54 protein-coding genes and 4 pseudogenes (2 of these 58 running past the window's edge) are annotated in these 54693 nt (G+C 73.3%); 28 read left to right on the forward strand and 30 right to left on the reverse strand.

All coding sequences use genetic code 11. The features are described 5' to 3' along the window. A protein-coding gene (locus ACH4K1_RS12525; RefSeq protein ID WP_398088940.1) for a hypothetical protein crosses the window boundary here: on the reverse strand, window positions 1-54 show its beginning. The gene continues 336 nt to the left of window position 1, outside the view; the window shows 54 of its 390 coding nt (coding positions 1-54); the start codon lies at window positions 52-54; its stop codon lies beyond the left edge, outside the window. Between the two features lie 16 nt (window positions 55-70). Next, a pseudogene (locus tag ACH4K1_RS12530) lies at window positions 71-825 on the reverse strand (transposase family protein). A gap of 313 nt (window positions 826-1138) precedes the next feature. Between ACH4K1_RS12530 and ACH4K1_RS12535 the strand changes: the two are divergent. The 4 genes and pseudogenes from ACH4K1_RS12535 to ACH4K1_RS12550 form a co-directional block, all read left to right on the forward strand. After that, complete coding sequence (locus ACH4K1_RS12535) at window positions 1139-1387, forward strand: hypothetical protein (RefSeq protein ID WP_398088941.1); 249 nt, start codon at window positions 1139-1141, stop codon at window positions 1385-1387. Next, window positions 1384-1785, forward strand: a complete 402-nt coding sequence (locus ACH4K1_RS12540) for a DNA-binding protein (RefSeq protein WP_398088942.1) — start codon at window positions 1384-1386, stop codon at window positions 1783-1785. The genes ACH4K1_RS12535 and ACH4K1_RS12540 overlap by 4 nt, the downstream gene beginning before the upstream one ends. 310 nt (window positions 1786-2095) lie before the next feature. Beyond that, a complete protein-coding gene (locus ACH4K1_RS12545) occupies window positions 2096-2443 on the forward strand; it encodes a transcriptional regulator (RefSeq protein WP_398088944.1) in 348 nt (115 codons plus the stop codon). Then, a pseudogene (locus ACH4K1_RS12550) lies at window positions 2440-2916 on the forward strand (nucleotidyl transferase AbiEii/AbiGii toxin family protein); the annotation flags it as partial. The gene ACH4K1_RS12545 and the pseudogene ACH4K1_RS12550, both read left to right, overlap by 4 nt. Before the next feature lie 175 nt (window positions 2917-3091). Here ACH4K1_RS12550 and ACH4K1_RS12555 read toward each other — a convergent pair. The 7 genes from ACH4K1_RS12555 to ACH4K1_RS12585 form a co-directional block, all read right to left on the reverse strand. Continuing rightward, the gene (locus ACH4K1_RS12555; RefSeq protein WP_398088946.1) at window positions 3092-5515 is read right to left on the reverse strand and encodes a PA14 domain-containing protein; all 2424 of its coding nucleotides are present in this window, start codon (window positions 5513-5515) and stop codon (window positions 3092-3094) included. A gap of 278 nt (window positions 5516-5793) precedes the next feature. Continuing rightward, window positions 5794-6468 (reverse strand): response regulator, encoded by a 675-nt coding sequence (locus ACH4K1_RS12560; RefSeq protein ID WP_398088947.1) that lies wholly within the window; start codon window positions 6466-6468, stop codon window positions 5794-5796. Continuing rightward, window positions 6465-7568, reverse strand: a complete 1104-nt coding sequence (locus ACH4K1_RS12565; protein WP_398088949.1) for a sensor histidine kinase — start codon at window positions 7566-7568, stop codon at window positions 6465-6467. Before ACH4K1_RS12565 ends, ACH4K1_RS12560 begins: the two co-directional genes overlap by 4 nt. After that, on the reverse strand, window positions 7565-8200 hold the full coding sequence (locus tag ACH4K1_RS12570) for a DUF998 domain-containing protein (protein ID WP_398088951.1): 636 nt from the start codon (window positions 8198-8200) through the stop codon (window positions 7565-7567). The genes ACH4K1_RS12565 and ACH4K1_RS12570 overlap by 4 nt, the downstream gene beginning before the upstream one ends. A gap of 354 nt (window positions 8201-8554) precedes the next feature. Next, entirely contained in the window at window positions 8555-9001 is a 447-nt protein-coding gene (locus tag ACH4K1_RS12575) for a hypothetical protein (protein ID WP_398089262.1), read from the reverse strand. Between the two features lie 286 nt (window positions 9002-9287). Continuing rightward, on the reverse strand, window positions 9288-10061 hold the full coding sequence (locus tag ACH4K1_RS12580) for a polysaccharide deacetylase family protein (protein WP_398088952.1): 774 nt from the start codon (window positions 10059-10061) through the stop codon (window positions 9288-9290). 263 nt (window positions 10062-10324) lie between these two features. Then, the gene (locus ACH4K1_RS12585) at window positions 10325-10537 is read right to left on the reverse strand and encodes a DUF4287 domain-containing protein (protein WP_398088954.1); all 213 of its coding nucleotides are present in this window, start codon (window positions 10535-10537) and stop codon (window positions 10325-10327) included. 306 nt (window positions 10538-10843) lie between these two features. On the opposite strand from ACH4K1_RS12585, the gene ACH4K1_RS12590 reads away from it, so the two are divergent. Beyond that, complete coding sequence (locus ACH4K1_RS12590; RefSeq protein WP_398089264.1) at window positions 10844-11452, forward strand: hypothetical protein; 609 nt, start codon at window positions 10844-10846, stop codon at window positions 11450-11452. After that, the gene (locus ACH4K1_RS12595; protein ID WP_398088956.1) at window positions 11449-12513 is read left to right on the forward strand and encodes a nucleotidyl transferase AbiEii/AbiGii toxin family protein; all 1065 of its coding nucleotides are present in this window, start codon (window positions 11449-11451) and stop codon (window positions 12511-12513) included. Before ACH4K1_RS12590 ends, ACH4K1_RS12595 begins: the two co-directional genes overlap by 4 nt. 221 nt (window positions 12514-12734) lie before the next feature. Here the strand turns inward: ACH4K1_RS12595 and ACH4K1_RS12600 are convergent, their stop codons facing one another. From ACH4K1_RS12600 to ACH4K1_RS12620, 5 genes are all read right to left on the reverse strand, one after another. Continuing rightward, the gene (locus ACH4K1_RS12600) at window positions 12735-13790 is read right to left on the reverse strand and encodes a D-alanyl-D-alanine carboxypeptidase family protein (RefSeq protein ID WP_398088957.1); all 1056 of its coding nucleotides are present in this window, start codon (window positions 13788-13790) and stop codon (window positions 12735-12737) included. A 143-nt stretch (window positions 13791-13933) separates the two neighbouring features. Further along, window positions 13934-15424 (reverse strand): sensor histidine kinase, encoded by a 1491-nt coding sequence (locus ACH4K1_RS12605; protein WP_398088959.1) that lies wholly within the window; start codon window positions 15422-15424, stop codon window positions 13934-13936. A 16-nt stretch (window positions 15425-15440) separates the two neighbouring features. Beyond that, window positions 15441-16226 carry a two-component system response regulator CseB gene (gene cseB / locus ACH4K1_RS12610; protein WP_398089266.1) on the reverse strand — a complete coding sequence of 262 codons (786 nt, stop codon included), beginning with the start codon at window positions 16224-16226 and terminating at the stop codon, window positions 15441-15443. Between the two features lie 74 nt (window positions 16227-16300). Further along, window positions 16301-17194 (reverse strand): endonuclease/exonuclease/phosphatase family protein, encoded by an 894-nt coding sequence (locus ACH4K1_RS12615; RefSeq protein ID WP_398089268.1) that lies wholly within the window; start codon window positions 17192-17194, stop codon window positions 16301-16303. A 482-nt stretch (window positions 17195-17676) separates the two neighbouring features. Then, a complete protein-coding gene (locus tag ACH4K1_RS12620) occupies window positions 17677-18621 on the reverse strand; it encodes a carbon-nitrogen hydrolase (RefSeq protein WP_398088961.1) in 945 nt (314 codons plus the stop codon). 150 nt (window positions 18622-18771) lie between these two features. Here ACH4K1_RS12620 and ACH4K1_RS12625 point away from each other — a divergent pair, with 150 nt between their 5' ends. From ACH4K1_RS12625 to ACH4K1_RS12635, 3 genes are all read left to right on the forward strand, one after another. After that, window positions 18772-19908, forward strand: a complete 1137-nt coding sequence (locus ACH4K1_RS12625) for a LacI family DNA-binding transcriptional regulator (protein WP_398088962.1) — start codon at window positions 18772-18774, stop codon at window positions 19906-19908. Window positions 19909-20107: 199 nt separating this feature from the next. Beyond that, window positions 20108-21079, forward strand: coding sequence for a TerC family protein (locus tag ACH4K1_RS12630; protein ID WP_398088964.1), 972 nt, complete (start codon window positions 20108-20110; stop codon window positions 21077-21079). 60 nt (window positions 21080-21139) lie between these two features. Then, complete coding sequence (locus ACH4K1_RS12635; RefSeq protein WP_398088965.1) at window positions 21140-21346, forward strand: hypothetical protein; 207 nt, start codon at window positions 21140-21142, stop codon at window positions 21344-21346. Between the two features lie 57 nt (window positions 21347-21403). Here the strand turns inward: ACH4K1_RS12635 and ACH4K1_RS12640 are convergent, their stop codons facing one another. Beyond that, window positions 21404-21997 (reverse strand): GNAT family N-acetyltransferase, encoded by a 594-nt coding sequence (locus ACH4K1_RS12640; RefSeq protein ID WP_398088967.1) that lies wholly within the window; start codon window positions 21995-21997, stop codon window positions 21404-21406. Between the two features lie 310 nt (window positions 21998-22307). Between ACH4K1_RS12640 and ACH4K1_RS12645 the strand changes: the two genes are divergently transcribed. From ACH4K1_RS12645 to ACH4K1_RS12660, 4 genes are all read left to right on the forward strand, one after another. Further along, entirely contained in the window at window positions 22308-22703 is a 396-nt protein-coding gene (locus tag ACH4K1_RS12645) for a molybdopterin-binding protein (RefSeq protein WP_398088969.1), read from the forward strand. Window positions 22704-22900: 197 nt separating this feature from the next. Continuing rightward, window positions 22901-23704 carry a molybdate ABC transporter substrate-binding protein gene (gene modA, locus ACH4K1_RS12650; protein WP_398088970.1) on the forward strand — a complete coding sequence of 268 codons (804 nt, stop codon included), beginning with the start codon at window positions 22901-22903 and terminating at the stop codon, window positions 23702-23704. Between the two features lie 114 nt (window positions 23705-23818). After that, entirely contained in the window at window positions 23819-25801 is a 1983-nt protein-coding gene (locus ACH4K1_RS12655; protein ID WP_398088972.1) for an ABC transporter permease, read from the forward strand. 103 nt (window positions 25802-25904) lie between these two features. Then, the gene (locus tag ACH4K1_RS12660) at window positions 25905-26270 is read left to right on the forward strand and encodes a PH domain-containing protein (protein ID WP_398088974.1); all 366 of its coding nucleotides are present in this window, start codon (window positions 25905-25907) and stop codon (window positions 26268-26270) included. A gap of 49 nt (window positions 26271-26319) precedes the next feature. On the opposite strand, the gene ACH4K1_RS12665 is transcribed toward ACH4K1_RS12660, so the two are convergent. Together ACH4K1_RS12665 and ACH4K1_RS12670 are read right to left on the reverse strand one after the other, a co-directional pair. Then, window positions 26320-27090, reverse strand: a complete 771-nt coding sequence (locus ACH4K1_RS12665) for a peptidoglycan recognition protein (protein WP_398088975.1) — start codon at window positions 27088-27090, stop codon at window positions 26320-26322. A gap of 176 nt (window positions 27091-27266) precedes the next feature. Beyond that, window positions 27267-28787 carry an alpha/beta hydrolase gene (locus ACH4K1_RS12670; RefSeq protein ID WP_398088976.1) on the reverse strand — a complete coding sequence of 507 codons (1521 nt, stop codon included), beginning with the start codon at window positions 28785-28787 and terminating at the stop codon, window positions 27267-27269. A 269-nt stretch (window positions 28788-29056) separates the two neighbouring features. Here ACH4K1_RS12670 and ACH4K1_RS12675 point away from each other — a divergent pair, with 269 nt between their 5' ends. Beyond that, the gene (locus tag ACH4K1_RS12675) at window positions 29057-30202 is read left to right on the forward strand and encodes an acyltransferase family protein (RefSeq protein WP_398088977.1); all 1146 of its coding nucleotides are present in this window, start codon (window positions 29057-29059) and stop codon (window positions 30200-30202) included. A gap of 58 nt (window positions 30203-30260) precedes the next feature. On the opposite strand, the gene ACH4K1_RS12680 is transcribed toward ACH4K1_RS12675, so the two are convergent. The 4 genes from ACH4K1_RS12680 to ACH4K1_RS12695 all read right to left on the reverse strand — a co-directional run bounded on the left by ACH4K1_RS12680 (window position 30261) and on the right by ACH4K1_RS12695 (window position 33509). Beyond that, on the reverse strand, window positions 30261-30464 hold the full coding sequence (locus ACH4K1_RS12680) for a hypothetical protein (protein WP_398088979.1): 204 nt from the start codon (window positions 30462-30464) through the stop codon (window positions 30261-30263). 356 nt (window positions 30465-30820) lie between these two features. Continuing rightward, entirely contained in the window at window positions 30821-32389 is a 1569-nt protein-coding gene (locus ACH4K1_RS12685) for a DEAD/DEAH box helicase (protein WP_398088981.1), read from the reverse strand. 244 nt (window positions 32390-32633) lie between these two features. Then, on the reverse strand, window positions 32634-32837 hold the full coding sequence (locus ACH4K1_RS12690; protein ID WP_018522223.1) for a cold-shock protein: 204 nt from the start codon (window positions 32835-32837) through the stop codon (window positions 32634-32636). Between the two features lie 324 nt (window positions 32838-33161). Then, on the reverse strand, window positions 33162-33509 hold the full coding sequence (locus tag ACH4K1_RS12695) for a MerR family transcriptional regulator (RefSeq protein ID WP_398089270.1): 348 nt from the start codon (window positions 33507-33509) through the stop codon (window positions 33162-33164). 417 nt (window positions 33510-33926) lie between these two features. Here ACH4K1_RS12695 and ACH4K1_RS12700 point away from each other — a divergent pair. The 4 genes and pseudogenes from ACH4K1_RS12700 to ACH4K1_RS12715 form a co-directional block, all read left to right on the forward strand. Beyond that, window positions 33927-34445 (forward strand): annotated as a pseudogene (locus tag ACH4K1_RS12700) (hypothetical protein); the annotation flags it as partial. Window positions 34446-34638: 193 nt separating this feature from the next. After that, entirely contained in the window at window positions 34639-35226 is a 588-nt protein-coding gene (locus ACH4K1_RS12705; RefSeq protein WP_398088984.1) for a toxin, read from the forward strand. 94 nt (window positions 35227-35320) lie between these two features. After that, complete coding sequence (locus tag ACH4K1_RS12710; RefSeq protein ID WP_398088986.1) at window positions 35321-36646, forward strand: MAB_1171c family putative transporter; 1326 nt, start codon at window positions 35321-35323, stop codon at window positions 36644-36646. Further along, window positions 36643-37320, forward strand: a complete 678-nt coding sequence (locus ACH4K1_RS12715; RefSeq protein ID WP_398088988.1) for a hypothetical protein — start codon at window positions 36643-36645, stop codon at window positions 37318-37320. The genes ACH4K1_RS12710 and ACH4K1_RS12715 overlap by 4 nt, the downstream gene beginning before the upstream one ends. Window positions 37321-37523: 203 nt before the next feature. Here ACH4K1_RS12715 and ACH4K1_RS12720 read toward each other — a convergent pair whose 3' ends face one another. Next, window positions 37524-39023 (reverse strand): ParB/Srx family N-terminal domain-containing protein, encoded by a 1500-nt coding sequence (locus ACH4K1_RS12720; RefSeq protein WP_398088989.1) that lies wholly within the window; start codon window positions 39021-39023, stop codon window positions 37524-37526. A 298-nt stretch (window positions 39024-39321) separates the two neighbouring features. Here ACH4K1_RS12720 and ACH4K1_RS12725 point away from each other — a divergent pair, with 298 nt between their 5' ends. Both ACH4K1_RS12725 and ACH4K1_RS12730 read left to right on the forward strand, forming a co-directional pair. After that, entirely contained in the window at window positions 39322-39567 is a 246-nt protein-coding gene (locus tag ACH4K1_RS12725) for a hypothetical protein (protein ID WP_398088991.1), read from the forward strand. A gap of 287 nt (window positions 39568-39854) precedes the next feature. Further along, window positions 39855-40706 (forward strand): GNAT family N-acetyltransferase, encoded by an 852-nt coding sequence (locus tag ACH4K1_RS12730; protein ID WP_398088992.1) that lies wholly within the window; start codon window positions 39855-39857, stop codon window positions 40704-40706. Between the two features lie 106 nt (window positions 40707-40812). Here ACH4K1_RS12730 and ACH4K1_RS12735 read toward each other — a convergent pair whose 3' ends face one another. Continuing rightward, window positions 40813-42579: a SpoIIE family protein phosphatase gene (locus tag ACH4K1_RS12735; RefSeq protein ID WP_398088993.1), complete on the reverse strand. Its 1767-nt coding sequence runs from the start codon at window positions 42577-42579 to the stop codon at window positions 40813-40815. Between the two features lie 222 nt (window positions 42580-42801). Continuing rightward, a complete protein-coding gene (locus tag ACH4K1_RS12740; protein WP_398088994.1) occupies window positions 42802-43557 on the reverse strand; it encodes an alpha/beta fold hydrolase in 756 nt (251 codons plus the stop codon). Window positions 43558-43819: 262 nt separating this feature from the next. Between ACH4K1_RS12740 and ACH4K1_RS12745 the strand changes: the two genes are divergently transcribed. The 3 genes from ACH4K1_RS12745 (at window position 43820) to ACH4K1_RS12755 (ending at window position 46528) form a co-directional block, all read left to right on the forward strand. Continuing rightward, complete coding sequence (locus tag ACH4K1_RS12745) at window positions 43820-44305, forward strand: peroxiredoxin (RefSeq protein WP_398088996.1); 486 nt, start codon at window positions 43820-43822, stop codon at window positions 44303-44305. A gap of 104 nt (window positions 44306-44409) precedes the next feature. Continuing rightward, window positions 44410-44919 (forward strand): hypothetical protein, encoded by a 510-nt coding sequence (locus ACH4K1_RS12750; RefSeq protein WP_398088998.1) that lies wholly within the window; start codon window positions 44410-44412, stop codon window positions 44917-44919. A gap of 133 nt (window positions 44920-45052) precedes the next feature. Further along, complete coding sequence (locus ACH4K1_RS12755) at window positions 45053-46528, forward strand: flotillin family protein (protein ID WP_398088999.1); 1476 nt, start codon at window positions 45053-45055, stop codon at window positions 46526-46528. An 80-nt stretch (window positions 46529-46608) separates the two neighbouring features. Here the strand turns inward: ACH4K1_RS12755 and ACH4K1_RS12760 are convergent, their stop codons facing one another. Together ACH4K1_RS12760 and ACH4K1_RS12765 are read right to left on the reverse strand one after the other, a co-directional pair. After that, window positions 46609-47943, reverse strand: a complete 1335-nt coding sequence (locus ACH4K1_RS12760) for a hypothetical protein (RefSeq protein ID WP_398089001.1) — start codon at window positions 47941-47943, stop codon at window positions 46609-46611. Window positions 47944-48242: 299 nt separating this feature from the next. Then, window positions 48243-48830 (reverse strand): hypothetical protein, encoded by a 588-nt coding sequence (locus ACH4K1_RS12765; RefSeq protein ID WP_398089272.1) that lies wholly within the window; start codon window positions 48828-48830, stop codon window positions 48243-48245. A 209-nt stretch (window positions 48831-49039) separates the two neighbouring features. Here ACH4K1_RS12765 and ACH4K1_RS12770 point away from each other — a divergent pair, with 209 nt between their 5' ends. Beyond that, window positions 49040-49414, forward strand: coding sequence for a hypothetical protein (locus ACH4K1_RS12770; RefSeq protein ID WP_398089274.1), 375 nt, complete (start codon window positions 49040-49042; stop codon window positions 49412-49414). Further along, window positions 49390-49680: pseudogene (locus tag ACH4K1_RS12775) on the forward strand (IS982 family transposase); the annotation flags it as partial. The gene ACH4K1_RS12770 and the pseudogene ACH4K1_RS12775, both read left to right, overlap by 25 nt. A 1-nt stretch (window position 49681) precedes the next feature. Here the strand turns inward: ACH4K1_RS12775 and ACH4K1_RS12780 are convergent. From ACH4K1_RS12780 to ACH4K1_RS12790, 3 genes are all read right to left on the reverse strand, one after another. Continuing rightward, window positions 49682-50170, reverse strand: coding sequence for an isochorismatase family protein (locus ACH4K1_RS12780; RefSeq protein WP_398089003.1), 489 nt, complete (start codon window positions 50168-50170; stop codon window positions 49682-49684). Window positions 50171-50363: 193 nt separating this feature from the next. Beyond that, window positions 50364-50864, reverse strand: coding sequence for a hypothetical protein (locus ACH4K1_RS12785; RefSeq protein WP_398089275.1), 501 nt, complete (start codon window positions 50862-50864; stop codon window positions 50364-50366). 207 nt (window positions 50865-51071) lie between these two features. Further along, window positions 51072-51716, reverse strand: a complete 645-nt coding sequence (locus ACH4K1_RS12790) for a dihydrofolate reductase family protein (RefSeq protein WP_398089005.1) — start codon at window positions 51714-51716, stop codon at window positions 51072-51074. A gap of 257 nt (window positions 51717-51973) precedes the next feature. Here ACH4K1_RS12790 and ACH4K1_RS12795 point away from each other — a divergent pair, with 257 nt between their 5' ends. The 3 genes from ACH4K1_RS12795 (at window position 51974) to ACH4K1_RS12805 (ending at window position 54517) form a co-directional block, all read left to right on the forward strand. Further along, on the forward strand, window positions 51974-52522 hold the full coding sequence (locus ACH4K1_RS12795) for a flavoprotein (RefSeq protein ID WP_398089007.1): 549 nt from the start codon (window positions 51974-51976) through the stop codon (window positions 52520-52522). 229 nt (window positions 52523-52751) lie between these two features. Continuing rightward, window positions 52752-53222 carry a cation:proton antiporter regulatory subunit gene (locus ACH4K1_RS12800; RefSeq protein ID WP_073768394.1) on the forward strand — a complete coding sequence of 157 codons (471 nt, stop codon included), beginning with the start codon at window positions 52752-52754 and terminating at the stop codon, window positions 53220-53222. Between the two features lie 2 nt (window positions 53223-53224). After that, window positions 53225-54517, forward strand: coding sequence for a cation:proton antiporter (locus ACH4K1_RS12805; protein ID WP_398089009.1), 1293 nt, complete (start codon window positions 53225-53227; stop codon window positions 54515-54517). 136 nt (window positions 54518-54653) lie between these two features. On the opposite strand, the gene hemC is transcribed toward ACH4K1_RS12805, so the two are convergent. After that, a protein-coding gene (gene hemC, locus ACH4K1_RS12810) for a hydroxymethylbilane synthase (RefSeq protein WP_398089010.1) crosses the window boundary here: on the reverse strand, window positions 54654-54693 show its 3' portion. Its footprint extends 893 nt past the window's final position; the window shows 40 of its 933 coding nt (coding positions 894-933); its start codon lies beyond the right edge, outside the window — the gene reads right to left on this strand; the stop codon is at window positions 54654-54656.

Raw genomic sequence — 54693 nt, forward strand, 5'->3', positions numbered from 1 at the left:
CAGCGTCGCTGGCTCACTGTTCTCGAACCGGCACACGAAGATGTCGAAACTCATGGAGTCCTTCCTAACCTCAGGTTGAGGCGTGGTGAAGGACTACGACGGCCTTCACGATGTCAGTGATCCGGTTGGTGCTGCAGCGGAGCTTCCGCAGGAGGCGCCAGCCCTTCAGGGTGGCCATGGCCTGTTCGCCGAGACAGCGGATCTTGGCGTGGGCGCGGTTGTGTCGCCGCTTCCAGCGTTTGCGCCGAAGGTCCCTGAACGGCACCCGGACGGGCCGCCCGGCACCCTGGTAAGCCTTGTCCGCCCAGCACTTGACGTCGGCCTCGGCGAGCGCACCGATGATGCCGTGGCGCCGCGCGGCGGTCAGGTCGTGGGGGAGCCGGGCAGCGCGGGTGAGGCCCAGAGCAGTCGTCCGAACGGGTCGGTGAGGACCTGGACGTTCATGCCGTGGCGTTTGTGTTTCCCGGAGTAGTACGGGGTGTCGGCGGCGATCCGGTCGATCGGCAGGAGGGTGCCGTCCAGGATCACGAACGCCTTGGTCCGTATGGTCTTCATCGCCTCGGTCAGGGTCGGAGCGAGGGCGGCCAGGACGTCGATGACCTCGCGTATGTATCGGTACACGGTCGCGACGCCGATGTCGAACCCGGTGGCGAGCCGCGCGTAGGTGTCCCCGCACCGCAGATGGGCGAGGGCGAGGAGGGCCTGACGGCCGGCAGGCAGACGTCGCCACCGGGTCCCGATCTCTCGCTGCCGGGCATGGAGCCGCGTGGTCAGGTAGCGCAGGGTGCGACCGGACAGATCGATCGACGAGGGGTAGGCAAGCACGCGAAGCTCCTGGTGGGGCACGGCGGATCTTGGTCGTGACACCTCCTACCAGGAGCTTCATCGCGCTGCAGAGCCGCCCAAGCGACGGACACCGCCGTCAGGTTGGAAACAGCTCACTGACAACGACCGGGTTCAGTAGATCGCGGCCGGACCGGCTCGATCAGACGAGTCTCCGCAGAGTGGGACGCTCCCGGGGCACTCCCCGCTCTGAACCCCAACCGTGTCGCCCTGGGACCGGTGAGCCCATAGGCCGGCTTGCATCGGCGAAGGCAGAAGCAGAGGCGTTACGTGCATACTCCAGTATGCTGGATGCATGTCTTCGACGACTCGCATCACCGTCACGCTGCCCAGCGACCAGGTAGCGGAGCTTCGCAAGATCACGGACAACGTCTCCGGCTACGTAGCCGAAGCCGTAGCCCGCCAGATCCGGCACCAGCTCTTGGGCGACGACCTCCGCCGTCACGAGGAGGAGCACGGCCCCTTCAGCGACGAGGAGCTCGCCGAGGCCCACGCGAAGATCTTCGGCTCCGCCGAAACCTCCACGGGCGCGGATGCCGCGTGAGCGAACGCATCGAAACCGTCGTCCTGGATTCCGAAGGGCTCTCAGCCTGGATCGCCCAGGACCGCAAGCTCCTCGCGATGCTTCAGATCTTCCACGACATGGGCGCCGATCTGGTGATCGGGGCCAACGCCATCGTGGAAGTCACCCACTCCCGTACCAATATGCCGCGACTGAATTGGACCCTGTCCCGCGTCAAGGTGGAGCCGGTCACCGAACAGGCAGCGAAAGCGGCAGCGGAGCTACTCAAAGGCGCCGGGCTGCACGGGCACAAGTACGCCATTGACGCCACGGTCGCCGAGGTCGCACTCCGCCAGACGAAACCTGTCGCCCTGTTGACGTCCGACGGCGATGACATAACCAAGCTCTGCGGCAACCAGGTCCGCATCATCCCCCTCTGACGAGCCGGACCGCCCGGAGCACGCGTCGCACTGCCAGTTCTCGTGCCCCATCCGTGCCCAGCAGAGCGGACAACAACGGTCAGATACGGCTCCAGGAGACAGGGAGCCATCCACCCGCCCATAGCGAAAGCGCAGGCCAGAGCCACTCCACCGACCTAAGGGCCGCTGATTCCCAAGCTCAGAGCGCGTGTTCGATTCTCGTCATCCGCTCCACGAAAGAGCCCCAGGCCAGCGGCCCGGGGCGTCTTTGTATGCGGCAGCTTGTCACCGTGCAGTCGGCTTCGGCGGCCTCTCCCTGGGTAATCGACGTATGGCATCACAGCCCAGCCTTTCCGATCCCCGCCGCGCCAAGTTCGCCCGGCGTCTGCCCGCAGCGCTCTCCGAGCTCGCCGGCCCAGAGCACGGCACGGTGAGCCTGCCACTTCACCTGGCGTGGTCGGGACTGACCAGATTCGATCTCGATCAGCCCCGGCTGCGGATGGGCTACTACCGCATCGTGCCGGCCGAGGGCCAGCACGACGATCTGGTCCGGTATCTCGATCGCGGCCTCCTCGTCAGCTTGTGGCCCACACTGCGCACACTGATCAGCCGTGATGTCCGTGAAGTCTGGGAACACTCCTTCGACGAACTCGCCCACAGCGCCCGGGCCGCTGCGTGAACCTCACCGACCTTCACCGCCGCCTGCTTGCAGACGTGCTCGCCGTAGGCGGCTCTTACCCTCTGGCGCTAACCGGCGGCTACGCGGTCCAGGCACACGGCCTGGTCGATCGGCTCAGCCAGGACCTCGATGTCGCGACCGAGAACCCCGATCATATGGAAGACATTGTCGCTTCCGTGTGAACGGGCCTGGAACAGCGCGGATGGCAGGTCAGTGCTCTGGAAACAGACCCTCTCTCCGCCCGCCTGATCGTCACCGACCCCGCGAGCCGTGATGAGTGCGAGGTCGACATCCTCAAGGAAGCACTCTGGCGGCCGCCCGTACATACCGAGCACGGCTTGGTCCTGTCCCTGGAGGATGTCGTTGGGACCAAGGTCCGCGCACTGGCCGACCGCGGACTCGCCAGGGGCCTGATCGACGTACAGGCCGCCGCGAACCGCTGGAGCCATGCCGAGCTCGAGGAACAACGACGGTCAGGTACAGCTCCCAGAGACCATGCCCATCCACCCCGCCCAACGGGAAGGCACGGCCGGGGGGACGTGGCCCGCGCGGGGCCCTGGGGCGGCGCGAGGCCCTGAGGCGGGGCGGGGACCTGAGGCGGGGCGGGGCCGAAGGCTTCTCCGGTCTCGCCCCGCCTCCCGCGTCCGGTCAGAGCCAGGAGTCCCAGATGCCGTACGCCGTCGACCGCGTCACGGCCTCGGCGCCCGAGGCGTCGAGCCGTACGACGCGGTAGTAGTACAGGCCGAGCCGGTCCTCGTGCACCGTGGTGTTCAGGAAGAACGCGGCGTCACCCGTCGCGTCCTCCGTCGCGCCCTCCGCCAGGGTGACGTAGGCGGCCGTGACGGGATCCCAGCGCTCCACGCGGTAGCGCGCGAACCGGGAGCAGTCCCCGAGCCCGGAGCTCTCGGAGCAGCCGACGTACAGCTGCGGGTACTGGCCCTGGTGGACGTCGGTCCCCGTCCAGCCCGGCGGCCGGGTGTCGGGCAGGGTCACGGAGACCTCGGCGGGGTGGAGGACGTCGAGGGGGTCGTCGTCGTGCAGGAGGCGGTCGTCCGTCGCCGCCACCCTGTAGACGTGGGTGGCGCCGTCGGCGACCGTCGGGCAGAGGATCTCGGTGCCGGCCAGGGAGCTGCCGGTCCAGCAGTTCTCCTTCCAGACCGTCTCGCCGCTGTCCGGGTCGGCGACGCCCTGCCATACGTGGTAGCCGCGGACGTCCGCGTCGGCGGGCGGCGTCCAGGTCAGCCGGACGCCGAGCGGGACGCGTTCCGCGGCCAGGTTCTCCACCGGGGCGGGGCGCTGGGTGTCCGGCGTGGTCGCCGTGGCGGGCGGGCCGGGCTGCGATGCCTTCCCGTACCGGTCGATCGTCACGACGCGGTACTCGTACGTCGTCTCCGACGCGCCCTGGACGTCCCAGCAACCGCCGTTGACCTGCTTGCGGGCGGACAGCGGAGCGTCGTCGTCCGCCCAGGTCCAGTACGTGTCCGGGGCGGTCAACGGCTGGTCCACCGAGGTGAACGGCTTGCACCGGTCGACGACGGCGGTCTCGCCGGTCGCGGTGTCGGTTCGGATGATCTTGTAGGTCGGGAGGGGGCGTTCGTCGACGGTCCACGGGTCGACGCTGCTCCACGCGACCATCACGCCCTCGTCGTGCCTGCGGGCGGTGGTCTTGAACGCGGGGATCGCCTCCGGCCGGCCGGCCATGTTCAGCGTGGTCTCCACCGGTGCGGCGGCGTTGCCCTGGGCGTCCACGGAGCGCACCGCGTACCGGTAGCTGTCGGCGACGGCGGCCGACTGGCGCGGCACCACCTCGGTCCGGGCGCCGGGGGCTCCCGCGGGGCGGGCGTCGATGTAGCCGCCGGTCGCGGGGTCGTACTGGAGGACCTGGTACGAGGCGGCGTCGGCAACGGGCGACCACGCCAGGTGCGGTACGCCCGACCGGTACTCGGCGCGGAGCCCCGTGACGGCGGCGGGCGGGGTCAGGTCGGGGGTGGTGAACGTCCTGGCGGCCGAGTACGCCGACCAGTTCCCGGCGGCGTCCCGTGCCCGCCCCCGGTAGGTGACCTCGCTGCCGTCGGCCCGGTGGCCGGTGTCGCAGATCGCGCCCTTGGCACCGGAGTAGACGGTGCTCCAGCGCTTCGTGACGGCGTCGAGCCGCTGCATCTCGTACCGGACGATGTCGGCGGCGTTCTGCGCGGTGGTGACCAGCTCCGGCGCCGCGTAGGGCTGGTCGGCCGGGCAGGCGTCCCATTCGACGAAGGGCACGGCGGGCGGCGTCCTGTCGACGGTGGTGACGAGCTTGTCGGAGCTGCCGTCGGAGACATGGCCCACCTTGTCGACGGCCCGCACCTCGTAGTAGTAGACCGCGCCCGTCCTGGGCAGCGCGCTGTCGGTGTACGACGTGGCGGTGGTCGTCGCGAGCGGCTTGCTTCCGTACGGCGTGCCCTTCAGCCGCCGGTAGACCCGGTAAGCCGCCAGGTCCATCTCCCGGTTCCTGGTCCAGGTGAGCTTGGCCGCACCGGTGGTGGAGTCGTACGACACGGCCGCGCCGGTCGGGGTGAGGGGCTTGACCTTGTCGTGGGCGGCGGAGGTGCGCGGCGTGTAGGCGAACCCGACGTTCGCGGAGCCCGTCCAGTTGACGAAGTCGAAGCGGATGGTGTGCGTGCCCTTGGGGATCGTCACGTCGACCGTCTTCTTGACGGTGGAGGAGACGTTCTTCCACAGGTTGATCTTGCGGACGCCGTCGAGGTAGACCCGCATGCCGTCCTGGGCGGAGGCCGTGAAGGTGAAGGGGCCGCCGGAGCCGAAGTCGCGCGTCACCGACCAGCGCACGCCGAAGTGGTTGGACGGCAGGCCGGAGGCGGGCGCCCCCTTGCCCCAGTTCTGGGCGATCGCGGAGTCGCAGTCCGTCTTCTTCGGCTTGCCCGAGAACGTCGTGTTGGCGAAGAACTGCCGTGTGAAGACGGGGGAGGCACAGCTCACCGCGGCGGAGGCGGGTACGGCGGTGGCGTGGAGCACGCCGCCCGCCGTGGCGAGAACCAAGGCGGTGGCGGTCATGCGTCTGGCTGGGTTCATCAAGTCTTTCAGTCCTGTTCGGCGACCGAGGTCGATCAGACGTTGCCGAACAAGACGGACGAGAGGGCCGGTTGGTTGTACGGGTCTCGGCCGTGAGGAGGGCGACCGCCCCGGGAGGAGAAAGCCCTGGGAGGAGGAAGCCCCGGGGAGAAGGCCCCGGCCCCGGCCCCGGCCCGGTGGGCTCGAACGGTTTCCAGGGACTGTCGTCGCCCCGCCGTCGTCGCCCCGCCGTCGTCGCCCGGCAGGCGGCGGTTCGACGGCAGGCCGTAGGGGCTGCGCTACGGCGTCCGGCCCGGTCGGCCGTCGGCGTGGGCGGGCCGGACGAGGCCGTGCTCGTAGGCGGTGATGACCAGGTGTACGCGGTCGCGCAGGCCCAGCTTGGTGATGGCCCGGGAGACGTGGGTCTTCGCGGTCAGCGGGCTGATCACCAGCGCGGCGGCCACCTCGTCGTTGGACAGCCCCTCCGCCACCAGCCTGACCACTTCGTTCTCCCGTGCGGTCAGCGCGTGCAGAGTGGCGGAGGGCCGGGGACGGTGGGCGAAGCGCTCGATGACGCGACGGGTGACGCCCGGGGAGAGCAGAGAGTCGCCCGCCGCCACCACCTGGACCGCACGCCGCAGTTCGGCCGGTTCGACCTCCTTGGTGAGGAACCCGCTCGCGCCCGCCCGCAGCGCCTCGAAGACGTGGTCGTCGGTGTCGAACGTGGTCAGGACGATCACCCTGGTCGCCGACTGTTCGGCCAGGACGCGGCGGGTCGCCTCGATGCCGTCCATGCCCGGCATCCTGATGTCCATCAGCACGACGTCCGGCCGCAGCAGGACGGCCTGCCGCACCGCCTCCTCCCCCGACGCGGCCTCGCCGACGACCTCCAGCTCCTTGGCGCGGCCGAGCAGGCTGCGGAACCCCGCGCGTACGAGCGTCTGGTCGTCGGCGAGCAGCACACTGACGGTCATGGCGCCAACCCTGTCACAGGGTCCGTCAGCGGCAGAACGGCCCGTACGGAGAAGCCCCGGTCGGTCTCGACGCGCAGCGTCCCCCCGAGGGCCGTCACACGCTCGCGCATCCCGGTCAGCCCGTGTCCTTCCGTGAAGCCCGCCGAGGGGCTTCCGTCGTCGACGGCCGTCACCTCCACCGCCTGCGGCCGGGCCCGCACCCGGAGGGTGAGGCGTCCGGCGTCGGAGTGGCGCAGCGTGTTGACCACGGCCTCCTGGGCGACGCGGTAGGCGGTGAGCGCCTGGGCCGCCGGAACGGCGTCGAGGTCGCCCTCCGCGTCGTAGCGCACGTCCAACCCGGCCGCCTCGGCCTGCTCGACCAGGCCGACGACGGACTCCAGGCCGAGTCGCGGTACGTCGCGGAGCCCGCCCACGAACGCCTTCAGGTCGCTCATGGCCTGGTTGCGGACGGCGATCGCGGTGCGCAGGGCGGCGCGCGCCTCCTCGGGCTCGTCGTCCAGGGACTCGACGGCGACGTTCAGGTGGACGCCGACGACGGCCAGGGTGTGGGCGACCACGTCGTGGACCTCCCGGGAGATGGCCAGACGTTGTTCGACCAGTCGGGTCTGTTCCCGTTGCAGGAGCCTGGCCTGGTGCTCCGCCCGCCAACGGCCGTACTGCCGCCAGGAGTTCGCCCCGGCCGACACGAGGGCCAGCCAGAGCAGTTCGACTCCGCCCCGGGCCAGGGCTTCGGAGGCGTCCAGCCCTTGCAGGACCAGGCAGCACGCCAGGGTGAGGGCGCCCACGGCGGCGGCCGGGCCGGGGCGGCGGAGCGCGGCGGTGAACAGGGCGACGGACAGGGGCCAGACCCCGCCTGCTTCGTACAGGCCGGCGCTCTGACAGGTGACGAGCACGGCCGCGGACAGGACGAGCACGAGGACGGGGAAGCGCCTGCGGGCCAGCACCAGGCCGCCCAGGGCCACCGCCGGGCCGAACGTGCCGTGCCACGACAAGGGCGCGCCCATCGCGGCAGGTCCCGCCCCGACGCCCACGGCGGTCGACAGCGCCAGGACCGGGTCCACCAGCCGCGCCCTCCTCCTGCTCCGGGGAACGGCGTTCACGGGGCGTCCCCCGTCAGCGCGCGGCTCGCCGCCCCCGGTACCGGAGGCCGGGGCGGTGCCGCGGTGGCGGCCAGCGCCAGCCAGGCCAGGTCCAGGGCGATGACGATCCGCTCGGCCAGACCGAGGGGAGCCGTGTGGGTGAGGGCCGCCTTGTCCACGAACGCCACGGTGAACAGGGCGAACGCCACCGACGACGCCCACGCCAGCACGGTCAGCGCGGACGCCTTCGACGCCCACGCCGGATCGCGCCGCCCCACGGCGGTCAGCCGGACGATCGCGATCGCCAGCGCGAGGAACCCCGTCCAGGCCGCGACTCCGTGCACGCTGTCGGAGAGCGAGGGGCGGCCCCATGCGCCCGGTGGATCAGCCGGAAGGACGGCGGCGACCACGACGCAGACCGCCCAGACGTGGAGCAGCCGCCCGCCCCACCCCCGGCCGCCCACCCGGACGGCCAGCGCCGCCGATCCGGCCGCGACCGCCAGCAGTCCGACGGTCACCAGCCAGCCGTACGGCAGGTTGACGTACCTGCTGACCGTCTCGGTCAACGGGTCGTACCCTCTGTTGACCGCGTCGGACATCGCGAACGCGAGGGCGGCGAGGGCGAAGCCCGCCAGTGAGAACGTTTTGGTCATAGGGCTGGACGGTAGGCGCGGCCCCCGGGCGGGGGCATCGTCCCGGAAGCGTCGTTCGGAGCTGCGCCGTCGGAGTACACGAGTACTCCGAGCGATGTACGCCGGGCCGGCGTCCGGGCGGGGCCGGGGCCCGGGCACTGGTGCGTGGCCGGCCGCCGGGCCGGGCGGGGGCGGGGGCACGAAGAAGGCGGTGGCGAGGGCGGGCAGGTGGCTGCTCCAGAGGTGAACGGCCTGGCGAGGACGGCTTTTTCGGCCCTGCGCGGCCCTGATCGGCTCAGCTCTGATCGGCTCAGCCCTGATCGGATCGGCTCAGCCCTGGTCGGCTCGGATCGACTCGACTCGGACCGGATTGGCTCAGCTGTGCTGCGCGACGCTGTAGGCGTACAGGCCGACCAGGCCCACGACGCAGACGAGGATCACCCAGGAGCTGAACCCAGTGTGTCTCCGCCGGGCGTTCCTCCCCTTCCGCTTCCGGGGCGTGCGGGACGTGCCGGGCTTCCGCCGCCGCTCGCTCCCGCCCGCCGCTTCCCCGCCCGACGCGGCCCGCAGCGCGTCGGCCGCCGTATCGGCCAGCAGGCGCCTGCAGGTCGCGGCGAGCACGGTCGTACCGGCGGAGAGGGGCACCACGGCCTCCGAGCGCGCGGGGGCGGTGGTGCCGCCGTCCAGAATGCGTCCCGCGCGGACCAGGATCTCGTCCCGGCCGCCCGAGGGGGCGAGGCTGATCCACCGGCGTACGTGCTCCCCCCGGATCACCACGCCACCGGACCGCTCCCGGTACACGGTGTGCTCCCGCCACAGCACAGCCGCCAACTCCTGGGCCGTGTCTCTCAGTTGTGCGCCCACCAGCCGCCCCCACCTCGTCGCGATTCGAACAAGCATCGCACTCTACTGGCGGGCGGCCCCGGTGCGGAGCCGGGGGCCGGGTGATCGAGGGCCGGTGGGCTGCTCAGCGGCCTTCCAGGGGGTTACGGAGCGGCTCCCGCTCGACGGCCTCCTCGGGGTTACGGGACGGCTCCCGCTCGGCGGCCTCATCCGGAGCACCACGGGTGGGCCGCCGGCGGCTTCCCCCCGCTCTCGGCCGGTCCGTTCAGCGCACCGGGAAGCCGAAGACGTACCCCTGCTCCTTCAGCCAGGGCAGGACCTCGCGCAGCGCGGCCAGGGTCTGGGAGCGCTCGCCGCCCGCGTCGTGGAAAAGAACGGTCGGCCCGTTGGCGATCTCGCGTTTGACGGTGGCGACCATGGTGTCCGCGCCGGGGTGCTGGAAGTCCTTGGTGTCGACGTTCCAGCCCAGCGGGCGCATCCCGTGCGAGGCGGCGAGGTGACGGCTGTACGGGGTGAACGCGCCGCCCGGAGCCCGGTAGTACTGCGACCGGACGCCTCCGGACGCCTTGGTGATCATGCGTTCGGCGTCGAGGATCTGCTGGGACTGGTACGCCTCGGACTTGGTGTCCATGGCGGTGTCGTGCGAGACGGTGTGGTTGCACAGCCGGTGGCCGTCCGCCACGACCTTCTTGACCAGGTCCGGGTGTGCCGCGGCCTGCGTGCCCACCATGCAGAACGTGGCCTTGACGCCCTCGTCCTTCAACAGGCGCAGCACCTGCGGGGTCCAGACCGGGTCCGGCCCGTCGTCGATGGTGATGTTGACGCCCCGGGGGCCGCTCTCCGAGGCGTGCGCGATCTCCGCCGCCACCTTCTCCACGCGCCGCTCCCCGGCGGCCGGTGAGGAGGCCCCGCTCTGCGGGCGCCCCGGGGCGGTGTCGGCCTGGGCGGTCCACATCGAAGCGGCGGCGGCCAGCGCCGTGACGCCGAGCGCCGCGGCGAACATCTTGCTGTGCCAGGCCCGTCCCTTGTGCTTCGCCATGTCCGCCCGCCCCTTGTGCCGTCTGTGTCGATGCCGTGCACCCCTCCAGACATGCGCGGCTCCGAAAGGGCTCCCCCGGTTACCGATCGCGGACATTCCTGGAGGGAAGCAGCGACAATCGGCGCGCGCCGGCGACTCCGGACGGGGCCGGCGCGCGGCCCGGGCGGGCGGGCGTGAGGCGGTCGGGCGTGAGGCGGTCGGGCGTGAGGCGGTCGGGCGTGAGGCGGTCGGCGGGCGTGAGGCGGTCGGGCGGCGGGAGTCCGTCAGCGGGTCCTGTCCTCGGCGAGGGTGTGCGCGACCAGGGCGTTGGCGTGCCCGTGGCCCAGGCCGTGCTCGGACTTGAGCCACGCGACCAGCTCCATGTGCTTCGTCGTCCCGGAGGAGCGGATGAGGTCCTTCCACTCGGAGACCGGGCGGCCGTACTTCTTCTCGATGGAGGGGAAGTAGCTGGCGGGGCCTTTCACGGCGTCGGTCATGGCGTGTCCCGTCTGTGGTGTGCCGAAGTGCGGTGTGCCGAAGTGCGGTGTGCGCCGAACCGCCGTGGGCGCGGCGTGCGGTGCGGTGGTACCGGCGGGGAGCGCCGGTGGGTCCGCCCGGGCGGTGCGGCTGTACGGGACAGTCTTCCCCAGGGGTCTGACACCGGCCCCGGAACGCGGACGCCGGACGTGCCGTACGCCGGTGGGCGGCCGGGGCGGGCTCCGGCCGGGGCCGCGGCCGTCCCGTAAATCCGCGCGCCCGTCCGACGCCCGCTGCAGCATGCTGTCCCGGTGTACGAGAGCCATCTGACCGTGTTGTGCGAGGGCGACGAACTGCGCAGGCTGGAGCGCTGGTCCGCCCTCCGGCCCGACGTGAAGTTCACCCACATCGCGCTGGCGCGGGGCCGGACCGCCTCCCAGCCGATGCTGACGCTGCGCGGAAGCCGGTCGTCCTACGAGGACGAGCTGGCCGCCGTCCGCGAGGTCGGGGCCGTCCTGGCCCGGGACGGGTTCGCCGTCGCCCGCGTGAAGGTCGAGTGCGCGCCCTGGGCGGCGGAGGTCCCCCGGGACGACGCCGACGCCCCGGGACCACGACACCCGCACGGCGCACGCCACTTCGAGCACCATGTGAAGGTGCTGCTCGATCCGGCGGGCGCAGGACGGTCCGGCCTCGCCGCGGTGGCCGAACGGCACGGGGCGCACGTCTCGTGGAACGCGCGCCGCGTGCGGGCGGACGGCCGGGAGGAGCGCTTCGTGACCCAGCGCTGCCACCGTACGGGCGACCGGCGCGCGGCACTGATGCTGGACGCGCTCCTCGCGGAGCTGGCGGCGTACGACGTCGTCGACGTGGAGCGGGAGTACGTGCTCCTGGACAGCGGTCCGGAGCTGGACGAAGGATGGCTGGGAGCAGCATGACCACCGAGGACCGACCGCCGTTCCCCACGATCGTGCCCGCCGGCGCGCCCGTGCCCGCCGCCGCGTCCGTGCCCGCCGGCGCGCCCGTGCCCCTCGCCGCACCGGTTCCCGCGGGCGGCGGGAAGGACCTGCGCCGCCGCTTCCCGGACCCCGTGCCAGGGACGATGCTCCGGGTGCTGGACGACGAGGCCGTCCAGCGCACCGTTTTCGACCCGGCGCTCAAGCAGTTCCCGAACGCCTACCGCGCCTCCGATCCGGTCTTCCCCTCCCCCGCCGCCACCCGGACCTGGCAGACCGCCCGGGCCTCGGCGCTCGCCGCCGTACGGGACGGCGTGGCCGCGTCCCCGTGGGCCGAGACGCTGGTGATGCGGGGGAGTCTGCTGATGGCCCTGTGGTTCGGCGAGGAGGCGCGCGAACCCGGCGACCTGGACTTCGTGGTCGCCCCCGCCTCGTGGCGGATGGAGGAGGACCGCACCTCCGCGCTGCTGGCCGGAGTCGCGGAGGCGGCCGAGGCCACGGCAGCGCACGGTGTCGACGGGGTGCGCGTCCACGCCGCCGGGGCCGTGTGCGAGGACATCTGGACGTACGAACGGGTGCCGGGCCGCCGCATGATGCTGCCCTGGGAGGCTCCCGGGACGCCGGGCGGCTGGGTGCAGCTGGACTTCGTCTTCGGTGAGCAGCTGCCCGAGCCGCCCGAACGGATCGTCCTGCCGTCCGGCGGCGTCCTGTACGCGGCCACCCCGGCGCTGTCCCTGGCCTGGAAGGTGATGTGGCTGATCAACGACGCGTACGCCCAGGGCAAGGACCTCTACGACGCGACCCTGCTCGCGGAGCGGTACCCGCTTCCGGCCGCACTGCTCCAGGAGGTGTTCCGGCTGAGCGGGGAGTGGCCGGAGTACGGGCGTACGCGGGTGGTGGGCGAGGACCTGGACACGGCGCTGGCCCACGTCGAATGGCACCACTTCGCCGGTGAGTACCCGCTGTTCGACGGTCGGGGAGCGGAGTTCGCCGACCGGCTGCGCACGGCGCTCGCCCCCACGTTCGCCGCCCCGTCCGAGTGACGCGGCCGGTCCCGACGAGAGCCGGACCGCCGGGGGGGTCTCCCGGCTTCGCCCGGCCCTCTGCCGGTGCCGCGCTGACCGCCGGACGGGACCGGCGGCACCGAAGGAACCGGTCGTGCCGAGGGCGTCAGCCGTGGTGACGGCGCCAGTCGTGCCGAGGGCATCAGCCGTGGTGACGGCGCCGGTCGTGCCGAGGGCTCCGGCCGCCGACTTCCGTCCGTTCACGTCCTGCCGGCCGCACGGGGGAGTTCCTCGCGGATCGTGGTGATCAGGGCGTGGCCGGCCTCGTGCGCGGCGGCACTGCCTTCGGCCGGGGTGGTACCGGCGCGCTGGTGCAGCACCACTCCGACGATCAGCCGGGTGGTTCCGGCGACCTCCTGGGTGGTGGCCCACACGAGGTTGCCGCCCGCCGGGGTGGAGGACCCGGTCTTCAGGCCGATGACGCCGTCGCGCCCGAGCAGCTTGTTCGTGTTGCGGAAGGTGGCCCCGGTGCCCGGAGACGTGACGGAGGCGGTCGCCACGATCTGCCGGAAGGACGGGTCCTTCATCGCGGCCCGGGCCAGGCGCAGTTGATCCTCGGACGTACTCCTCGTACTCGTCTCCATGCCGCTCACCCCGGTGTACGTGGTGGCGCGCATGCCGAGTCCGGCGGCGGCCCGGTTCATCTTCGCGACGAACGCCTCCTCGGTCCCCGCGTCCCAACGGGCCAGCAGACGCGCGATGTTGTTACCGGACGGCACCATCATCAGTTCCAGCAGCAGCCGTTGGGTGTACTCCTTCCCGGCGAGCAGGGGGGCGGTCGTCTCGACGGAGGAGTACGACTCGTCGGCCGCCCGCTGGTCGGCGACCACGGTCGCGCCGGGAGCCCCGGCCCGCATCGGATGGTCCTTGAGGATCACGTAAGCCGTCATGACCTTGGTGACGCTGGCGATCGGGACCGGCTTCTGCTCACCCCGGGTGCCGAGGCTGCCGATCCCCTCGACCGCCACGCTCGCCTGGCCCTCGCGCGGCCAGGGCAGGTGCAGCGACCGGGCGAGCGGCGTCACGGCCTCCCCCGGGCCCCCGGTCGACTCGGCCGGGGGCCCGCCGCTTCTTTCCACGGCGTACCACCCTCCCGTCCCCGCCACGAGCATCGCCGCGGCGGCCAGCGGGACCAGCACCGAGCGGCGGAAACCGCCGCCCCTCCCCGGCGCACGGGCGGGAGGAGGGGCGGGGGCCGGGTCGGGCAGGGGGCCGGAGGGGGAGACGGGTGCGGGGTCGGGTGCAGGGCCGGGCATGGGTCCTCCAGGTGGGGATGGGGTGTGCCGTGACCGCCACCTTCGAGGAGTCGTTCTTCCGGACCCGTACGGCGCCGTTTCCGCCCCCGCGTGAGTGCGTTTCGGTTCCGTATCAGGCCGGTGGGCCCCGGGCCCCGGGACCGTCAGACCGGCGGCGGGGCCAGGTCGAGCGTGGCGAGCGCCCCGCCGCCCGGGGCGTTCGCGAAGGACAGCCGGGCTCCGAGCACCTCGGCCTGGCCCTGGGCCACGGTCAGGCCGAGGCCGTGCCCCCGGCCCCGTTCGCTCGCGCCGGTGCGGAAGCGCTGCGGCCCGTGCTCCAGCAACTCGGACGGGAACCCGGGCCCGTGGTCGCGTACCGCGATCCGCGCCCCGGCCACGGTCACCTCGACGGGGGCCGCGCCGTGCCGGTGGGCGTTGGCGACGAGGTTGACCACGATCCGCTCCACCCGGCGCGGATCGGTCTCCACGAGCCCGGTCGCCTCGCCGGACCCCACGGACTCGGCTGCCCCGCCGGACCCAACGGACTCGGCTGCCCCGCCGGACCCAACGGACTCGGCTGCCCCGCCGGACCCAACGGACTCGGCTGTCCCGCCCGTCCCACCCGTCCCGGCCACCTCGCCGAGCTCGACGGGCTCGCCGGCCTCGCCGACGCCAACCGCCCCGTCCCCCCCGGTTGCCCCGCTCGCCCCGGCGGGATCGACGGCCACGCGGGTGTCCGTGCCGGTACGCCGCACCACGTCCGCGACCAGGTCGCCCAGCGGCACCGGGTCCAGCCGGGCCCGCTCGACGCCCGCGTCGAGGCGGGAGATCTCCAACAGGTCCTCGACCAGCGCGTTCAGGGCCCGCAGCCGGTCCCGTACGAGAGCCGCCGCCTCGTCGTCCTCGGGCAGCAGCCCGGCGGCGGTGACCAGGCCCATGAGCGGGGTGCGCAGCTCGTGGGCGACGTCGGCGGTGAAGCGGCGCTCGTTCTCCAGCTTGCGCTGGAGGGCGGTGGCCATGTCGTCGACCGCCGCCGACATCTCGGTGATCTCGTCGCGGGCCCGCCCGGCGGGGCCGATCCTGGCGTCCAGGTCGCCGTCGGCGATGCGGCGGGCGGTACGGGCCCCGTGGCGCAGCCGCCGGTTGATCGGTTCCGTGGCGAGGGCGGCGAGGGGGACGACCACCAGGAGGGCGGCGAGGACGGAGGTCACGATGCTGCGGTCCAGGAGCTGGAGGCTGCGGACCTCGGTACTCATGTCCTCCCGGACGACGAGGTAGCGGTCGCCGCCGACGGCCGCGGCGCCCCACATCCAGTACCAGTTGGGCGGATCGACGTCGTACCAGGTGGCGTACGTCTCCCCCGCGGGCGGCCCGTCCGTCTCCCCGGGGGGCCGGTCCGGGAGGCGGCGGGCCAGGGGGCCGGGCAGCTCGGCCCTCGTCCGTACGTCGATGTCCGTCGGGGCCTTCCCCGTCCGCCCGAACTCCCGCTCGGCGGCGGTCAGCCGGGTCAGCGTCCGCTCGGTGCCGACGCGCAGACCGCGCTCCCGGGTCGCGTCGTGCACCAGGAAGCCGACCACGGCGGCGACCGCGCAGCACGCGGCTGCGGCGAGCGCGGCGATCTTCCAGCGCAGGGCACGGGGGTTGAGGAAGTCCACGGGGCCGGTCCGCCGTTCAGCCGCGGACGAGCTTGTAGCCGAAGCCGCGTACGGTCTCGATCCGGCCGCTGCCGATCTTCTTGCGCAGGCGGAGCACGCAGAGGTCCACGACCCGGGTGTCGCCCTCCCAGCCGTAGTCCCACACCTCGCGCAGCAGTCGGCGGCGGTCGAGCACCGTTCCGGGCGCGGCGGCGAACTCCAGCAGCAGGCGCAGCTCGGTGGGGGTCAGCGCCACGGTCTCCCCGGCTCGGCGGACCTCCATGCCGAGGGTGTCGACGGTCAGGTCGCCGAAGGCCAGAACGTGGTCGGGGGCCGCCGCGTCCGTCCTCCGGTCGTCGCGCGCCGCAGAGCCGGTCCTCCGCGCCGCGGGCCCCTCCGGGCCGGGGCGGAAGGTGGCACGGCGCAGCAGGGCGCGGATCCGGGCGACCAGGACGGAGGTGTCGACCGGCTTGACCACGTAGTCGTCGGCCCCCGCCTCCAACCCCGCCACCACGTCGAGGGCGTCGCCGCGCGCGGACATCATCAGGACCGGTACGGAACTCTCCTCGCGGATACGGGTGCAGAGGCCGATGCCGTCCAGGGCGGGCAGCATCACGTCGAGGATGAGCAGGTCGTGCGCGCCCGCGCGGAACGCCTCCAGGCCGTCGAGCCCGTCGGCGGCGACGTCGACGCGGTAGCCGTACCGTTCCAGGGCGAGTTGGACGGCGCGGCGGATGGTGGCGTCGTCCTCGACCACGAGCACGCTGACGGGGGCCGGCCCCCGGGCTTCGGACACGCTGCCTACCTGGGCGTTCGAGGTCATCTGTCGGTCGCTCGCATCGTAGTCGGGGACGGGCGCGGGCCCCGGCCCCCGGGCCACGCCGAGCCGGTGGCCGGTCACCGGCTCAGCGTGGCCGCGACCGGGAGGTGGTCGCTGCCGGTGGCGGGCAGGGTCCAGGCGGCGCGCGGGGTCATCCCCCGCACCAGGACGTCGTCGATGCGGACCACCGGGAACGCCGCGGGCCACGTGAGGCCGAGGCCGTCGCCCGCCTCCCGTTGCGCGGAGCGCAGCCCCGCGGTCACCGGGGCGAGCGCGTCGTCCTGATACGTGCCGTTGAAGTCGCCCAGCACCACGACCCGGGGCGCGGTCTCCTCCCGGAGGGCGGCGGCCAGTTCGCGGGCCGCTTCGTTGCGGCGGTCCGTCGTGAACCCGGCCGCCGAGACCCGTACCGACGCCAGATGGACCGCGTACACGGCGACGGGCCCGGCCGGAGTCCGGGCGGTGGCCCGCAGCGCGCGGGTCCACGGCATGATCGGCACCGCCCGTACGTCCGCCAGCGGATGCCGGCTCCAGATCCCGACCCCGCCGATCACCGCGTGGTGGGGGTAGGCGGCGGCGAGTTCGCGGGAGTAGACGGTGGCCGAGGCGTCGGACAGCTCCTCCAGCGCCAGCACGTCCGCGTCCGCGTCGGCGAGCACCCGTGCGGTGCCGACCGGGTCGGTGTTCTCCTCGTTCACGTTGTGGCTGACCACCGTCAGGTCGCCGCCGCCCGAGCGCTTGTCGGTGAGCGCGCCGCCGAAGAGCGCGACCCAGACGACGGCGGGCGCGAGCACCGCCACGGCGGCGGCCCGGGACCGGCGGACGACGGCGATCCCCAGCAGGAGCGGCACGACGAGGCCCGACCAGGGCAGCAGCGTCTGGACGAGGCTGCCCGCGTTGACGCCCGTGTTCGGGATCCAGCCGTGCAGGGCCATCGGAGCGGCGCAGCACACGGCCAGAGCGGCGAGCAGGCGATCGGCGCGGCGCGCCCCCTGCCGCCGCCCCTCCGGGAGCGCGCGCGGCGGCCCGGCGGCCCCGTCCTCGGCGTCGGCTTCGGCCTCTTCACGGGTTTCCGGACCCTTCCGGGTGGTCAGCACGGCACGCGTCTCCCAACGTCCGATGTCGCGTACACCGGGGCGGGGTACGCCCCCAGCGTCCGCGAGCCGTGCTTCCGGCGGGTCAGGGCGGTGCTTCGAGGGCCGCGCGGGTCTGTATCGGCTGCGTATCGGGCGTCGATCGCGGGGGCGGGCCCGCGCCCGCCCCCGCGATCGGAAGCCGTACGGAGCCGCGGCGGACCGGACCGGGCCTCCCTCCCGTACGCGCCCGCGCCCGGCGACCGTACGGACCCGGCGGCCGTACGGTTACGGCGACCGTACGGACCCGGCGACCGTACGGTTCCGGAACGGCACCGCCGGGGCGTTCGCGCGTGGACGGCCGGGGCGGCCCCTCCCGGTCAGTCCGTCGCCGTGAGCGGGGCGTACGCGTCGGGCCGGCGGGTCGTCAGGAACGGGAACAGCTCCAGCCAGTCGCGGCGGGCGTCCAGGTCGAGGTCGGCGACCAGGACGGCGGGCTCGTCGCGCGGCGCCTGGGCCAGGACCCGGCCGTAGGGGTCCACGATGAAGGAGCTGCCGTAGAAGGTGAGGCCGTTCTCGGCGCCGATGCGGTTCGGCACGATCATGAAGGTCGCGTTGGCGATGGCGTTGCCGGTGATCACCTTCTGCCAGAGCGGCTGGGAGTCGAAGCCCGGGAAGCCGGGTTCGGAGCCGATGGCGGTCGGGTAGACCAGGACGTCGGCCCCCGCGAGGGAGTAGGCGCGGGCCAGCTCCGGGAACCACTGGTCCCAGCAGGTCGGCAGTCCGAAACGGGCCTCGCCCACCGTGACCAGCGGAAACGCGTCGTCGCCCGCCGGTCCGGGGCGGAACCAGTCATCCTCGTAGTACCCCTCGGTGACGGGGATGTGCGTCTTGCGGGTGCGCTGGGCGAGGGTGCCGTCCGGGGCGACCAGGATCGCGGTGTTGTAACCGAGGCCGTCGTCCTCACCGCCGGGCGCGGGGGCCTTCTCGTAGAGCGAGGCGTGCACGTACACGCCGTGCGCGCGGGCGGCCTCGGCCGCGAACGTGAAGGTGGGGCCGGTCAGCAGCTCCTCCGGCGCGGCGGGCGCGGGGTGGTCGGCCCGGCGGACGACCGCGAAGTACGGCGAGAGCGTCAGCTCCTGGAGGCAGACCACCCGCGCCCCCTCGGCGGCGGCGAGGCGGATGCCCTCCCGCAGGGCGGCGCGGTGCTCGGCGGGATCGCGGTGCCAGCGCTGCTGGACCGCGGCGACGCGCAGCGGTACGCGGTCGGCGGGGCGGGTCCGGGTCGGGGAGGCGGGCGGGTTGTACGCGGTGATCAGACGCATGACCTGTTCCGGGGACGGGGACGGGGGCGGACGGGGCAAGGGAAGGGCGACTGTGCCGGAACGTTCCGGCAGGGGCCGAATCTAGCCTTGCCGGAACGTTCCGGCAACCCTGCCGCCGCTCTCCGGCCGCACGCCCTAGACTTCACCCCCGTGACCTCCCGGACCGTGACCCTGCTCGACGTCGCCCGCGCCGCCGGGGTCTCCAAGAGCACGGCTTCCGACGCCCTCCAGGGCGCGGGGCGGGTCGCGGGAGCCACCCGGGACCGGGTCCGCGCGGTCGCGGAGGAGCTGGGCTACCGCCCCAACAGCGCCGCCCGCCGCCTGCGCCGCGCCAGCACCGGAGCGGTCGGGCTGCACCTCCCGGCGACGGCGACCCGGCTGGACTACTACATGAACCTCGCCTTCGGCGCGGTGGAACGGGCCCAGGAGGACGGGCTCGACGTGGTGCTGCTCGCCCCCTCCGGGGCGGCGGGCGGGCGGATCGCCTCACGCGTCGACGGGCTGCTGGTGATCGACCCCGAGGCCGGCGACGACGCGGTGCCGGGACTCCTCGACGCGGGCGTCCCCGTGGTGACCGGCGAGCGCTATCTCGGCCCGGCCACCGGCCCCAGCGCCGCGGTGGTCTGCGACAACGCCGCCTCCCTGACCGCCCTCCTGGACCACGTCACCGAGCGCGGCGCCCGCCGCCCCGCGCTGCTGGCCCCCGCGGGCTCCTCCGCCTGGGCCACCGCCCTGCGCGCGACGGCCCGGTCCTGGAGCCGGGCCCGCGGGGTGGAGGTGGTCCTGCGCACGGTGCCGTTCGCGGCCACCCCCGGGGAGGCCGAGGCGGCCACCCGGGACCTGCTCACCGCCCATCCCGCCGTGGACGCGGTGATCACCGCCCCGGACGGCTCGGCCCCGGGCGTCCTGCGCGCGGCGGCCGCCCTGGGCCGCGAGATCGGCTGGCCCGACGGCCCCGCCCCGCGCCCGGTCGGCAGCCCGGCCGCGGGGCCCGACGCCCCGACCGGCCCCGGGGGGCCCGATGCCGCGGCCGGCCGCGGGGGGTCCGCCTCCGGACCGGCCCCCGGCCGTACCGCCCCCGGCCTGCTCGTCGCGTCCTGCGTCGACGGCGCCGCCACCCGAGGCGCGGAGACGCCCGTCACCGCCGTCGACCTGCGCCCCGGCGCATACGGCCGCGCCTGCGCCGAGCTGCTCTGCGACATCCTCGCGGAGCGGGCGGCCCCCGACACCGTCCGCCGCCACGCCTGGTCGCTGGAGACCCGCGCCTCCACCGCACCGCCGGGCTGACGCGCCACGGCACCGCGGGACGCCCGAATCGGGGAGCACACCGGAGCGGGCCGGGCGCCGACCCGGACCGCCCCGCGGACCGGGCCGGGCGCCGTCCGACCCGGAGCCGGACGGGGGGGCCGCCACCCGGTGGATTCCGGCGCGCGGCGGCGGGGCGGCCGGGTCACACTCGTGAGAAGCCGAGTGGGAGGTCTGCCGCGTGGACGTACCGGTGTGGCTCTGGATCGTGTTCGCCGTGACCGTCGTCGTCTCCCTGACGGTCGACCTGCTGGCTCACCGCAAAGCGCATGTCATCGGCTTCAAGGAAGCCGGGCTGTGGAGCGCGTTGTGGGTGGGGCTGGCGCTGGTCTTCGGCGGGGTCGTCTTCCTGACCCTCGGGACGACCGCCGGGACCGAGTACACGACCGCCTGGCTGTTGGAGAAAAGCCTGTCGGTCGACAACCTCTTCGTCTTCGCACTGATCTTCGCCTATTTCAAGGTGCCCCGGGAATATCAGCACCGGGTGCTTTTCTTCGGCGTCATCGGAGCCCTGGTGTTCCGGGCGGTGTTCCTGGCCCTCGGCGTCGCGGTGGTGAACCGCTTCACCTTCGTGCTGTTCCTCTTCGCCGCGGTCCTTTTCTACAGCAGCTACAAGATCCTCAGCGGTCAGGAGGAGAGTTTCGACCCCGGCAAGAGCTTCGCGGTGCGGTTGCTGCGGAAGATGATGCCGGTCCAGGACCACTACTCCGGTACGCACTTCGTGGTCCACGAGGAGGGGCGGAGGGTCGCCACCCCGCTGCTGGCGGTGGTCGCCGCGATCGAGGCGGCCGACCTCATCTTCGCCGTCGACAGCGTGCCGGCGGTGCTCGCCGTCAGCGACGAGCTGTTCATCGTCTACACCAGCAACGCCTTCGCCATCCTGGGGCTGCGGGCCCTGTACTTCCTGCTGGCGGGGTTGCTGGACCGGTTCCACTACCTGAGCCACGGGCTGGCGGTCATCCTCGCCTTCATCGCGGTCAAGCTGCTCCTCCAGGCCGCCCACAAGATGATCAGCACCTCGATCCCGGAGATCCCGTCCCCGGTGAGCCTGGCGGTGATCGTCGTCATCCTGGCCGTGTCGGTGACCCTGAGCCTGCGCCGCCCGCCGGAGAACAAGGACGGCGCCGACGCCGGCTCCTCCGGCGGGAAGTAAGGGCCGGGCAAAGCGGAACCCAAGGTTTCCAAAAGCCCGTATCCGAATTATCGTGAGTAAATGGCCAGCAAAGAGCGTGACATCCGACAGCGGGCCGCTTTCATGTGCCCGACCTGCAAACAGCCCGTCCCCTCCGAGATCCACCGCCACAAATCCCTCGGGATCTTCGTCCCCGTATGGCGCGCGGGCCCCTGCGACAACCCCGACTGCGCGGACCACGCCGTCGAGGAGCGGCCCGCCCGGGAGCGCGGGATGACCCGGAGGTAGCCCGAAGGCAGTCCGGCGGGCGAGCGACCCGCCCCGCCCCGGCCGCCGGGGCCACTTTCAGCCCGCCGCCAGGCGGGCGGTGAGCCGCGCCTTCGCGTCGGGCCACTCGTGGGCCACCAGCGAGAAGTAGACGCTGTCCCGCCACGTCCCGTCCGGCCGCCGCCGGTGCCGCCGGAGGACCCCCTCGCGCCGCGCCCCGAGCCGGGCGATGGCCGCCTGCGACCGCTCGTTGAGATGGTCGGTCTTCAGCTGGACGCGTCCCATGCCCAGCTCTTCGAAGGCGTACGTCAGCAGCAGGAGCTTCGTCTCGGTGTTCACCGGGGAGCGCCAGTGATCCCGGCCGTACCAGGTCCAGCCGATCTCCAGCCGCTCGTCCGCCACCTCCACGTCCAGAAAGGCCGTCCAGCCCACGGCCCGCCCGCTCGCGCGGTGGACCACGGCGAACGGCACGTACGCGGGAGCTCCGAGCAGCTCGTCCATCCACCCGCGCAGCTCCTGGCGGGTGCGCGGCGGGGGACCGACCAGCCAGCGCCACACCTCCTCGTCGCCGCCGCCCGCCGTGAAGAGGTCGTCGAGGTGGTCGACGGCCAGCGGAACGAGTTCGACGTACTGCCCGGACAGGGTCACGGGCCGGGGCGGGAGCGCGCTCATGGGCCGACCCTATCCCTTTTTCATACTAGCGCGTAATATATTTGCACTAGTACGTACTGGCTCGCGAACATCCGGCTGTGCGGGACGAACCGGACCGGCATCCCGGGCCGGCATCCCGGGCCGGCGCCGGGGCCCGGACCGGGACCGGGGCCGGCATCCCGGACCGGGACCGGGGCCGGGGCCCGCTGCCGGAGGGTCGGCGCGACGCGTTCGCGCCTGCCGTACGTTCCTCCGACACGGTGCGCACCTGCGGTAGGTATTCCTCCAGACAGGTGGTACATGCGTGTGCGGGTGACCTAGCGTGTCGCACATGCAGTCCTACACGATCGGCCAGGCAGCACGCCTTCTCGGGGTCAGCCCGGACACCGCCCGCCGCTGGGCGGACGCCGGCCGGGTCGCGACCCACCGCGACGAGTCCGGTCGCCGCCTCATCGACGGCCGTGCGCTGGCCGCCTTCTCGATCGAGGTCGGCCAGGGCGCGGGCGGCGAGGACGCGGAGGTGTACACCTCGGCCCGCAACGCGTTCCCGGGCATCGTCACCGCGGTGAAGCTCGGCGACGTCGCGGCCCAGGTGGAGATCCAGGCCGGTCCGCACCGGCTCGTCTCGCTCCTGACCCGGGAGGCGGTGGAGGAGCTGGGGCTGGAGGTCGGCATGCGGGCGACCGCCCGGGTGAAGTCGACCAACGTGCACATCGACCGCGCCTGAGCACCGGAGCGCCGGTCCGGCCACCCCGCGACCGCCGTCTCCACCCCGCCGGCTGCCACCGCCGTACCGCGGTCCGTCCGACCACGAGGACCCGTGCCCCGGGACGCCACCCGCGCAGCCCCGCACCACCCCCTCCGCAGCCCCCGCCGGGCCGGCTCCCCGCCGGCCGTACACGCGTCCAAGGAGCCCCGCCCCTCATGCACCCGCCGCTCACGCGCCGCCGCGCGGCCGCCGCCCTGGCCGGCGCCCTTCTGCTCCCGCTCGCCGCCTGCGGCGGTGACGACTCCGCCGCCGAGGACGCGGGCAGCGGCCCCGGAGCCGCCTCCGGCGCCCCGAAGGCCCACCTGACCGTGCTGGCCGCGTCCTCCCTGACGGACGTCTTCCGGCAGGCGGGCGCCGCGTACGAGCAGGAGAACCCCGGCACGAAGGTGACGTTCTCCTTCGCGGGCTCCCAGGAGCTGGCCGCCCAGGTCGAGCAGGGTGCGCCCGCCGACGCCGTGGTCACCGCCGACACCAGAACGATGGACGGCCTCGCGGGCGACACCGGCGAGCCGACCGTCATCGCCAGGAACCGTCTCGTCATCGCCACCGGCGTGGGCAACCCGGAGAGGATCGAGGGCCTGAGGGACCTCGCCGACCCGAAGCTGAAGGTCGTCCTGGCCGCCCCCGAGGTGCCGGTCGGCCGCTACAGCCGGCAGATCCTCGACGCGCAGAAAATCGACGTGAAGCCGGTCTCCCACGAGCCCAACGTCCGCGCGGTCCTGTCCAAGGTGTCGCTCGGCGAGGCGGACGCCGGGCTGGTCTACACGACCGACGCCGCCTCCGCCGCCGACAAGGTCGAAGCGATCGGGATCCCGGACGCGGAGAACGCCGTCGCCGCCTACCCCGCCGCCACCCTGAAGACGTCCGGGAACGGCGAGGCCGCCGCCGCGTTCGTCGCCTGGCTCTCCACGCCCGCCGCGCAGAAGATCCTCCGGGGCGCGGGCTTCCAGCAGCCGTAGCCCCCGTCCACCCGTCCCTCCCGGCGGGACCCCCGCAGGCAGGGGCCGCCCCCGCAGGCGTCGGCCGGGCCACCCGTGCCGACCCGACGCCCCGACGCCCCGACGAGGTCACCCATGAAACGACCGGCCGTCCGCCGTACGCCCGGGGCCCGTGCCCCCCTGCTGCTGACGGTGCCCGCCCTGCTGGCCGTGGCGTTCCTGATGCTGCCGCTCGTCGGCATCCTGGTCCGCACCTCCTGGAGCGAACTGGGCGGCCACCTCACCGCCGGGGCCACCACCGAGGCGCTGCGGCTCTCGCTGGTTGTCTCCCTGTGGACGCTGACCCCGGCGCTGCTGCTCGGGGTGCCGCTGGCCTGGCTGCTGGCCCGGGTGCCGTTCCCCGGCAAGGCGTTCGTCCGCACGCTGGTGCTGCTGCCGATGGTGCTGCCGCCCACGGTCGGCGGCGTCGCCCTGCTGCTGGCGTTCGGGCGGCGCGGACTGCTCGGCCCCTGGCTGGAGGAGACCTTCGGCGTCACGCTGCCCTTCCACACCTCGGGGGCGGTGGTCGCCGCCACGTTCGTCGCGATGCCGTTCCTGGTCATCTCGCTGGAGGGCGCGCTCGGCGGACTGCGCCCCCGCTACGAGGAGACCGCCGCCTCCCTGGGGGCCTCCCCGGTCCGGGTCCTCCTCACCGTGACGCTGCCGATGGTCGCCCCCGGCCTGATCGCCGGGGCCGCTCTGACCTGGGCGCGGGCGCTCGGCGAGTTCGGCGCGACCATCACCTTCGCCGGGAACCTCCCCGGCACCACGCAGACCCTGCCGCTCCAGGTCTACCTGCTGCTCCAGGACTCCCCGGAGGCCGCCACCTCCGTCTCGCTGCTGCTCCTGGCCATCGCGATGATCGTGCTGATCGCGCTGCGGGGCCGCTGGACCGGCGGCCCCGGCGGCCACCGGGGCCCCGCGGACCGGGAGGCGGCGGCCCGACCGGAGGAACCGGCGCCCGCCGCCCCGGGCCCGATCCCCGACCCGCCCGGCGGCCCCGGGGGGGAAGAGGCCCGCGCACCGGGGAGGACCCCGTCCGAGCCCTGGCCGCTGCACGCCGACGTCACCGGCTTCACCCGCCTCACCCTGGACGCCGGGCCCGGCACCACCATCGCGGTGGTCGGCCCCAACGGGGCCGGCAAGACGACGCTCCTGCGGGCCCTCCTCGGCCTCACGCCCCGCGCGCACGCCACCCTGGTCCTGGGCGACCGCGACGTCACCGCGCTCCCCCCGCACCGCCGCGGCGTGGCCTGGGTGCCCCAGGACGGGGCCCTCTTCCCGCACCTGAGCGCCCTCGCCAACACCGCGTACGGCCTCCGCGCCCACGGCGTCCCCCGCGCCGAGGCTCGGCGCGAGGCCCAGGACTGGCTGGACCGGCTCGGGGTCGGCCACCTCGCCCACCGCAGGCCCGACCGGCTCTCCGGCGGCCAGGCCCAACGGGTCGCCCTGGCCCGCGCGCTGGCGGCCCGCCCGCGCCTCCTGCTGCTGGACGAACCGCTCGCCGCCCTCGACCAGACGACCCGGGTCCGCGTACGGCACACCCTGCGCGGGCACCTCGCGGAGTTCGGCGGGGTCTGCCTGATCGTCACCCACGACCCGGTCGAGGCGGTTTCGCTGGCCGACCGGGTCCTGGTCCTGGAGGACGGCCGGATCCTCCAGGACGAGCCGCCCGCCGAGGTCGCCCGCCACCCGCGCTCCCCGTGGGTGGCCCGGATGCTGGGCCGCAACGCCTGGCCCGGCACCACCACCGCCGAGGGCCTGGCCCCGGAGGGCGGCGGGCGGCTCGTGGTGGCCGAGCCCCTGCCCGCGGGTGCGCCCGCCCTCGCGGTCATCGGCCCGGAAGCCGTCTCCGTACACCGGGAGCGGCCCACCGGCTCCCCGCGCAACGTCTGGCCCGGCACCGTCCGCGAGATCACCTCCGGCGGCAGCCGGCTGCGGCTGCTGATCACCTCGCCCGAGGCCCCGGACCTGGTCGCGGAGATCACCCCGGAGTCCGCCGCCGAGCTGGGCCTCGCCGACGGGAGCGCCGTCTGGACCAGCGTGAAGGCGACCGAGGCGCGGGTCGTCCCGCTGTGACCGTGCCGCCCCGGTCCTGTGCGCCGGGAACCGCACCCCCCTCCCCGCACGTACTCCTGTACGAGACACGCGAGACGCGCGAGACACGAAAGACGGGACCCCCATGTCGCTGTTCGGCAACGCCCACACGATCGACCCGGCCACCGCCCAGCAGGACTACGCGCGGCTGCTGGGGCAGGGCGAGCAGATCCACGCCGCGTACCTGCTGGTCCGCGACAGCATCCTGTACACGGACCGGCGGCTGATCCTCGTCGACAAGCAGGGCATCACCGGCAAGAAGGTGGAGTACCGCTCCGTGCCCTACCGCAGCATCACGCAGTTCTCCGTGGAGACCGCCGGGACGTTCGACCTCGACGCCGAACTGAACATCTGGGTCTCGGGCAACACGATGCCGCTCACGAAGACGTTCACCAAGGGCGTCGACATCTACGAGGTCCAGGGGCTGCTCGCCCAGTTCGTCTCCCGGTAGCCCGGGGCCTCGCCGCCGGGGCCGGACGAGGGCCGGGGCTCCCCGAGGGTCAGAACGTCGGGCGCAGCCGGGCCGCCGCCGAGTGGCCCGGGGTGGCGGCGCGCAGTTTCGCGACGCGCTCGCGCAGTTCGGGCAGCCGGGTGTAGAGCGCGTCGCCCGGACAGCGGGTCTCGAAGCTGTCGCGGTGACCGGAGACGACGTGCAACCGGGCCACCTGGCCCTCGTCGAAGCGGCTCTCGTCGTTCGTCGAGACCAGGTCGACCGTGCCCAACGGGTCCGCACCGGGCCGGAGCTTCCACGCGACGAGCTTCACCAGCGCGTCCATCATCGGCTTCGGCACCTCGGCCCCCGGCCCGAAGTTCCCGATCGCCGCGATGCCGACCGTGTCCGCGTTGAACCCCTTCGTGTGCGCGCCGAGCACCGGGCGGCCGGCCCCGCCCGCCCGGCCCTCGTAGAGGGTGCCGCAGCGGTCGACGAGGAAGTTGTAGCCGATGTCGTCCCAGCCGTCCTCCCGGATGTGGTCGCGCTGCACGGCCCGGATCAGGTCGGGGGCGTCCGCGCAGTCGTAGTCGTTGGGGTTACCGGTGTGGTGCACGAACACCGCCCGCGCCGCGCCCGTGTAGTGCGGCTCCTCCCGGACCAGCTTCTCGTCCGCGTGCCACTCCCGGCGGCTGACGAGCGCCGGTTGCGGGAGCCCCCGCGGCGGCCGGGGCCCGGAGGCCAGCTCCGAGCCGGGCGTGCGGAACGCCGGGCCGTCCCCGAGGACCAGGAGAGCCAGGGGCAGGGCCAGGACGCCCAGGACGAGTCGGCGGGACCACATGGAATCCACCCTGCGGCCTGGCCTCCGGCCGCGCAGAGGAGCGGGCCGTTCGGGTGACACCCCACCGGCGGTGGCGGTGGTCCCGGAATGCGCGCTTCATCGGGTCTTCCTACGATGAGATCCGGATCATCGCCCGCCCCCGGCGGGGTGCTCGCCCGGTGCCTTGATGGGCCGAGTCAGTTCGGGCAGTGGGCGTCCCGGGCCGGGCGCTTGCCGGTGACGAGGAAATCGCTGACGGCCCGGTCTCCGCAGTCGTTGCCGTTGCCCAGATACATCCCGTGCCCTCCCCGCTCGACGGTGACCATCCGGGCCCGCTCGCCGAGCGCCTCCCGCATCTTCAGGGCCCCTGCGTACGGAGTGGCCGGGTCGCGCAGGCTCTGGATCATCAGCACGTCCGAGGGGCCGTCGTCGGTGATCCGGGTGGCCTCGGGCTCCTCGTCGTACCTCCAGAAGGCGCACGGGGCTATGTTCACGGGCATCCCGGCCGTCAGCGGATACCGCGCCCGGTCGGCGGCGACCCGGCGGGCGTACCCGGAGTCCGGGCCCGGCCAGCGCACGTCGTTGCAGACGACCGCCATCGTCAGCGTCGCGTCCTCGTCCGGCAGCGCGCCCGCCTGCTCCGGCGGCAGCGCCGGGCGGCCCGCCGGTTCCTGCGCGGACCGGATCAGCCGGGCCAGCGACGGGAACGCCCGGTCGCTCTGCAGGGCGCCCTGGAGGGCCTGCCGCAGCCGGTCCCCGGTGAGCGGGACGCCGGGAACCTCCGACTCCTTCGGGACACGGTCCAGCGCTCGGGCCAGTTCGAGGAACAGCGGCTCCACGTCCTCGGCGCGCCGGGCCAGCCGGAGCCCCTCGGCGTCCCGTGCGGGGTCCGCAGCCCAGGCCGCGAAGTCGGGGAAGCGGAGGGCGATCGCCGGGGCCGTGTTCGCCAGCCAGCCGTAGCCCACCCGCGCCGGGTCGGGGTCGCCCACGCTGTCCAGGACCAGCCGGTCGACGCGGCGCGGGTACTCCTGTGCGTACACCGCGCCGGCGTAACCGCCGTACGAGTGCGCCCAGACGGACAGTTTCCGCTCCCCCAGCGCGGCGCGCAGCCGGTCGATGTCGCGGGCTTGGTTGCGCGTGCTGAAGGAGCGCACCATCGGGCCGCCGTCGCGGGCGCACGCCTCGGCGGTGCGGCGCGCGCGTTCGGTGTTCCGCGTGATCGAGCCGTCCGCCGCGGGGTAGGCCCGCAACGTCACCAGGTGCCGGTCCGCCTCGGGGATGCCGCAGCCGGCCCGGGTGGAGCCGCCGACCCCGCGCGGATCGAGGCCGACGAGGTCGTACGCACCCTCGGTCGCGGCCCGCAGCGCCTCGCCCTTCTGCGCGAGGCGCAGGATCCCGGAGCCCCCGGGGCCTCCGGCGAGGACCAGCAGGGCGCCGCGCCGGGCCTCGGGCCGGTCGGTGCGCAGTCGGCTGACCGCCACGTCGACGGAGCGCCCGCCGGGGGCGCGGTGGTCCAGGGGGACGCGGAGCGTGGCGCACTGCTGCCCTGCGGGGAGGGTCACGCCCGGAAGGGGAGCGCAGGGGCCCCAGTCGAGCGGGGCCCCTGCGGTCCCCGCCGGGCGGCTGTGCGCGACGGGCGCACCGACGGCGGCCAGGGTGCCGGCCGCGGCGGCTGCGGAGACGGTGAGGAGCAATGCCTTGCGGGTCCAGGTCGTCATGGTCCAAGCCTGGTCGAGCGCGGACGCACTGACCATGAGGGAGCCCGGTGGATCCGGACGGGGGCGACCCACCGGATTCCCTCTCCGGCGGCCCCCCGACCACACCTGGGGCGAACCCTCCCAAACCCGCCCAGGCCTGCGCAGGCTCCCCCGGACCCGCACAGCCCTCCGCCCCCCGCACCATCGGCAGCCACCGCCCGGAAGGACAGACTCAAGTGATGCATGACACAGCCGGAGGAGGGAACGCGTCCGCGTTCTAAGGTGTCAGGATGCCTTCCCCCCTCACCTCCGGGCAGCCGCGCCACACCGCCGTCGCCGGCCCCGCGGAGACCGACAGCCCTCCGGTCGACCAGCCGCCGACCGGACACCCGTCGGCCGGCGGCCCGCCGGCCGGAAAGCCTCCGAGCGGCGACCGGGACCACTTCTTCGACAACGCGAAGTACCTGGCGATCGTGCTGGTGGCGATAGGACACGCCTGGGAACCGCTGCCGACCGGCCGCCTCGTGGAGGCGGCGTACACCTTCATCTACACGTTCCACATGCCGGTGTTCATCCTCATCGCCGGCTACTTCTCACGGAACTTCGAGCTGACGCCGAACCGGGTGTGGAAGCTGGTCACCAGCCTTCTGGTGCCCTACCTCCTGTTCGAGGCGCTCTACACGCTCTTCGAACGGCTCACGGACAAGCCGGACTACTCCCTGTCGCTGCTGGAGCCCTACTGGCTGCTGTGGTTCCTGCCCGCCCTGTTCTTCTGGCGGCTGTCCACGCCGCTGTGGCAGGCGGTGCGCTTCCCCGTTCTGGTATCGCTCGCCATCGCCGCCCTGGCGACGGTGTCGTCGAGTGCCGACGGGAGCCTCCAGGTCCAGCGCGTGCTGCAGTTCCTGCCGTTCTACGTGCTCGGCCTGCGGCTGCGCCCGGAGCACTTCGCGGCCCTCCGGACCACCTGGGTGCGGATCGCTTCCGTGCCGGTGTTCGCGGCCGGGCTGCTGGTGGCGTACTGGCTGGTGCCCCGGACCCCCACCTCGTGGTTCTTCCGCAAGAACAGCACCGACCGGCTGGACATGGCCGAGTGGACGGGCCCGGCCTCCACGCTCCTGCTGTTCCTGGCCGCGGTCGTGCTGGGCGCGTGCTTCCTGTCCTGGGTGCCCAAGGGCCGCAGCTGGATGACCGCGCTCGGCACCTGCACGCTGTACGGGTACCTCCTCCACGGCTTCGTCGTCCGGGGGCTGAAGTACGGCGGCTTCTACGACGACCCGTTCTACGACACCACTGCGGGCACGGTCGCGGTCACGGTGGGCGCGATCGCCGGCATGACCCTGCTGTGCACGCCCCCGGTCCGCCGCCTGCTGCGCCCGTTGCTGGAACCGCGTCTGGCATGGGCCCGGCAGAAGCCCCCGACCGCCGCGGCCTCCTGAGCGCCGGGCGCCGAGCGGTCGGACGCCGGGCGCCGGGCGGTCGGAGGGGCCGGGAAGGTCAGTGGTCCACGACGACGGTCCGGCCGAGGACCGCGACGTGCTCCAGGACGTCTTCGAGCGGATCGTCGATCTGCCCTGTCGAGATCAGGGCCACGTGCGGCCCGTTGTGGGCGTCGGTGTGGGTCTCGTCGGCGTGGGCGGCGGTGGCGGGCAGCACGAACGCCATCGCCACGAGACCGAGTACGGTCAGCTTGCGATTCATGATCGCGATCCTCGCACCCCGGCGGCGGACGGGTCCGGCCCTCACCGGCGCCCGGCACGCCGGGGGACGGCAGGACCCGGGCCCGCGCCGGGATCGGCGGTCCGGAGACCCCCGATCCCGGCGGGTGATCATTTCGCCCGCCCGCTTGACGGCGGCCGAGGGCTCGCCGGGCGCAACGGTGCCCGACGTACGGGCGTACGGGCGAGCGTGCATCCGTGGGGACAGGCGGCGGACGCGCGGATACCCGTACGCCCGCCGGGGCGCCGGCGGGCGTACGGGTATCCGGATGTGCGGGCATCCCCTTGGCCGGGCATGCGTGCGTACCGGCGTCCGGGTGGACGCCGGTACGCCCTGGCTCAGGCGGCGCGGTTGGCCCGTCGCTGTGCGGCGGCCTCGCGGGCCTCGGGCGTCGGCACTCCCGGACGGCCGCGCCGGGCCGGGGCCGTGCCGCCGCGCCGGGTACCGCGCCCCATGAACGCGCCGCCGCTCCGGCTGCCGCGCTCCTTGGGCAGGGCGATGGCGGCGACCGGAACGCCGGAGGGCGCCTGCGCACCGGTGATCCGGCTCAGCTCGGCCTCTCCGGAGCGGACCTGGGCGATCTGCGGGGTGATCCCGGCGTCCGCCATCAGCCGCGTCATGTCGCGGCGCTGGTTGGGCAGCACCAGGGTGACGACGCTGCCGGACTCACCCGCGCGGGCGGTACGGCCGCCGCGGTGCAGGTAGTCCTTGTGGTCGGTCGGCGGGTCCACGTTGACGACCAGGTCGAGGTTGTCGACGTGGATGCCGCGCGCGGCGACGTTCGTGGCGATCAGCGCCGTGACGTGGCCGGTCTTGAACCGCTCCAGGGTGCGGGTGCGCTGCGGCTGGGACTTGCCGCCGTGCAGCGCCGCGGCCCGGACCCCGCTCTGCAGCAGGTGGTCGGTGAGCTTGTCGACCGCGTGCTTGGTGTCCAGGAACATGATCACGCGGCCGTCGCGGGCCGCGATCTCCGTCGTGGCGGCGTACTTGTCGGAGCCCTGGACGTACAGGACGTGGTGCTCCATCGTCGTGACCGCACCGGCGGCCGGATCGACGGAGTGCACGACCGGGTCCTTCAGGTAGGTACGCACCAGCAGGTCGACATTGCGGTCCAGGGTGGCCGAGAACAGCATCCGCTGCCCGTCCGGGTTGACCTGGTCGAGCAGCTCGGTGACCTGCGGCATGAAGCCCATGTCGGCCATCTGGTCGGCCTCGTCGAGGACGGTGACGGTGACCCGGTCCAACCGGCAGTCGCCGCGCTCGATCAGGTCCTTGAGGCGGCCCGGCGTGGCGACGACGACCTCGGCGCCTCCGCGCAGCGCACTGGCCTGCCGGCCGATGGACATCCCGCCGACGACGGTCGCGAGGCGCAGCTTCAGCGACCGGGCGTACGGGGTGAGCGCGTCGGTGACCTGCTGGGCCAGCTCCCGGGTGGGGACGAGGACCAGGGCGAGGGGGCGCTTGGCGTCGGCACGGCGGCCGGCGGTACGGGCCAGCAGCGCCAGGCCGAAGGCGAGGGTCTTGCCCGAGCCGGTGCGGCCCCGGCCCAGGACGTCCCGGCCGGCCAGCGAGTTCGGCAGGGTGGCCGCCTGGATCGGGAAGGGCACGGTCACCCCTGCGGTGGTCAGCGCCGCCTTGAGGGGCGCCGGCATCTCCATGTCGTCGAAGGCCTCGACGGCGGGGAGGGCCGGGGTGACGGTCACGGGCAGGGCGAACTCGCCCTTGGCGCCGGACGCGGAGCGGCGGCCGTACCCACCGGACCGGCCGGAGCCGCCGGAGCGCTTGGGACCGCCGCCGAAACCGGCGGCGCGGCGCTCGCCGCCACCGGAGCCGGAGTGCCGGGGCGCGCCGCCGGAGCGGGTACGGGAGAAGCGGTCGTTCGAGCGGGGAGTGCGTTCGCGGTTCATGCGGAACCTTTCCTCGATAGGGCACGTATCGAGGGATTCCTCGGGGTAAGCGGCCGTGAACGGCACCCGGAATCGCAAGAACGAGCCGATGAAATGACAAAAGAGAACGAAGCCCGGCCGCCGGGAATCAACACACCGGACGCGGCTCCGTCGAGGGGCGCGCAGTGCGGGCCCCGGAAACGACAACGAGCCGGGGCCCGCACCCCAAGGTGCGGGCCCCAGCTGCGTTGCGCTGCCCGAGTGATCAGGCGGGGGTGATGTTCTCGGCCTGCGGGCCCTTCTGGCCCTGCGTGACGTCGAAGTTCACCTTCTGGCCTTCCTGCAGCTCGCGGAAGCCGCTGGAGGCGATGTTGCTGTAGTGAGCGAAGACGTCGGCGCCGCCGCCGTCCTGCTCAATGAAGCCGAAGCCCTTTTCCGAGTTGAACCACTTCACGGTGCCAGTAGCCATGTCATATCTCCTTAGGGGCAGAGCCCGCGGGCCCACACTGTGTGGACCCCACGTCGCCGCAATGATTACCCCGTCCGGATAACACCGGAAAGACAAAAGCGCGCCTACCGATATCTGACCGGCAAGAGCACTTGAAGTTTTTGGGAACCACAACTGCAACCGGGATCAACACTAGCACGATGACGCCGGAGAAGCAGGTTGTCCATATCACCGGCCGCGTCGGGACATGAAATCCTCATCAACCATTGCGTGAAATTCTGTGCTGCCGAATGCAGATATCTTTCGGGCCCCGGGAGGGCGCACCCGCCCACGGCGGGGCCTCCGTCAGCTTCCGGCGGGCCCCGAGGAGCGGGGCGGGCGGCCGCGCAGCTCCTCGTTGAGGCGCAGCGCCTCCTCCAGCTGGTCCTCCAGGATGACGATCCGGCAGGCCGCCTCGATGGGCGTACCGGCGTCGACCAGTTCGCGGGCGCGGGCGGCGATGCGCAACTGGTAGCGGGAGTAACGGCGGTGGCCGCCCTCGGACCGCAGCGGCGTGATCAGTCGGGCCTCCCCGATCGCCCGGAGGAACCCCGGGGTCGCACCGATCATCTCCGCGGCCCGCCCCATCGTGTAGGCGGGGTAGTCGTCGTCGTCGAGCCGATCAATGGCGTGCGAGGGGGTCTCCGGGGGCATCTGCACCTCTTCCGTCACGCGCGGAACCGGAGGAGCCGGGCGCTGTACGCCTTCGGGGTGCGCCTCGGCTGCGTACCGCTGTTACACGTGACTGCGCAAGAAAGCCTAATCGCACGCCGGAGACATGTCTATCGCGACCGGATCAGATTCGGCCCGCCGGGGCGGGGCGCGCGCCGCCCGCCACCACGGCCTTTCCCTCCATCACTGACCGACTGGTCAGTTGTCGTCCGGAGGGCCGCGGGGCCATAATGCACGCGTAGCCCTTCACGCATCCCCCGTCGTGAAGGGCTACACCCCTGTCCGGAGCCGGGTCGGAGCCGGTCCGGGACGCCACGGGGCACAGGTCGTCCACGGGCAAGGGACTCCCCTCGTGGTCCCCTGCCCGTGTTTTTTCGAGTTAACAGTGACGTAGAGTGTTTGCGCAAGCTCAGTTCCGACTCCGAGGTGATCGTGGAGGCCCGGATGGCCCAGGACGACGGCGACGAACGCGGTCCGGAACCCGTCGGGGCGCCCGTCCCGGACGAGCTGCCCCGCCTGCATTCGCTGCGGGAAAAGGTCGAGTACATGGTCGAGAAGACCTTCCCCGGCCAGAAGATCTCGGGCCGCGTCTTCGCCGAGCTGGTCCGCGACCGCGGCGGCTCGCTGTCGCACAGCTACTTCTCCAACATCCTGGCCGGCAAGGTGACCCAGCCCTCCGAGGAGATCCTCAAGGCCCTCGGCCTGGGGTTCGGCGTGGACTGGCGCTTCTTCAAGGAGGAGTCCGAGGTCGTCGACGACGTCGTCGCCGGGCTCCAGTTCCTGGCCAAGCGGCGCACCGGCGAGATCAGCGGTCTGGCCGGCCGGGGGCTGAACGAGGACGGCCTCCCGCCGGAACTCCTCCAGTTCGCCCTGTCCCTGCTGGAGGATGCCGCCCGGGAGAAGGGCGGGCCGGGCGGTCGGGACGCGGAGTCCCCAGCGCCGGGCGGGCAGGCCGGGAGCGACCAGGTCCCGGGCGGCCAGGTCCCGAGCGAGCAGGCCCGGGGCGGGCAGGTCCCGGGCGGGCAGGCCCGGGGCGGGCAGGCTCGAGGCGGGGGCAAAGATTCCGCTACCAACCACCGCTCGGCCGGCCCGGCGGCGTAGCGTCTTCGTCATGTCCCTGCGGAAACTGCGGAAAGAGTGCGAGGCCGGGCTCGCCGACCTGCCCCTCCCGGTTCCCTTCACGGTGGAGGGACTCGTCGCGAACATGGAGGCGGTGAGCGGTCGCACGATCCGGCTGCACGAGATGCCGGACCGCCTCGCCCGCGTCAACGCCGCCTGCGGGCTGCGCCTGAAGGCCGGCGACACCAGCCTCGTCCTCTACCGCCGCAGGCCGACCGCGTACCAGACCCAGCACGTCGTCCTGCACGAGCTCTGCCACGAGTGGTTCGACCACGGGACGACCCTGGACGCGGAGCGGCTGCGCACGCTCCTGCCGGTCTTCGACACCGCGCTGATCGCCCGCATGATCTCTCCGGCCGCCGCCGAGTCCTTCGCCTCCGGAGGCGGCACCGTCCAGGCGCGGGCGCAGTACGACACCCACGACGAACGTATGGCCGAATTCGGTGCCTCGCTGATCCCCCGGATGGCGCGGGACCTCACCACCGATGACATGGTGGGGCGGCTGGACGACTCCCTGTCCCGCCCGGTGGCCCATCGGCGGCGCGCCCTCTTCCCAATCAGGTGGACCGGCCGCGGCTGACACGTGCCACCGGCCCGCCCGCGGGCCCCGCCCCGCGCTCCCGACCCCCACCCCGGCCCCGACCCCGACCCCGACCCCGAGGACGAACACCGCCGTGACCCCCCTCGATCTCGCCGGCTACCTGATAGCCGGCCTGATGACGGCCGTTGCCCTGTGGCGTATGCCCGCTGCCCTGTGGGGCGACGAGGAGGACCGCAGACGCCGGGCCCTGTGGGGCTGCTACGCCGGATTCGCGGTCGCGCTGTGGACGAAGACCGAGGCGGTGCGCACCGGCCTCAACGACAGCGCCGTCACCGACCTCGCCGTCCTCATCAAGCACTACACCGCCACGGTGGCAATTCTGGCCATCCTCAGCTACATCGTGGCCATCTACGGCGACTACCCGGAAGAGGGCGCGGTCCCCCGCCACGTACGGTTCGCGCGGTTCGTCCAGAAGCTGGCGGCCAAGGCGTCCGTCGCCACCCTGATCCTGCTGACCGTCCTCTTCTTCACCGTCGTCGACCGCTCCCGGCCCTCGGACCGTTTCGTCTCCGACCACGCCGGGGAGTGGGGCGCCACGCTCTACATGAGCGTCTTCTACCTCTACCTCGGCGCCGCGTCCGCCGTCTGCGCCTTCCAGTGGGCGCTGGCCACCCTCGACGCCCGGCAGCGCCATCTGCGCATCGGGCTCGGGATGATGACGTTCGCGATGTTCATCGGCGTCGGCTACACCGTCAGCCGCACCCTCTTCCTGTGGATCAGCGTGGTGGACGAGCCGAGCAAGGCGTTCTCCGTCCGCTTCGACCACCTCACCGAAGCCGCCCAGTTGGTGCTGTTCGCCTTCTTCGCCCTCGGCGCGTCCGTCCCCGCGTTCGCGGCCGGGACGCGCCGGGCCCGGTTGTGGCGGGCCCAGGTCAAACTGCACGCCCTCTGGTACGAGTTGATGGCCGCCTTCCCGGACCAGCCGTTCGACCCGCCCGCCTCCCTGGTCCGCGAGCTGACCCGGTTCAACGTCCCGGCCGACCTGAAGGTGGACCGCTGGGCCGCCGACGTCGCGGACGCGGCCGAGAAGCTGCGCCACTACGTTCCCGACGGGCTGCTCGACGCCGCCGCGCGCGCCGCCGCCCGGGAGACGGACGACCCGCGCCGGGCCGCCTCCCTCACCGACGCCTACTGGATCCGGGCCGCCCTGCTCGCGAAGGAGTCGGGCGCGCCCGCCGGAGGAGCCGCACCGGTCGCCGCCCACCACGCGGCGGACCAGGACGGCGAGGTGGCCCGGCTGGTACGGGTCGCCGCCGCGTACCGGACGGTCGACGAGGAGCGCGCCCGCGCCGTCCTCGCGTCCGCCACGGCTCCCCCGACTTCCCCGACTTCCCCGACTTCCACGGCTTCCACGGCTTCCACGGCCGAGACCACCCGCACGACGGAGACGAGCGCATGACCGGGCCCACGGACGCCACCACGGCCGACACGGCGGACACCACGGCGGACGGAACCCCGGTCTCCGTCCCGGACGCCACCACCGGCGACTCCGTCCCGGAGATCGCCGCCCCGTCCGTGGCGCGCACCGTCACCGACGTCCTCCAGCCGCGCAACGTCCTGCTGGCGGGCATGCTCGGCATCGGCCTCGCGGCGGCGGGCGACTGGACCGGCCTGCCGTGGGGGTTCCTCGGGGCCCTCTGCGCCGGGCTGATCCCGGCGGGGTACATCGAGTGGGAGCGGGGGCGCGGCACCTGGGGCGACCGCCATGTGGTGGACCGGACGAAGCGGGCGCCGATCTTCTTCGTGATCCTGGGCTCGATCGGTACCGGATCGGTGGTGATGGTGCTCGGGAACGCGCCCACCGGCATCCTCGCCGCGATGCTCGCGCTGTGGGTGATGACCATCGGGCTGCTGGCCGTCAACACCGTGTGGAAGATCTCGGTCGACGCGTCGGTGGCCTCGGCGTCCGTCGCCCTCCTCGCCGCCGTGCACTCCCCCTGGTGGCTCGCCGCGTACCCGCTGACGGCGGCGGTCTGCTGGTCGCGGGTCGCCCTCGGCTACCACACCGTCGCCCAGACCGTGGCGGGCGCGGGGCTGGGGGCGGCGACGGCGGTGGCGTACGCGTTCGTCTGAGCACGCACCCCACCGCAGGCAGGTCGCCGCAGCAGGTCACCGCAGCCCCCCGACCGGGCTGAGCCGGCCGGGGGCCTGCGGGGGAACCGGTCGGGGGCCCCGAGCAGGTACCGGTCAGGGGCCCGGAGCAGGTGCCGGTCAGGGGCCCGGAGTGGGGCCGCGGGGCGGAAGGCGGTCGGGCCGGGGCCCCCGGGGCGGGCGGCTCAGAGCGCGGCGCACTGCCCCGTACGCGGTCCTCGCACCTCGTTGGCGCGGCCCGGATCGGCCACCGGGGCGGGCCGGTTGGCCGCGCACGCCAGGGGGCCGGCGATCGTGTTGGCGGCCAGGGTCACGCCGCCGGTATTGCCGGTGAGGACGACCGGCCCCTCCACGGCGTTCGCGGTGCAGCCCGGCCCTCCGATCCGTACGGGACCGGTGGTGCGGCCCACCGCGACCGGGCCGGACAGCTGTGAACCGCACAGGTGGACGGCGGCGGCCCCGTCGGCCTGGACCGGACCGGCCAGCGTGGAGCCGGTGACCACGAGGGCGGCCCCGGGGCGGACGACGACCGGGCCGCGCTGGGCGGCGCGGTCCAGGCAGGTGACGCCGCTCGTGACGGTCAGCGGCCCGTTGCGGGGGCCGGAGACCCGGGTGGTGCAGGCCGGGGCGGCCGGGACGCGGGACTTGTAGGCCAGGGACTCGGCGAGCTTGCCCGGCTTGGGGTCGCTCAGCGGCCGGGCCAGCTTGGCGAACTCCCCGCCGGTCTCCTTCTTGCCGCCGTTCCACGCGTCGATGCGGCCGAGCTGCGCGGCGGTCCTGCCGTCGTCCACGACCGCGTCGGGGGCGAGCGCGGCCATCGACTTCGAGGCGCGCTTCACCAGGTCGAGGTAGGGGCCCGGGGCGGTCAGGTCGTACGCGCTCGTGTCGTGCTCGCCCCGCAGCCAGGCCCCCCACGAGAACTCCAGGAACTCCGTCGCCCCGTCCGGGACCTCGTAACCGATGTCCCGGGTGAAGTAGACGAGGCTGCGGTACGGGTCGTCGCGGAAGTGCGTGATGCCCAGGCGCTCCGGCAGCTGGTTCACGGCCAGCGGCCGGTTGTTCTCGTCGCGCAGCCACACCTTCTTCTCTGCGGTCATCCGCTGCCAGAACGCGGACGGGGACAGCGCGCTGAAGTTGTCGGTGACGCGGAGCCGGATACGCAGGCGGGGCGAGCCGTCCGGCCCCTCCAGGAAGGACGTCAGGGTGTGGTGCCCGTCGGTGAGGTACAGCTTGCCGCCCGGTCCGACGACGGCCGTCTTCATCGGCGCGACCGTCCGGGGCGTCTCCTGCCCGAGGGGAACGGTGCAGGTGAAGCTCGACGGGTCGTCCAGCCGGGCTCCGGGGCCGGCCGACGCGGCCTCCCCCTGGCCATTGGTCTCGCACCACTCGTCGAAGCGCTTGTTGACACCGCCCGCCGCCTCGTCGCGGTCGCTGCCGTAGCGGCCGAGCTTGTAGAAGACCTGGTCGAAACCGAGGACGGCCTGCGTCGGGTGCAGTTCGCCGAGCGTGACGTCGATCAGCTCCCCCGGCTGCGCGCAGGCACGCGGCAGGGGTCCGCTCCCGGTGCACGGGTCCGCCGCGGCGGCCGTCCCGGTCCCCGCACCGGCCACGACCGTGCCCGCCGCCAGCGCGCCGGCCAGCAGCAGCGCTCCGCGCCGCGGCAGCCGCGCCCTCGAACTGTTCATGAACGTGCCCTCCTGCGTGATGGTCTTCCGGGAGGGACGATCGCAAGGCCCGACGACCCCCGCGCGGATGCCACGTGAACGGGGGATGGCGCCGGGGTGCCACGGCGGGACCGCAGGGCCGCACTTCCCGGCCCGCGTGCGGGCGCGGCCGCCGCCCGGCCCGTTTGCACGACCCCGCGCGGCCCGTTTGCGCGACCGCCGCCCGGCCCGTTTGCGGGGACGGCGGAGAGCCGGTTACGTGGACGGGGAGGGCCCGCCCGCCAGGGGGACGCGGCCCGCCGGCTGGGAGGTGGCTGTGATGGCGAAGAAACGGTCGGGGACCGCCAAGAGGATGCGCGGCGGCAAGGCCGGGCTCGTGCTGAGCCTGGGCAGCAGCGTGCTCTCGGTGGTGAGGGCGTCGAAGCAGGTCCGCCGGGCCAGGGGCACCCACGACAAACTGAACACGGTCGACGCGGTGGCGGGAATGCTGCCGCTGATCACCTCGGCCGCCCTCGTCCTGCGGCAACTGCGCGGCCGGAAGCGGGACAACCCGGAGACGGCCTGAGCGAGCGGCGGCCCCAGCCCGGACACGCCCCGCCGCCGGTCGGGCTCCGTCACCGGTCGGGCTCCGTCACCGGTCGGGCCCGAGCCGGGACGCGTCCCGCGTCCGGCCGTGCCCCGAACCCGGCGGCGCCCCACATCCCTCCGCCGCCCCGCTCCCAGCGGCGCCCCGCGTCCCTCCGCCGCCCCGCTCCAGGCGGCGCCCCGCGCCCGGCCGCCGCCCGCCCGAAAGGCCGGAAATCGCCCGTACTCCGACCACTGAACGAGGGCGGGCCGGGGTACGTCTGTGCCGTGCCGAACTCTTTCGAGATCACCTCCGCCCGGGCCGACGACCTCGTGACGCTGGGCGAGTGGGCCCACGAGGAGAGCTGGAACCCGGGCCTGCACGACGGCGGGGTGTTCTTCGCGACCGACCCCGGCGGCTTCCTCTTCGGGCGGCTGGACGGCGAACCGGTCACCTCCGTCTCCGTCATCCGCTACGGCGACGACCACGGCTTCCTGGGCTTCTACCTGACCCGCCCCCACCTGCGCGGACAGGGCTACGGGCTGCGGACCTGGCAGGCCGGGACGGCCCGGCTCGCCGGACGCACCGTCGGGTTGGACGGGGTGCCCGCGCAGCAGGACAACTACCGCCGCTCGGGCTTCCGCACCTGCTGGAGCAACGCGCGGTACGAGGGAACTCCCCCGCCGGGCGTCGCCCCGCCCCCGGACACCGCCCTGGTCGACGCCCGGAGCGTGCCCTTCGACCTGCTCGCCGCCTACGACCGCCGGTACTTCCCGGCCGCTCGGGACACCTTCCTGGCCTCCTGGATCACCGCCCCGGGCCGTACGGCCCTGGCGGCGGTGCGGGACGGCGAGCTGCGGGGCCTCGGGGTGGTGCGGGCCTGCCGCGCCGCTTCCCGGATCGGCCCCCTGTACGCCGCGTCCCCCGCCGTGGCGGCGGCCCTGGTCAGCGCGCTCGCGGCCACCGTCCCGGAGACGCCGGTAGCCGTCGACGTACCCGACGTCAACCCGGCGGCGGTCCGGGTGGCGGAGGAGCTGGGGCTGACCCCGTCGTTCGACACGGCCCGGATGTACAGCGGCCCGGCACCGGAGATCGACCGGACGGGCCTGTACGGCATCACCAGCCTGGAGCTGGGCTGACCGGGCCGCTCAAGCCTGGAGCTGGGCTGACCGGGCCGCTCGCCTCCCCCTCCCCCTTGCGGTGGTCCCGCAAAGGGGGCTCCCGGCCTTCGGGCCCGACGGCGTCTCACTCCGCCGGCGCGGGCCCCACCACCGGCGGCCCCTCGCGGATGCGGGAGGCGAGGACGGCGATGTCGTCCTCCGCGTCGTCGCCGAACCGGTCCAGCACCCGGTCCAGAAAGTCCTCCAGGCCGCCGCCGGGCGGCAGGGTCAGCGAGGCCAGCCGCCCCACCGACACGTCGATGTCCTCGCCCCGGCGCTCCACCAGCCCGTCGGTGTACATGAACAGCACGGTCCCCGGACCGCAGGGCACGGAGGCGGTGCGGTAGCCGCCGAACCCGGTGCCGAGCGGCGGACCGACCGGTACCCGTTCGATCCGGGCGTCGGCGCCCGGATCGATGAAGACCGGCGGCAGATGGCCCGCGCTGGCCACCTCGCACACCCCGCCGAACCGGTCGACGACGGCGAGCAGGCAGGTCGCCGCCCGGTCCAGACCCGACCGCTCCACCATCCTGTCGAGCTGCTCCAGGATCTGGTGCGGGGGCAGGTCCTCCTGGGCCAGCAGGCGCAGCAGCGAGCGGTACTGGCTCATCGCCACGGCCGCCTCGACGCCGTGGCCCATCACGTCGCCCATCGCCTTGAGGTGCCGGCCGTCCCGGAGCGGCACGACGTCGAACCAGTCCCCGCCGACCAGGACGCCCCGGTCGGCGGGGCGGTAGCGGGTGGCGACCTCGACGTGGGGGCGGGGTCCCCACGGCTCGGACAGCAGCGAGCGCTGGAGCTCGCGGGCGATGCTGTGCTCGTGGTCGTAGCGGCGGGCGTGGTCGAGGTCGACGCCCGCCCGGACGGCCAGTTCGCGGGCCACGGCCACGTCCTGTTCGTCGAAGACGGGGGAGCCCTCGGCCCGGACGAGGGTGAGCGCGCCGAGCGGCCGGGTGCGCGCGGTGAGCGGGACGACGAGCGCCTGGCGCAGACCGAGCGCCCGGGAGGCGGCGATCCGGTCCGAAGTGAAGGCGCTCCGTCCGCGCGTGTGGTCCTCCCAGTCGTCGATGACCGGCACGTTCTCCGCGAGGCAGCGGGTCACCGCGGAGTCCGGGGCGAAGTCGACGTACTCCCCCGGGTGACCGAACTGCTGCACCTGTTCGTCGAGGTCGCCACCGCCCCGCAGCGCCGCCCGCCGCAGCCGTACGACGTCGGGGGCCGAGCGGCGTACGGTGTGCCCCACCTCGGCCGGGAACACGTCGACCGCCGCGACGTCGGCGAAGGCGGGCACCATGAAGTCGGCCAGCTCCCGGCAGGTGGTGTCCATGTCGAGCGTGGTGCCGATCCGGACGGCGGCGGTGCTGAGCAGGGCGACGCGGCCGCGGGCCTGTTCCAACTCCTCGCGCTGCCGGACGGTCTCGGTGACCTCGACGACGATCGCCATCAGCCCGCACCCCTCGCCGTCCGCGTCGAGCCGGTGGTAGGCGGCGCGCCAGAGCTGCTGGTCCGACCCGTCCGCCGCCCAGGTCCGCCCCCTGATGGTCTCCTCGCGGGGCTTTCCGTCGGCCAGCACGTCACGCATGGTGGCGGGCCGACCGTGCAGCTCGGGCAGCACCTCGAAGAAGGTCCGTCCGAGGTGGGACGCGGCGGGGAGGCCGTTGAGGCGTTCGAGGGCCGGGTTGACGTAGGTGTAGCGGAGGTCGTGGTCGAGCACCGCGACGGCGGCCGGATTGCCGTCGAACAGGGCCGCGACCGTCTTCGGGTCGAAGAACGACGGCATACCGCCGTCACACGCGTCGGCCTCCACGACCTTGCCTCCCGCCCTCGTCGGCCCCGGGTCCAGGGTCTCCATCGTCGGCCGCCCCTCCCCGCACCGCATCCGCAGGACGGCCGGTCAGGGCGCGCCGGAACACGGCCCCGGCCCGGCGGCTCGACGGCCCGGCGGCTCCGGAGCTCGACGGCTCAGCGGCTCGGCGGCTCAGCGGCGCGGCGGTTCGGCGGCGCGGCGGTTCGGCGGCGCGGCGGTTCGGCGGTTCAGCGGTTCAGCGGTTCAGCGGTTCGGCGGTTCGGCGGTTCAGCGAGCGAGGCCCGTTCGGCCCCGGGACGGGCCGGGGCCCGGCCCGGCTCCGGGGCCGAGATCGAGGTCCAGGTCGAGGGCGCCCTCGGTGGCCTCGGCGGTGGCCGGCAGGGCGAGGGCCGTGCCGACCGGTCCCGGCAGACTGCCGGAACCGAGCAGTCCCATGACGAGCGCGGTGGTGACGCGGTGCCAGGCCGGGGCCCGGCGGATCATGGCGTGGTCGCCGCCCCGGACGGTGATCATGCAGGTACGGGCGCCGGCGCGGCGGGCCCGGGCGGTGAGCGACCGGCTGGCCTGAGGGCTGGTCAGCCGGTCCCGGTCGCTGTGGACGAGGACGACGGCCCGGCCCGCGAGCTGGGTGACCGGATCCCCCGGCGGGCACCACGGGGCGAGCCCGACGACGCCCCGGACCAGGGGGTGCCCGGCGGCGCGGAGGGCGGCGCGCGCCCCCATGGAGTGGCCGAGCAGCACCACCGGCAGCTCGTCCCCCGCCTGCTCCCGCAGGGCGTCGAGGGCGGCCACGGCGTCGTGGAAGGGGTCCGCGCGGGCGCCGTTCCAGCCCCGGTGGCCGTACCGCACCTCCCGCACGAGCACCTCCTCGCCCGCGGCGCGGGCGGCCCGGCCGAGCGCCCGGACGAAGGGACGCATCCGGGTACCGGGCAGATTGAGCAACCCCCGCGGCGGGGGCTCCGTACCGGTTTCACGCCCCCCGTGCAGAACGAGAACCGCTGCCGACGGCGGTCGTTGAACCACGCGTACCTCCAGGTCCGGGTGCGGGGCGCGGGCCCCTCTGCCGTGTATACGTCGCCGGGGCCGCTCCGGACGGGGCGCGGGGCGACGGACCGGTGGACCGGCGCGGGCGCCGGCGGCCGGCGGGCGGGCCGGCCGAGGCGTCAGCGCTCCGCCGGGGACGGGCGTGGGGGCGGCGGGCGGTGTCACCCACTGTACGGTCACCGGCGCGGAACCATATGGACCGTCCCCGCCATCCCCGTACATGACACCGAAGGAGCCCTTCATGGCATCAGGACCGCAACTCGGCGGTGTGGCACCGGACTTCACCCTTCCCGGCGGGCACCTGTCGGGCGACTCCTTCGAACGCTCCGACTACCGGCTCTCCTCCGCCCGCGGCCGGTCGGTGGTGCTGGCGTTCTACCCGGGGGACAACACCAGCGTCTGCACGAAGCAGTTGTGCTCGTACTCCTCGGGCATGGAGGTGTTCGAGGGGCTCGACGCCGACGTCTGGGGCATCAGTCCACAGGGTGTGGACAGCCATGAGTCGTTCGCCCGGGCCCACGGTCTCCGGATGCCGCTGCTGGCCGACGAGGGCCGCGGGACGGCCAGGGCGTACGGGGTCGCCGCGCCGGGGATCGGGGTGCGGCGGGCGGTCTTCCTCATCGACCCGGACGGGGTGCTGCGCTGGAAGCACGTGGCACTCCTCGGAGCGACCTTCCAGTCGCTCTCCACGCTCACGGACCGTTTGTCCGGCATCAAAAAGACATAAAGATTGCCGGAATCCGGCAGTGACTGAGGCAGGTGCGGTATGGGACCATCCAGCCAGATCGACGAAAAACACTCGGGGGAAGTCGACAGGCGGGGAGTGAACACGTGACCTTCTTTCTCGGTCTCGGCATTGCGGGGATCGTCCTGCTCGCCCTCTCCCTGATCTTCGACGGGATTCTCGAAGGGCTTCTCGACGGCGTGCTCGACGGCCTGTTCGACGGGCTGCTGTCGCTTCCGGTGATCGCGGGCTTCGTCTCGATGCTCGGCTTCGGCGGGGCCATCGTGCTCGGCACGACGGACGCCGGACCGATCGCGGCCACCGTCGCGGGCGTCGCCGCCGGCCTGGTGGCGGCCTGGCTGACCTGGAAACTCAGCCGGGCCCTGATGAGCGACCAGACGCACACCACACCGCGCGGCTCCGACCTGATCGGCACGTCGGGCTCCGTCGTGACGGCCATCCCGGCCGAGGGCTACGGCGAGGTCATGCTGCGCCTGGGCGGCCAGCCGGTCAAGTACGCGGCCAAGTCGGCCGTCCCCGTGGCGCGCGGCACCGAGATCTGGGTCGAGGAGGCCCTGTCGACCACCTCGGTCGCGGTCCGCCCGGTGGAGCGCTGACCCCGCGCGACCCGGCCCGCCGTCCACCCTTCGCCCACCCTCCCCCACCACGACCCACTCACTCCACTCCACCGCACCGCCCAGCTCCACGACAATCTGCCGTCCCCCACGGGAGGCAGGGGGGACACATCACATGAGTCCAGTAGTCATCGCCGTCATCGGCATCGTCGTACTCCTCGTCCTGCTCGGCCTCGTCGTCATCACCCGCTACAAGGTGGCCGGGCCCAGCGAGGCGTTCATCATCACCGGCCGCCGGGGCAAGAAGTCGACGGACCCGGTCACGGGCCTCACCAGCATCGACAACAGCGGTCAGAAGGTCGTCGTCGGCGGCGGCGTCTTCGTGGTGCCGTTCGTCCAGCAGAAGTTCACCCTCGACCTCTCCAGCCGGCACATCCCGATCGCCGTGCGCGGCGCGGTGACCCTGCGCGGCGTGAAGTCGAACCTCGAAGGCGTCGCGATCGTGAAGGTCGGCGGCAGCGAGGACGCGATCCGCGCGGCCGCCCAGCGCTTCCTCCAGCAGCAGGACGGCATCGTCGGCTTCACCCAGGAAGTGCTCTCCGGCGCGCTCCGCGCGATCGTCGGCCGGATGTCGGTCGAGGACATCATCCGGGACCGGGCCGCGTTCGCCGGGCAGGTCGCGGAGGAGGCCGAGGCCAGCCTCTCCGGCCAGGGGCTGATCCTGGACGCCTTCCAGATCCAGGACATCACCACCGAGGGCTCCTACCTGGAGGACCTCGGCCGCCCGGAGGCCGCCCGCGCCAAGCAGGAGGCGGACATCGCCGAGGCCATCGCGAAGCGCGCCTCGGAGCAGGCCCGGCTGAAGGCGGCAGAGGAGATCGCCATCGCCGAGCGGACGTACTACCTGAAGCAGGCCGAGATCAAGGCAGAGACGGAGGCGGCGGCCGCCAAGGCCAACGCCGCCGGCCCGCTCGCCGAGGCGGCCCGCCAGCAGGAAGTCCTCGCCGAGCAGGAGAAGGTCGCCGAGCGCCAGGCCGCGCTGACCGACCGCGAGCTGGACACGAAGGTCCGCAAGCCCGCCGACGCCGCCCGCTACCAGGCCGAGCAGGAGGCGGAGGCCCGCCGCATCGCCCAGGTCAAGGAGGCCGAGGCCGACGCGGAGCGCTCGCGTCTGACCGGTCAGGGTGAGAAGCTGCACCGTTCGGCGCTGGCCGACGCGGTCCGGATCGAGGGCGAGGCGGAGGCCGCGGCGATCGCCGCCAAGGGCGCCGCCGAGGCCGAGGCCATGCAGAAGAAGGCCGACGCGTTCGCGCAGTACGGTGACGCGGCCGTCCTCCAGATGCTGGTCGAGGTCCTCCCGAGCGTGGTCGCGAAGGCGGCGGAGCCGCTGAGCGCCATCGACAAGATGACGGTCATCTCCACGGACGGCGCGAGCCAGCTGGCCCGCACGGTCACGGACAACGTCTCGCAGGGCATGGAACTGCTCAGCTCGACGACGGGCGTGGACCTGGCATCGCTCCTGAACAACCTCACGTCCCGTACGGCCACGGTTCCCGCGCCCACGACCGGGGAGCCCGGTACGGAGACGTCCCCCGCGACGCCGGGCACAACGGGCTCGCAGCAGAACGGCGAGATCGAGATCAAGGGCTGATGCCCGGAGGGGGCGAGGACTTCCCCGCCCCCGACCGCGCCCCGGTCAGGTCGCTCAGACCGGCCGGCAGGCCGGGCCGGTCAGGCCGGCAGGTGCCCGGGAGCCCCACGCGGGTTCTCGGGCACAGCCGTGTCCGGCTCTGCCCTGCGGTCGGCGGCAGCGGCGACGGCGGCGGTCAACCGCCCGCGCCACCCGGCCGGTTGCTCCTCCTCCGGACCGGCGAGGGCGTCACCCCCGAGGCTGGCGATGCGGTACTCGGCCCACCGCGCCCAGGCGGCCTCCTGCCGGCAATCGGGGCACTGGGACTCGCCCCCCAGGGACCGGAAGACGTGCTCGGTCCCCGGCCCTTCGCAGGTGACGAGCGGAGCGACGTACCGAGGGACGGCAACCGGGGACGAGGGCTCGGGCGCGGGCTCGGGTCCCCGCAGGGCCGCGGGTTCACGCAGGGCCGCGGGCTCGGGTCCACGCCGTGGTGCGGGCTCGACCGCACGCAACGGAGCACCTGGCTCGCGCCCGACGCCCGCCCGGCCGACCGCCTCGGGCATCTTCTGCACCAGCCGGTGCCGCAGGAACCCCACGGCGGACCGCACGCCACCGGGCGGCAGATCACTGGTCAGCACCCGCCGCAGGTCGCTCCCGGACATCCCGCGCCGTAACCACTCGACGGCCTGTCCGACGAGGGCTCGGGCTTCGGCCACGCCGAGGTGCAGCTCGCGATGGGAATGCCGCAGGGACAACAACACCCGCTCGGCCTCGACGGCTTCGGGCGCGGCAGGTGCGTCGAGCGCCTCGGGTGCCTCGGCCACTTCGGGTGCCTCGGCCACTTCGGGCGCTTCGGGCGTTGCGGGGGCTTCGGGCGTTGCGGATGCTTCGGCCGCTTCGGAGGGTGGGCGGGATGAGTTCTTCTCCCGTTCTTCCTCTACCGGTAGGTGGTGACCGGCGGTCCGACGCCCCGGCCGACCGACCGCCGGAAGGCGCGCACTCGGAGAAGAGGGGCGGGGGAGGGAGACACAGGAAGAAATCGGGGAAGAATCGCCTGGCGAGCCACCGGGCGTACGGTCGGCCCCGCTCCCCGGCTGCTCCCCTTCCCTCCGCCACACGTCGCACGCCCCGGCGTCGTCCAACGGGACGTTGGAGAAGAGCTGATGGGTCGCCCACCACCCGCGCTCGCCGGAGACCCGCCGCTCATGCACGAACCCGTTCGTGAGCAACTGCTCCTTGACGCGCTGGAAGGCCCGCCCCCTGATGCCCAACTTCCGCGCGTGCTCGGACAGGGGGAGGTGGGCCTGCCCATCGGGCAATCCCTGGACGTAGAGGATCAGGATCTTCGCGTCGCCGCACAGACGCGGGTGGCGCACGACATCGTGCGCGGCCTTCGTGTAGCGCCGGGAGGGCGCGATAGCATGCCGAAGCATCCCAGTGGAGCCTTTCTTCCACTAGTTGGGTGAAGGCCCTCGGATCGGTGCTGTGAACACCACCGGGGGCCGCCCCATATGCGTACGCGTACACACGCATGCACACGCGTACACACAGAGCGTGATGACACGATCACGGTACCGCAGCCGGGAAGACGCGCCGACCACCAACGGAAAACCCCACTCGACCAGGTGACTTACCGCTTCACCGAGCATCTGTACGAGGAAGCCCCCGCCCCGACGCCGCCGCCCGGGGCCGGTCGGGCGAGCGCCCTCCCGCACCGCTCCAGGCGGGCCGCTCAGCCTCCGCTGAGGGGCGAGTCCCAGTCGGCCGCGTGCGACGGCCGCCGCTCAAGATGTCCGATCAGGTGGCCTGCGGCCCGCTCGACGGTGCTCTCGGGGGCCCCGACGGCGACCAGCGCCGCGACCGTCCGCTCTCGCACGGCCTCTTCGTCCCACATTCCGCCGAGGCACGGCAGGAGCAGCAGAAAACGCTCGGCCCCCTCGCGGACACCGTCGTCGGCGGAACCGGAACTGTCGGCGGCGCCGACCAGCTCGCCCCACGACAGCCGGACCTCGCCGTGCGGGGCCTCGCCCCGGAGGTAGTCCACCGCGGTCCCGTCGCCGAGATTGCGGTAGATCACCACGACCCCGCCCCCGGAGCGCCGGCCTCCCCCCGGAACCCGGAACACCGGCCACCGCTCGGGATCGAAGAGCGTCTCGGCGAGAGCGTCCACATCAGCCCCGTCATCCCCGAACCACGCGGGGTCGGCACGCTCACCGCACGCCCCGTCCCCGCACAGGCCCAGCAGATGGCAGCTCCAGAACCCCGGCCGCCCGACCAACGCTTCTCCGGCGGCCATCGGTCCGGGCCCGTACACCGTCATCAGCACACGCGGAGTCTGCCACCACCCGGCACGCACACCGCAGAGCCGACCGAACCGCGACCCGGCCCGCACCGCGGGGGCCCGGGCAGCCGCCTCGTCCCTCCCCGTGGTGCACGCCGAGGCAGTTGCCGTCGGCGCGCTACGGGCGCACGCGATCCCCTGTTGCGGAACCTCGCGGCTGTACCGCAGGATCCCGAACGGGGGTGACCATGCAACGGCAGGTGCTGGAAACGCTGTTGGCACAGGACGGCAGTGAGGCGGCCGTGCGGGCCCTGGCCGTCCTCCGCGGCGGCGGCTCCTACTGGGTCGCGGACCGGGCGCAGCCCGGGGGACGGCACGTCGGCGTCTACACGCGACGCCTTCACCGCATGCGGGCGCTCGGGGTCGAACCTGTGGGGTTGGAACGCGGCGTTCAACTCGTCCGGGCACAGGGCCGACCCGTGCGCACCGGGCTGATCGATGCCGTCGATCGGAGCTGGGCCACCCTGCTGTTCCTCACCGAGGACGGCGACGCGCTCCTGGCCTGCGCCGGTTGGTCGCTCCCGCTGGTCAGGAAGCCGCTGGTCAGGAAACCGCCGCCCTAGCCGAGTTCGGCGTCGAGCTGCTGCGGCCCTCGCTCAAGCGCGAGAAGCGGCGCTACGGCGAGCCGATGCTCACGAAGGTCCGCCAGCTGATCGAGTCGGTCAACGACACCCTCAAAGAGCAGCTCGACCTGGAACAACACGGCGGGCGGACCTTCGAGGGCGTCGCGATCCGAGTCGCCCAGCGTGTCCTCGCGCTGGCCGCCGGTATCTGGCACAACAAAATCGGCGCACCAGTCACCCGGTCACTGATCGCCTACGACCACTGATTCAGGTGTAGGCCGCCGTGTTACGCACTTCACCGAACCGGGGAAAGACCTTTTCCACGGTGAAGTCGTGCTCGTCAGCAGCGAAGCCGGACATCGCGTCGGCGACGAACTCCAGCTCATAGCCGTGGTCGCTTGCGGCCCGCGCAGTGGACTCGACCCCCATCGTGGTAACCAGCCCGGCGAGCACCAGCGTGTCCACGCCCAGATTGCGCAACTGGTCGTGCAGGCCGGTGCCATGGAATGCTCCGACGGTGCGCTTGACGACCACAACATCGCTGGGCTGGACCAGACCGTCAGCGAAGCCGCTGCCTGGCGGCTGCTCGGTTGTGTTCGGCCTCTCCACTCGAACCAGCACCACTGGGCGATCACTCGCCCTGAACACCTCAGCCAACCGACGGCAGCGCGTCAGTACCTCTTCGCCGGAGTGCGGGGCAAGGGGCAGGGCGATGATGCGTGGCATCAGGTCGATGAGGATCAGCGCAGAGGACACGGAGACGATGGTAGGCCAGGACCCGAGACTGCCCTCCTTCAGCTGTACCAACAGGTAAGCACTTCAGGCTCATTCGTCCAGGGGCCCTGCCAGGCCGGCCGAGACCCGCCGGGGTCCGGCCCCGGCCCGCTCCGGGGCCGAGGCGGTTCGGCACAGGCCCGGAACGGGTTCGGCACAGGCCCCGGCACGGGCTCTACTCCGTCTCCGCCGCCGCGTCCGCCTCCTCCATCTGCGTCAGCGCGTCCGTGATCAAGCGGGTGGCGAAGTTCGGGTCGTCCGTCATGCGGTTGATGTGTTCCGCCAGCAGGAACGCCGTCGCCTGCAGCGGGGTCAGCTCCGTTCGCTTCCAGTCGCCGTACTGCTGCCGCCACAGCGTGGGGCTCAGACCGATGGCGGCGGCGATGGCCATGCCGGACATCGTGGGGATGGTCTCGGGAGGGATGCTGATGGTCATCTGCCGGAGCGTGGTGACCAAGGTCGGCACCACGTACTCGATGACGTCCTTGTCGTGCGCCTCGTGAGCCTCCCGCAGCCACTTCATGTACATGAAGATCAGCGTGCACGCACCGTCCAGCACGTCGTCCACCCCCTGCGGGCCCAGTGACGAGATGAGCTGCTGGACCAGGCGCTCCTGTTCGGGGTCGGGGCCGGTCGCGTCGGCGTGGACGCTCCTGAGCCGGGAGTCGATCATCATGAGCGCCGCGCCCACATCGCCGGCGGGAGCGTAACGGGGGTGAAAAGACGACACGGCAGGGGTCCTTCTCGGGTGGCTGCCGTCGGGCAGCTCGCGATGTCCGGGCGGCACTCCGTACCTCTGCGCACTCGGACGACTACGCATCCGACTTTCCACGATCCGCCGCGCCGCCGTCGGGCACTTCTCGAATTTGACCGGGCGCAGGCGTCACTTTCGCCAGAACAGGTGGTGGGTCATGCCACTCGGGCTGGGGACGACGTCGAGGTGGTAGCGGTCGCGCAGGTCGTCGGGCGAGTTCCAGAGGCGCAGGCCCCTTCCCAGCTTCAGCGGGGCCACCGCCACGTGCAGGGTGTCGACCAGGCCGGCGTCGAGGAACTCGCGGATCGTGGTGACGCCGCCGCCGAGCCGGACGTCCTTGCCGTCCGCCGCCTCACGGGCGCGCTCCAGCACCGTCGCCGGGTCGCCGTCGACGAAGTGGAACGTGGTGTCGGAGAGAGCGAACGACGGGCGCGGGTGGTGGGTCTTCACGAACACCGGTGTGCGGAAGGGGGGTTCGTCGCCCCACCAGCCCTGCCAGTCGTGGTTCTCCCACGGGCCGCGCTGCGGGCCGAACTTGTTGCGGCCCATGATCTCGGCCCCGATTCCGTGGGCGAAGTCCCGCGTGAAGTAGTCGTCCAGGCCCCGGCTTCCGCCCGGCTCGGTGCGGTTGGGCCAGCTCGCCGTAGCGCCCGCCCAGGAGAAGAGAGCCCCGGGGTCGACGTTGCCGAACGGCCGCTCCAGCGTCTGGTCCTCACCCGCCGCGACCCCGTCCTCGGAGACGGTGAAGTTCTGGACCCTCAGCAGCTGTGCCATGCGTTCCTCCTGTTTTCCTACGGCCGTCGAGAGACGGCGGACGACAGGTGAGACCTGCCGTGACGGCGGAACTCATCGGTCCGGCCGCCGGGCGCGCGGCCCTTCTCCCGCGGCTGCGGCCCTTCCCCTCCGGGCACGGTCCTTCTCCTCCGGCCGCCCTCCGACACCCTCGCCGTACGCTGCCCCCAGCGCACCGCGCCGCACCGCACCGCGCCGCACCGATCCGTCACCGCGATCAGATTCCTGGGGGTTTCCTCGTGAGCGAGCCGTCCGGTCCCCGGACCCGTAAGCCGTTCCTGTACGTCGTCGTCTGCGCGGCCGGCGTCGCCCGCGACGTCGACCTGCTGTTGGCCGCCGCGCAGGACGCCGGCTGGGAGGTGGGCGTCGTCGCCACGCCCCAGGGGCTCGGCTTCCTCGACGCGGCGGCCGTCGAGGCGCGGACCGGGCGGCCGGTCCGCTCGGCCTGGCGCACCCCCGGCGCACCGCGGCCGTTCCCGGACCCGGACGCGATCGTCGTCGCCCCCGCCACGTTCAACACGATCAACAAATGGGCGGCCGGGATCGCGGACACCCTGGCCCTCGGCATCCTCTGCGAGGCGTACGGGCAGGGCGTGCCCACCGCCGTCCTCCCGGCGGTGAACTCCTTCCTCGCCCACCACCCCGCGTACGTGGAGAGCCTGGCCCGGCTGCGCACCATGGGCGTACGGATCAGCGCCCGCGCACCGCACACGCCCAAGTCCGGCGAGACGGCCGCCTTCCCGTGGGAAGAGGCGCTGGAACTGCTCGCGCCCGGGCGACCGGTGTAGGAATCCCGCTCCGTCGCCTCCTGTTTTCCCGCTCTCCACGGAGCACCAAGGGCGATTCTCGGACAGGTGCCACGTGGGGCCGGGCGGACGGCCCGCACCTGTTCCGTACGGCGGACCGGCCCAGGGGGCCGCCTTTCGGCCCCGCGACCGATTTTCGCCGCCCGATAAGGTAATGGCCGGATAAAGAGATCGCCAAATGCGTGCGAACCGCACGTCTCGGGAGGAAGCCATGGGAACCCGCCGCACGTCACTGCCCGGAGTGGGTGCTCAGTACGACTTCACGACCGAGACGGGCCAGCACATCTCGGTCGTCGTCCACCACGACGGCCGCCGGTTCATCGGGTTCTACGAACAGGACGACCCTGATGCGTGCCGGCTCTCCGTCCCCCTGACGACGACGGAGGCCACCGCCCTCGCCCACCTCATCGATCCGGCGCCCATCGACGCCGTACGGACCGAGGGCATCGACCTGGTCACCGAGCACATTCCGCTCGGGTCGCGCTCCCCGTACGGCGGGCGGCTGCTGGGGGAGACGCGGGCGCGGACCCGGACCGGGGCGTCCATCGTGGCGGTGCTGCGCACCCACAGCGCGCACCCCTCGCCGGAACCGGATTTCCGACTGGCCATCGGGGACACTCTCGTCGCCGTCGGTACACGTGAGGGCGTCGACGCGCTCTCCGAGATCATCGCGGAGGGCTGACCATGCACGACACGACCGCATTGCTGGTGGAGCTGGGGGCCGTCATCCTCGGACTCGGGCTCGTCGGGCGGTTCGCCGGCCGGATCGGGCTCTCCCCCATCCCGCTCTACCTGCTGGCGGGGCTCGCCTTCGGGCACGGCGGACTGATCCCGCTGAAGGCCAGCGAGGAGTTCACCATGGTGGGCGCCGAGATAGGCGTCATCCTGCTGCTCCTCCTGCTGGGCCTCGAATACAGCGCGTCCGAGCTGGTCACCAGCCTCAAGACGCAGTACCCGTCCGGCGCCGTGGACTTCGTGCTGAACGCGACGCCCGGCGCCCTCGCCGCCCTGATGCTCGGCTGGGGCCCCGTGGGCGCCGTCGCGCTCGCCGGGGTCACCTGGATCTCCTCCTCCGGGGTGATCGCCAAGGTGATGACCGACCTCGGCCGGCTCGGCAACCGCGAGACCCCCGTCATCCTCGGCGTCCTCGTCATGGAGGACCTGGCGATGGCGATCTACCTGCCGCTGCTGACCGCCATGCTCGCGGGCGTCAGCCTGGCGGGCGGCAGCCTCGCCCTCGTCATCGCGCTCGGGGCCGTCGGGTTCGTCCTCTACCTGGCGCTCCGCCACGGCCGCCTGATCAGCCGCGCGGTCTCCTCCGACAACCCGGAGATGCTGCTCCTGGTCGTCCTCGGCCTCACCGTCCTGGTCGCCGGCATCGCCCAGCAGCTCCAGGTCTCCGCCGCCGTGGGCGCGTTCCTCGTCGGCATCGCGCTCTCCGGTGAGGTCGCCGAGGGCGCCCGCAAGCTGCTCACCCCGCTGCGGGACCTGTTCGCCGCCGTGTTCTTCGTCTTCTTCGGGCTCTCCACCGACCCGGCCGACATCCCGCCGGTGCTGCTGCCCGCAGCCGTGCTGGCCGTCGTCACCACCCTCACCAAGATCGCCACCGGCTACTACGCGGCCCGGCGCGCCGGAATCGGTTCGCGCGGTCGCTGGCGTGCGGGCGGCACCCTCGTGGCGCGCGGCGAGTTCTCCATCGTCATCGCGGGCCTGGCCGTGGCCACCGAGCCGCGCATCGGCCCCATCGCCACCGCGTACGTCCTGATCCTCGTGATCGCCGGACCGCTCACCGCTCGGTGGACACAGCCCCTCGCGGCGAAGATCGAGGCCCGTCGCGGCGGCGGTGACGATGCCGGGAAGAGTACGGGCGCGAGCGCCGGGGAAGCCGTCGAGCCGGCCGCCGCCTCGGCCCCCGAGCGCCGACGGGGCGCACACGACGACCTCACCCCGGAGCCGGCGGGCGAGAAGCACGAGTAGTCCCCGGCCCGGCCGCCGATACACCGGAGCCCCCGGACCCCGCCAGCGCGCGGGTCCGGGGGCTCCGGCGCGGTCCGGCCCGCCGTCTCCGCCCCCGCGGCCGTCCGGACGCCGCCCCCGGCGGAATCCGTACGTCTCAGTGCGCGATGCCGTCGATCAGCTCCCGCGCTCCCTGG

The sequence above is a fragment of the Streptomyces sp. NPDC017448 genome, from assembly GCF_044330565.1.
Lineage (GTDB): Bacteria > Actinomycetota > Actinomycetes > Streptomycetales > Streptomycetaceae > Streptomyces.

Excerpts from the sequence above, each read along its gene's own strand:
- ACH4K1_RS12535 (WP_398088941.1), top strand. The coding sequence starts at position 1,139 with ATGTCTTCGACGACTCGCATCACCGTCACGCTGCCCAGCGACCAGGTA.
- ACH4K1_RS12545 (WP_398088944.1), top strand. The coding sequence starts at position 2,096 with ATGGCATCACAGCCCAGCCTTTCCGATCCCCGCCGCGCCAAGTTCGCC.
- ACH4K1_RS12555 (WP_398088946.1), bottom strand. The coding sequence starts at position 5,515 with ATGAACCCAGCCAGACGCATGACCGCCACCGCCTTGGTTCTCGCCACG.
- ACH4K1_RS12560 (WP_398088947.1), bottom strand. The coding sequence starts at position 6,468 with ATGACCGTCAGTGTGCTGCTCGCCGACGACCAGACGCTCGTACGCGCG.
- ACH4K1_RS12570 (WP_398088951.1), bottom strand. The coding sequence starts at position 8,200 with ATGACCAAAACGTTCTCACTGGCGGGCTTCGCCCTCGCCGCCCTCGCG.
- ACH4K1_RS12580 (WP_398088952.1), bottom strand. The coding sequence starts at position 10,061 with ATGGCGAAGCACAAGGGACGGGCCTGGCACAGCAAGATGTTCGCCGCG.
- ACH4K1_RS12585 (WP_398088954.1), bottom strand. The coding sequence starts at position 10,537 with ATGACCGACGCCGTGAAAGGCCCCGCCAGCTACTTCCCCTCCATCGAG.
- ACH4K1_RS12595 (WP_398088956.1), top strand. The coding sequence starts at position 11,449 with ATGACCACCGAGGACCGACCGCCGTTCCCCACGATCGTGCCCGCCGGC.
- ACH4K1_RS12600 (WP_398088957.1), bottom strand. The coding sequence starts at position 13,790 with ATGCCCGGCCCTGCACCCGACCCCGCACCCGTCTCCCCCTCCGGCCCC.
- cseB (WP_398089266.1), bottom strand. The coding sequence starts at position 16,226 with ATGACCTCGAACGCCCAGGTAGGCAGCGTGTCCGAAGCCCGGGGGCCG.
- ACH4K1_RS12620 (WP_398088961.1), bottom strand. The coding sequence starts at position 18,621 with ATGCGTCTGATCACCGCGTACAACCCGCCCGCCTCCCCGACCCGGACC.
- ACH4K1_RS12635 (WP_398088965.1), top strand. The coding sequence starts at position 21,140 with ATGGCCAGCAAAGAGCGTGACATCCGACAGCGGGCCGCTTTCATGTGC.
- ACH4K1_RS12640 (WP_398088967.1), bottom strand. The coding sequence starts at position 21,997 with ATGAGCGCGCTCCCGCCCCGGCCCGTGACCCTGTCCGGGCAGTACGTC.
- ACH4K1_RS12645 (WP_398088969.1), top strand. The coding sequence starts at position 22,308 with ATGCAGTCCTACACGATCGGCCAGGCAGCACGCCTTCTCGGGGTCAGC.
- modA (WP_398088970.1), top strand. The coding sequence starts at position 22,901 with ATGCACCCGCCGCTCACGCGCCGCCGCGCGGCCGCCGCCCTGGCCGGC.
- ACH4K1_RS12655 (WP_398088972.1), top strand. The coding sequence starts at position 23,819 with ATGAAACGACCGGCCGTCCGCCGTACGCCCGGGGCCCGTGCCCCCCTG.
- ACH4K1_RS12660 (WP_398088974.1), top strand. The coding sequence starts at position 25,905 with ATGTCGCTGTTCGGCAACGCCCACACGATCGACCCGGCCACCGCCCAG.
- ACH4K1_RS12665 (WP_398088975.1), bottom strand. The coding sequence starts at position 27,090 with ATGTGGTCCCGCCGACTCGTCCTGGGCGTCCTGGCCCTGCCCCTGGCT.
- ACH4K1_RS12670 (WP_398088976.1), bottom strand. The coding sequence starts at position 28,787 with ATGACGACCTGGACCCGCAAGGCATTGCTCCTCACCGTCTCCGCAGCC.
- ACH4K1_RS12675 (WP_398088977.1), top strand. The coding sequence starts at position 29,057 with ATGCCTTCCCCCCTCACCTCCGGGCAGCCGCGCCACACCGCCGTCGCC.
- ACH4K1_RS12680 (WP_398088979.1), bottom strand. The coding sequence starts at position 30,464 with ATGAATCGCAAGCTGACCGTACTCGGTCTCGTGGCGATGGCGTTCGTG.
- ACH4K1_RS12685 (WP_398088981.1), bottom strand. The coding sequence starts at position 32,389 with ATGAACCGCGAACGCACTCCCCGCTCGAACGACCGCTTCTCCCGTACC.
- ACH4K1_RS12690 (WP_018522223.1), bottom strand. The coding sequence starts at position 32,837 with ATGGCTACTGGCACCGTGAAGTGGTTCAACTCGGAAAAGGGCTTCGGC.
- ACH4K1_RS12695 (WP_398089270.1), bottom strand. The coding sequence starts at position 33,509 with ATGCCCCCGGAGACCCCCTCGCACGCCATTGATCGGCTCGACGACGAC.
- ACH4K1_RS12705 (WP_398088984.1), top strand. The coding sequence starts at position 34,639 with ATGTCCCTGCGGAAACTGCGGAAAGAGTGCGAGGCCGGGCTCGCCGAC.
- ACH4K1_RS12715 (WP_398088988.1), top strand. The coding sequence starts at position 36,643 with ATGACCGGGCCCACGGACGCCACCACGGCCGACACGGCGGACACCACG.
- ACH4K1_RS12720 (WP_398088989.1), bottom strand. The coding sequence starts at position 39,023 with ATGAACAGTTCGAGGGCGCGGCTGCCGCGGCGCGGAGCGCTGCTGCTG.
- ACH4K1_RS12725 (WP_398088991.1), top strand. The coding sequence starts at position 39,322 with ATGGCGAAGAAACGGTCGGGGACCGCCAAGAGGATGCGCGGCGGCAAG.
- ACH4K1_RS12735 (WP_398088993.1), bottom strand. The coding sequence starts at position 42,579 with ATGGAGACCCTGGACCCGGGGCCGACGAGGGCGGGAGGCAAGGTCGTG.
- ACH4K1_RS12745 (WP_398088996.1), top strand. The coding sequence starts at position 43,820 with ATGGCATCAGGACCGCAACTCGGCGGTGTGGCACCGGACTTCACCCTT.
- ACH4K1_RS12755 (WP_398088999.1), top strand. The coding sequence starts at position 45,053 with ATGAGTCCAGTAGTCATCGCCGTCATCGGCATCGTCGTACTCCTCGTC.
- ACH4K1_RS12760 (WP_398089001.1), bottom strand. The coding sequence starts at position 47,943 with ATGCTTCGGCATGCTATCGCGCCCTCCCGGCGCTACACGAAGGCCGCG.
- ACH4K1_RS12765 (WP_398089272.1), bottom strand. The coding sequence starts at position 48,830 with ATGACGGTGTACGGGCCCGGACCGATGGCCGCCGGAGAAGCGTTGGTC.
- ACH4K1_RS12770 (WP_398089274.1), top strand. The coding sequence starts at position 49,040 with ATGCAACGGCAGGTGCTGGAAACGCTGTTGGCACAGGACGGCAGTGAG.
- ACH4K1_RS12785 (WP_398089275.1), bottom strand. The coding sequence starts at position 50,864 with ATGATGATCGACTCCCGGCTCAGGAGCGTCCACGCCGACGCGACCGGC.
- ACH4K1_RS12790 (WP_398089005.1), bottom strand. The coding sequence starts at position 51,716 with ATGGCACAGCTGCTGAGGGTCCAGAACTTCACCGTCTCCGAGGACGGG.
- ACH4K1_RS12800 (WP_073768394.1), top strand. The coding sequence starts at position 52,752 with ATGGGAACCCGCCGCACGTCACTGCCCGGAGTGGGTGCTCAGTACGAC.
- ACH4K1_RS12805 (WP_398089009.1), top strand. The coding sequence starts at position 53,225 with ATGCACGACACGACCGCATTGCTGGTGGAGCTGGGGGCCGTCATCCTC.